This window comes from Variovorax sp. GW821-FHT09D04 (assembly GCF_059416405.1).
Genome location: NZ_JBWKPA010000003.1, coordinates 787,504 through 844,463, shown reverse-complemented (window position 1 = coordinate 844,463; position 56,960 = coordinate 787,504). Strand labels below are relative to the sequence as shown.

The following is a 56,960-nucleotide window of genomic DNA, read 5'->3' as shown; positions in this document are numbered from 1 at the left end:
TTCTGCGGTGAATGAGGACGATGCAGGGACTTTAGGAAGCCATGCGCCATCGATAAACGGGCAAAGCCAACAATCACTGTTTGCAGATCCCAAACAATCGCCGCGCAGGAGCCCTCCCATGGACCGTTTCGATGCAATGCAGGCCTTCACCCGCGTGGTGGAAGCCGGCAGCTTCACCAAGGCCGCCGACACGCTGCACATGAGCAAGATCAGCGTGACGCAGTTGGTGCAGCAGCTGGAGGCGCGGCTGCGCGTGAAGCTGCTCAATCGCACGACGCGCAAGGTGAACGTCACGGCCGATGGCGCGGCGTACTACGAGCGTGCGGTGCGGCTGCTGGCCGACCTGGACGACGCCGAAACCAGCCTGTCGGGCGCGGCCGCCCTGCCCCGCGGCCGCCTTCGCGTGGACGTGCCCAGCCCGCTGGCCCGCATGATCCTCGTGCCCGCGCTGCCGGCCTTCCATGCGCGCTACCCCGACATCCAGCTCGACATGGGCGTGAGCGACCGCATGGTCGATGTGATCGGCGAGAACGTCGATTGCGTCGTGCGCGGCGGCGGACTCACCGACCCCTCGCTCATGGCCCGCCGCGTCGGCGACCTGCAGCTCGGGGTCTATGCAGCACCGAGCTATCTCGAGCTGGCCGGCGCGCCAACACATCCGCGTGAGCTGGAAGACACGCACCACCGCATCGTCGGCTTCCTGTGGTCGCGCCACGGCAAGACCTTTCCGTACGCCATGCGCCGGGGCGGCGAGCGCGTCGACGTGCAGGGCCGCTACGTGCTCTCGGTCGACGACGGCAATGCCTACCTCGCAGCGGGGCTGGCGGGCCTGGGCATCCTCTGGCTGCCGGACTACATGGCCGCGCCGCACCGGGCGCACGGCGAACTGGTGCCGCTGTTCGAAGACTGGCAGCTCGATCCGATGCCGCTGTACGTGGCGTTCGCGCCGAACCGGCATGTGAGCGCCAAGCTGCGCGCGTTCATCGAGTGGGTCGCCGGGCTCATGGCGCAGCATGCGCCGATCGTCGTTCGCCCGGACCCATCGGATTCACGTTGACGCAGCCTCTGCTTCCTGCAACGCTCGCCACATCACCTTGCCGCTGCCGCTCTTGGGCAATGCGTCGACGAACTGCACCACGCGCGGCGCCTTGTACGCCGCCATGTTTGCGGCGCACCAGTCGATGATGTCCTGCGCGCTCACTGGCGCTTGCGCGGGCTTGAGCACCACCAGCGCCTTGACCGATTCGCCGCGGTAGGCGTCCCGGGTCGCGATCACACAGGCCTCCTGGATGGCCGGGTGACGGAACATCAACGCTTCCACCTCGGCCGGCCAGACCTTGAAGCCGCTCGCGTTGATCATCCGCTTGAGCCGGTCGGTGACGAAGAAGTAGCCCTCCCCGTCCACATGCCCCATGTCGCCGGAGCGGAAGAACCGCTTGCCGTCGATCTCGACGAAGGCGGCCTCGGTGTCAGCGGGCCGCTTCCAGTAGCCCGCGAAGACCTGCGGCCCGTGGATCACGATCTCGCCCTATGCTCCCGGCGCGACCTCGCGGCCCGTGTCGGGGTCGATCACGCGCGCGTCGGTGCTCATGAACGGGATGCCCAGGCACTGCAGCTTCGGCGCGTCGGGCGGGTTGTAGTGCGAGGGCGCGGCAGTTTCCGTGAGGCCGTAGGCCTCGACGTAGCGCAGGCCGTACTGCTCGAACAGCCGCTGCGCCACCGCCTGCGGCATTGCCGCCCCGCCGCCGCCGATGGCGACCAGGCTCGACAGGTCGAAGCGCGCCACGTTCGGACTGGCCAAGAGGTCGATGACCATGGTCGGGATGTTGGCCCAGTGCGTGACCTGGTGCGTGGCGATCAGCCGGCCGGCCAGTTCGCGGTCCCAGCGCGGCATCAGCACGGCCGTGGCGCCCACCTGCATCGCCGCGTGCATGACGCCGACCATGCCGGTGATGTGGAACATCGGCACGGCCACGAGGTGGATGCTCTGCGGCGTCACATTGCCCCAGGCGTTGATGGCCATCGCGTTGTGCATCGCGTTCGCGTGGCTGAGCATGCAGCCCTTGGGCAGGCCGGTCGTGCCGCTGGTGTAGGGCAACAGGGCCAGTGCGTCCGCATCGGCGCTGGCCACGGGCGGTGCTGCTTCGCAGGCCAGGCAGTCGGTCCAAGCGTGCACCGTGCCACCGGCCAGTGTCGGCAGTTCGCGCCGCGGCAGCAGCCACGGTGCCCAGGCTGCCGGCATGTCCTGTTCCGACAGCGCGGCCGGGTCGAAGGCATCGGTGAACTGGGTCACGACGAGGTGGCGCAGCTGTTGCGCCTGCGGCAAGGCGTCGCTGGCTTTCGCGAGCTCGACCGCGAGGTCCGCCGTCGCGATCGCCACCTGCGCATCGGGATCGACGATGAAATGCTTCAGCTCCTCGGCGCGGTTCATCGGGTTGACGGGCACCACCACGGCATCGGCGCGCAGGATCGCGAAATGCGCGATCACCAGCTGCGGGCAGTTCTGCATCGCCAGCAGCACGCGGTCGCCGGGGCGCACGCCCAGCGCATGCAGGCCGGCCGACAGGCGCTCGACGGCGGCCCACAGCTGCGCATAGCTCAGCGTGCGGCCCATGAAGATGAGCGCCGCCTTGTCGGGAAAGCGGCGGGCATTGACCGCGAGGTTGTCCCACAGCGGCGTGCGTGCCGCGTGCAAGGCGCGCGGCAGGCGCCGGGGCCAGAACGTGTGATGCGGGCGGGTGTGCATGGCGTGCTCCTGGTGGGTGGTAACCGGTCGTTGGGCGTGGCTGCGCCCTGCCCGCTTCCGGCGTGCCGGAGGCGGGAGCGATGCTTCAAGAACGAGACGACTACGGCTGGCCGGGCGCGATGCCCGCGCGTGCAAAGGCGGCCTGCGACTGGGCGCCGTTCATGTAGACGTCCTTGCGCGTCACCTCGCCGGCGTCGTTGACGTCGACCACGTCGAGCATCTCGACGCGCGCGGTGAACGGCTGCCCTGCCGTGTCCTTCAGCGGCAGCACCATCACCCACTCCAGCACCCAGTGCCGCGCGCCGAACAGGCTGCGCCGCAGCTCGAAACTGAAGGGATAGCGGGCGAACACGCCGACGCAGTACTGGCGCAGCGCCTCGCGCCCGCGCACCGGTGCGGAACCGTCGTGCAGCCAATAGGTCGTGTCTTCGGAATGCAGCGACGCGATGCGGTCGGGGTCGCGTGTTTCCCATCCGACGTGGTAGCGCGCGAACAACGCTTCGGTCCCCAGGGCGGGGTCGGCGGGATCGGTCTTGCCAGGAAACGCCATGTCTGTCTCCATCGGATGTGATGGAGAAAATTTACCGACTCGAAGTCGGTTTGTCAATCCGGGTGCGGATTCGACCCGTGTTGCTGCAGCCCGCACAGCATGGTTTCGAGCAACCGGCAGTGCAGCTGCACGGCGGCCATCGGGTCTTGCGCCGCCCCGCAGGCCAGCGCCGCTTCGGCCACCGCGCCGGCGATGAGCCGCGTGGCGGCCTCGATCTCTTCGGGTGGCGTGCCCGCCGGCATGATGGCCACCAGCCCGGTGCGGATCGAGTCCATGAAGTGGCGATCGTCGATGCCGCGCCAGCGCTCCCAGCCGAGCACCACGGGCCCGTCGACCAGGATCAGCTGGCGCAGGCCTTCCTGCGTGGCTGCTTCGAGGTAGATGCGCAGGTTGGTCGCGATGGTGTGGGGCGAACGATGCCCTTCGATGCGCTGGATGCGCGTGCCGAGTTCCGCGGCCAGCTCGGCCTGTACCGCATCGAGCACGGCCTCGAAGACATCGTGCTTGGCGCGAAAGTGGTGATACAGACCGCCCTTGGCGATCCCTGCACCGGCCGCGATGTCGTCAATGCTGACGGCCGCGAACCCCCGCTCGATGAACAGCTGTCGCGCCGAGGCGAGGATGGCCCCGACGGTGGTTGCGCTGCGCTTGGCCTGCTGGACCATGTGCGTCTTTCTCCTCGATGGCTGCTGCGCCACGTGAACACGCGGGCAGTATGGCACGCAGCATCGGCCCGGCAGGTTCGGGCGCAGCGCTGTCTCTGGCTCAACCCGCGGGCTGCGCCACCTTGCGCCAGGCCTCGTACAAGTCCTCATTGGCCTCATCGCGCACCGGCAGCGAATGCAGCTTCATCTCGCGCTGCTCCAGCGGCCGGGCGATCTCGACGTAGCCGCGTGCGGCCGACAGGTCGAAGGGTTCGCCGTCCTCGTTCGAGTAGGCGTAGAACACCTCCTTCACGCCCGACAGGTACATGGCCGTCAGGCACATCGAGCACGGGTAGCCGCTGGCGTACACGGTGCAGCCCGACAGGTCGGTGCTCTTCAGTGCCTTCGCGGCGGCGCGCACGGCCTGCATCTCGGCGTGAGCCGAGGGGTCGCACAGGGCATCCACTTCATTGACGGCGGTGGCAATCACCTTGCCGTCGCGCGCGATCACGGCGCCGAAGGGCCAGGTCTTGCGTTCGCGGATGTTGCCCATGGCGAGGCGGATGGAGTCGAGCAGGTACGCGCCTGCGTGGGGGTCATGGGATGTGGTCATTCAGGAAAAGCTCCCGCGGTCAGCTGCCGCGATAGGTGGAAAAAAACCAGGGGGCGCACAGCATCGGCACGTGGTAGTGCTGCGCCGCGTCGGCGATGGCGAAGCGCACGGGTACCACGTCGGACAGCGCATCGGCCGCCTTGAAGTGGTCCCCGACGTGGAACTGCAGCTCGAACTGCCCGGTGCGCGCCGAGGCGGCGGCCAGCATGGGCGCGTCGGTGCGACCGTCGGCGTTGGTGCGCGTGCTGTTCAGGCGTGTGGGCGGCGTGGTCGCCACGTCGTAGAGGTCGACCTTCAGCCCGACGAGCGGGCGGCCGGTGGTGATGTCGAGCACATGGGTGGTGATGCCGGTCATACGAAGAAAACTCCTTGCAGACGATGGGAACGAACGGGGCCTGCTTGGTCAGCTGCCGCGCGAGTAGGTGTAGCTCCACGGGCCGAACTGGATCGGCAGGTGGATGCGCTCGGCCACGTTGGCCACGCGGATGCGCACCGGCAGCTTCGACAGGAACGGCGGCGTGGGCAGGCGCGACTGCTTGCGCGCAAAGTACTCGTCCACGTGCAGCAGCAGCTCGTAGTCGCCGGCGCGGTAGCTGTCGCCGATCAAGAGCGGCTCGTCGGAGCGGCCGTTGCCGTTCATGGTCACGGTGCGCAGCAGCTTGAAGCCGTCGCCCTCGCGCACCGAGAGATCGATACGCAGGCCGGTCGCCGCGGCACCGTGGAAGGTGTCGAGCGCGTGCACGGTCAGGCGCGGGCTCACCCCGTGCAGCACGATGGGGCCGCTGGCCTGGGCCGGGCCGGCGGGTGCGGCCGTTTGTGCAACAGCACCGTGGGGCGCCAGGGCTGCGGCGCCGAGCGCGAGGCCCGACAGCGCGAAGCGACGGCGTGCGGGCAGGGAAATTTCTTTCTCAGGCATGGACCGCTCCTTGGGAGATGGACGCACCCAGCAGCGTGTCGATGCGACCGCGGGTGATGAGGCCGATCTGCGTCAGCGCTGCGCGGCGCTCGGCTTCGGTGGACTCGGCGGCGCGGCTGCGCAGCGCCTCGAAGATCTGGCCCTTGGTGCTGCGCCGCACCGCGATGATGAAAGGAAAGCCGTGCCGCTCTCGGTACACGCGGTTCAGCCGCTGGATCTCGGCCATCTCTTCGCGGCTCAGCGCATTCAGGCCCGCACTGCCCTGCTCGCCGACCGACTCGGCAGTCATCGTGCCGGACTGGGCTTCGCGGCCCGCCAGCTCGGGGTGGCCGCACAGGAACGCCAGCTGCTGGGCGTCGGGTGCGCGGCGCACCACGTCGAGCATGGCTTCGTGCAACGCGTCGATGGTGGCGAAGGGCCGCAGCGACCAGGCCGAGCGTGCGACCCAGGGCGAGTTCTCGAAAGTCGGCCCGAGTGCGGCGACGAACGCGTCGCAGTCCATGGCGTTGAGCGCCTGGAGATCGAAACGATGGGCGTGGGAAGGCATGGAGAGCATCTCCTTTGTATTCAGACAGTCGGACGAAGGGGTGGAAGGAATCAGCGCGCGGGCGTCTTGTGCAGGCGCGGCACGAACAGCAGGATCAGCACGGTGGCGCAGATCTCGACCGCCGCGACCACATACAGGCCCGGCGCCAGGCTGCCGGTGGCGGTCTTGATGAGGCCCAGCATCCACGGCGCGCCGAAGCCCGCGAGGTTGGCGATCGAGTTGATCAGCGCCACGCCGCCGGCGGCCGCGGTGCCCGCCAGGAAGCGGTTGGGCATCTGCCAGAACACGGGGATCGCGCTCATGGTGCCGACGATGGCCAGCGTGAGGCCTGCCAGCACCAGGGCCGGGCTCTGGCGCAGGAACAGCGCCACCACCAGCAACGCCCCCGAACCCAGCGCCGCGGCCAGCGCGCAGTGGTAGCGCGACTCCTGGTGGCGGTCGGAGTGGAAGCCGTTCCAGATCATCCCGGCCGCGCCGCACAGGTAGGCGCCGGCCATGATCCAGCCCACGGTCAGCGGGTTGGTGAAGCCGATCTCTTTCACCAGCGTCGGGCCGTAGAAGGTGAGCGACGAGTTCGCCGCGATGATGCAGAAGAAGATCAGGATCAGCAGCCAGAACTTGCCGTTCTTCAGCGAGGCCAGCATGCTGTGCTCGCGGTGGCCCAGCGTCTTGCGGTCGCGCTCGAGGTCGTCGTGCACCAGCTGGCGTTCACGCGCCGTGAGCCAGTGGGCCTGCTCGGGGCGGTCGGTCAGGTAGAAGTAGGTGGCGATGCCGGCCAGCACCGAGGGAATGCCCTCGAGCAGCAGCACCCACTGCCAGCCGGCCCAGCCGTTCACGCCATGCATGTTGTTCATGATGGTGCCGGCCAGCGGCCCGCCGATCACACCCGCGAAGGCCGAGGCCGACATGAACATGCCGAAGGCCTTGGCGCGCCGGCTGTCGGGGAACCAGTAGGTCAGGTACAGGATGATGCCGGGGTAGAAGCCCGCCTCGAACACGCCCAGCAGGAAGCGCAGCAGGTAGAACATCTCGGTGCTCTTCACGAACATCGTGGCGATCGAGGTCAGGCCCCAGCCGATCGTGATGCGCATGATGGTCTTCTTGGCGCCGATCTTCTGCAGCAGCAGGTTGCTGGGCACCTCGAAGAAGAAGTAGCCCAGGAAGAAGATCCCCGCGCCCAGCCCGTAGGCCGCTTCGCTCCACTTCAGGTCGTCCAGCATCGTCAGCTTGATGAAGCCGATGTTGACCCGATCGATCCAGGCCAGCACCCACAGCAGCATCAGGAAGGGAATCAGGCGGAAGATGATCTTGCGGTAGATGCCGTCCAGTTCCGCCGTGGCGGTGTGTTCCCGGACTGGCGCCATCGTGGCGTCCATGCTCATGGTTGTCTCCATTTCTAGGTGTGGACGGGACGCGCCGCCTGGGACCTTCTGTGGGTCCGCTTGCGGCTGCCGTTCCCGCTGGTGGCGAACTGTAGGCAGATATCGCGGCCCCGGATCACGCTCTCTAGAATGTGCGACATAACGGTTTGCCATGATGGTGCTGCCGCCGGCAACGCCTCTTTTCTCCGCCCTGCCGCCATGTCACGCTCCCACGCCCCCGTCGACACCTACCTGCTGCGCGTGCTGGTCGCCCTGGTGGCCGAACGCAGCGTCTCCCGGGTGGCCGTGCGGATGAACCAGACCCAGCCCGCCATCAGCACCGCCCTGCGCCGGCTGCGCGAGGTGTTCGCCGACCCCATCCTGGTGCGCGAGCGCAGCGGCATGGTGCCGACCGAGCGGGCGCTGCAGCTGCGCGACCGCGCGCGCGGCGCGCTGCTCGAGATCGACCGCATGCTCTCGGGGCCCGAGCAGTTCGAGCCCGCCTCGAGCGCGATGACCTTCCACCTCGCGCTGCCCGACTACCTGGCGATGAGCTTCCTGGCCGACGTGACCACGCGGTTCCGCGCCGAGGCGCCGCATGCGCGGCTGGTGGTGCACCCGCTGAGCGTCACCTACGACTACGAGCGCGCGCTGGCCCAGGGCGAGCTCGACATCGTCATCGGCAACTGGCCGCAGCCGCCCGACCGGCTGCACCTGTCGCTGCTGCTCGAAGACGACCTGATGTGCCTCATGGGCAAGAACAACCCGCTGGCCGCCAAGGGCGCCATGACGATGGAGCGCTACATCGCCGCGCGCCACGTGGTGCCCACGCCGTATGCGGCGTCGCAGCGCGGCGTGGTCGAGACGCACCTGGCCACCTTGCGCCAGACGCGCGAGGCCTGCATTGCCGTGCCCTACTTCACCGTGGCACCGCACCTGCTGGTGGGCACCGACCTGGTCTTCACCACCGCGCGCCATTTCGCGATGCAGTTCGTGCACACGCTGCCGCTGGTGGCGGTGCCCGCGCCGCAGGGCTTTCCGCGCATGCGCTTCTACCAGCTGTGGCACGACCGCTCGCAGCACGAGCCGGCGCACCGCTGGCTGCGCGGCATCCTGGCGGCGGTGGCGTCGGGGTTGGCGCGGCCCGATGCGGCGGAAGCTGCCGCACCAGCAAGCGCCTAGGCTGATTGCCTTTCGCTCAGGCGGCCGAACCCGGCGCAGAGGCTGCGCTCCCCCACGCGCGCTCCCCTGCCCTTCGGACAGGTTCCCGCTGCCGGCGCCTGTTCTCTTCCGGCGTGCTGACCGTGGTGCTCAGCCGGTAGCCCTGCCCCGGAACGGTCTGCAGCTCCAGCCCATGGCGTCCGGCGCCCAGGCCGAGCTTGCGGCGCAGGCCGCACACGTTCGTGGAAAGCACCCCGGAGCCGCAGCGATGGCCACTGTCCCAGACCAGCGCGCGCAGTGCGTGGTGCGTCAGGACCTGATCGACGTTCCTGAACAGCACGATGGCCAGGTCGAACTCATTGGGCGTCAATTCGACCCGGATGCCGGCCACCTGCGCGCTGTCCGCGGACAGGTCGAAGCGGAACGCCTGCATCAATTCCAGCGCGCTGGTGAAGACCAGCGGCCAATGGCCGAGCCTGCGGATGGCCCGCCCCATCTGCTGTCGGGGCCGCAGTTCCGGGTCGATCACCGCAATGGTGGCGCACGCGGTCTCGCCCCACGTGATGGGCAGCCGCAGCGTGGAAGGGGTGGCGGTGTGGAGGGGGCAATGACTCTGCTTCAAGGATCACTCCAAAGGTGGATGGATGGATCGGATGGCGACATGAACGGCCTGCTGACGGTCACGGTGAGCGACACCGGCATCGGCATTGCGCCCTCGCAGCAGGTCACCCTCTTCGATGCCTATACGCAGGCCGACAGCACCACGACCCGGCGCTTCGGCGGCACCGGGCTGGGGCTGACCATCTGCAAGGAGCTGGTCGAATTGATGGGCGGCGAGATCCGGTTGACCAGCCGCCTTGGTGCGGGCACCTCGGTCGAGTTCGCCCTGCCGGTGAAGCTTGTATCGCCCCCACAAGAACTGTCCAAGGATGCCGCTGCGGCGCGTGGCAAGCCGCCTTTCGGTCCTGCGGCCACCGTGCTGGTCGTGGAGGACCATCCGGGCAACCAGTTCATCATCGCGGAGCAGTTGCGCATGCTGGGCTACGACGCCCGGATCGAAGCCGACGGCGCGGCGGCACTGGCCGCGCTCGCGCCACCGCATCCCTTTGCGCTCGTGCTCATGGACTGCCACATGCCCGGGATGAGCGGCTACGAAGCGACGCGCCGCCTCCGGGAGTGCGAGCGCGAGGCCGGTGCCGGCCATCTGCCCGTGATCGCGATCTCGGCCGCGACCGACTCGGCGCACCTCGACGAATGCATGGAAAGCGGGATGGACGGCGTGCTCAAGAAGCCGCTGCGGCTGGACGAACTGTCGAGCATGCTGCAGCTCTGGCTGGGCGGGGCGCCGTCGTCGCCGCAACGTGCCGACACGGCCTTGCCGCCGCAGTTTCACGAGGCCATGGCGGAAGACCTTGCGGCGCTGCGCCGGGCGTTCGCTGCGGGCGACACCGCGAGCGCGGCGCACCATGCGCACCGCATCAGGGGCGCGGCCCTGATGGTCGACGCTGCGGCCGTGGCAGCGCCCGCCGATGCGTTGGAGGAAATCGCCCGTGGCGAAACCGCTTCGGATCACATGCGCGTGGCGGACCTGCTGGACGAACTCCAGCTTGCGCTGTCGGCGCAGGCGGCGTTCTGAGCAGACGACGCCCTACGCTCCCGCCATCCGTTCCTTCATCAACCGCCGAAGAATCGCCAGCGCCGGCGCCTCGGTGCGCTGGCGCAAGGTCACCAGCCCGAAGCGCGCCGTGCCGCGCATCGGCGGCTCCATCCGCAACTCGACCAGGTCGGGTGCCGACTCGTGCACCGCGAGCAGCACCGTGTCGCTCTGGCGCACCACGTCGGCGATGCTGGGCAGTTCCTCGCACTGCAGGGTCACGCAGTTGGCAGGATGCGCCTGCGGGCCGTAGGTTTCGACCAACCCGCGCGCCACCTCGTCGCTCAACGGCGTCGAGGCGATCGGGTAGCGCTGCACCGCCTCGAAACTCACGCCCTTGCGCAGCCGTGTGAGCGGATGGCCGCGGCGGCACAGGAAGGCGCCACGCAGTTCGTACACGTGGGTCAGCACCAGGTCGGGCGCGGGCTTGAGCGCGCGCGCATCGACCACCAGCGCGTCCAGGCTGCGCTCGCGCAGCGCCTGCGCCAGCAGGTCGGTGCTGCCGCGTGCGATCACGGTGCGCACGGCCGGATGGTGCGTCGCCATGTGCAGCAGGAAGGGCGTCATCAGCAGCGCGCCCGGCCCCGAGCCCAGCCCGATGCGCACCGTGCCGCCCTCGCCTTCGCGCATCTGCCGGCCGCGGTCGCGCAGCGCCTCGGCCTCCGACACCAGCAGCCGCGCGCGCTCCAGCACCTCGCGCCCGAAGACCGTGAGCTCGTTGCGCCGGCCGATACGGTCGAACAGCGGCATGCCCAGCTCGTCCTCGAGCGCACGCACGCTGCGGCTGAGCGCGGGCTGCGTCAGGTGCAGCGCCTGCGCCGACTGGCTGAACGAGCCCGTGTGGGCCAGCGAAATCAGGTGCCTCAGTTGAACCAGCGTCATGGCGAAAACCTCGTTTTCAGGAATGCATTGGACTCATGCTAATGCAGCCAACAATGCATTGGACGTTGCGTCGGCCCGCTCCTAGCATTCCCCTGCATCCGGCCCCACGAGCCGGCACCACCCCAGGAGACATGACTTTGACGACGACTTCGCTCTTCCGATCCGCACTGCTGCTCGGCTGCGGGCTGATGCTGCTGGCCGCGGGCCCCGCCCGCGCCGACGGCTTTCCCGCCAAGCCCGTGAACCTGATGGTTCCCTACCCGGCCGGCGGCCCCTCGGACGCCACCGCGCGCATCTTCACCGTGCCGCTGGGCAAGGCACTGGGCCAGCAGGTGGTCGTGGAGAACCTGGGCGGCGTGAGCGGCGCCATGGCCGCGCAGAAGGTGCTGGCCGCGCCGGCCGACGGCTACTACCTCTTCCAGGGTTCGCCCAACGAGATCATCCTTGCGCCGCTGGCCAATGCGGCCGTGAAGCTCAAGGCCGAAGACTTCCGCATGGTGCACCCGGTGGCCGAGGCGGTGATGGTCTTCGTCGCCCGCAAGGACCTGCCGGCCAACAGCGTCGACGAACTCATTGCGCTGGCGCGCAAGTCGCCCGACAAGCCGCTGTCGTACGGCAGCGTGGGCATCGGCTCGCTCTACCACCTGATCCTCGAGAAGGTGCAGCTGGACACCGGCGTGAAGCTCATGCACGCGCCCTACAAGGGCAACGCGCCGCTGCTGCAGGACATCGGCGGCGGCCAGGTCGACTTTGCCGTGCTGGTCTACAGCGCCGCCATGGGCGCGCTGGCCGACCAGGGCCGGCTGAAGATCCTCGGCCAGCTCGGCGGGCAGCGCTCCGAGCTGCTGAAGAACGTGCCCACCGCCAGCGAAGGCAAGGAGCTGAAGAACGTCAACTACAAGACCTGGAGCGGCTTCTTCGTGCGCAAGAACACGCCCGAGGACGTGGTACAGAAGCTGCACCAGGCCGTCGGCGCGGCGCTGAAGGAAACGAGCGTGCGCGAGCAGCTCGCGGCCCAGACGCAGCTGGCCTCGCCGCAGACGACGCTGGCCGAATCGGCGAAGTTCTACGAAGCCGAGACCGCGCGCTACCGCGACATCGCCAAGTCCATCCGACTGGAACCCCAATGAGCACCACCGCCCTCCTGAACGACCTGCACGCCAGCGCCGACACCTTCATCGGCATCCGCCGCGACATCCACCAGCACCCCGAGCTCGGCTTCGACGAGCACCGCACCTCGGCGCTGGTGGCCGAAAAACTCGAAGCCTGGGGCTACACCGTCGAGCGCCACGTGGGCGGCACCGGCGTGGTGGGCCGGCTGGTGCGCGGCAACGGCACGCGCCGCCTCGGCCTGCGCGCCGACATGGACGCCCTGCCCATCGACGAAGCCACGGGCCTGGCCTACGCCAGCGAACACACGGGCGTGATGCATGCCTGCGGCCACGACGGCCACACGGCGATGCTGCTGGCGGCGGCGCAGCACCTGGCCGAGCGCGGGCGCTTCGACGGCACGCTGAACCTGATCTTCCAGCCCGCCGAGGAAGGCGGCGGCGGCGCGGTGCGCATGATCGACGACGGACTGTTCGAGCGCTACCCCTGCGACGCCATCTTCGCGATGCACAACATGCCCGGCATGGCGCAGGGCCGGCTGGCGATGCGCGAAGGCCCGGCCATGGCCTCGTCCGACTACGCCACCATCACGCTCACCGGCGTGGGCGGCCACGGCGCCATGCCGCACCGCGCGGCCGACCCCATCGTGGCCGCGGCCAGCATCGTGATGGCGCTGCAGAGCGTGGTCTCGCGCAACATCGACCCGCTGCAGATGGCGGTGGTCACGGTGGGCGCCATCCACGCGGGCAAGGCCAACAACGTGATCCCGCAGAGCGCCGTGCTCGAGCTGAGCGTGCGCGCCCTCGACCGCGAGGTGCGCAAGAAGATCGAAACCCGCATCAAGGCGCTGGTGGCCGCGCAGGCCGAGAGCTTCGGCGTGCAGGCACAGATCGACTGGCGGCCCGGCTACGCGGTGCTGGTCAACACGCCCGAAGAAACCGCCTTCGCGCGCACCGTCGCCGAAGAACTCGTGGGCCCGGCGCAGGTCACCTGGCAGACGCCGCCGCTGCCGGGCAGCGAAGACTTCGCCTTCATGCTGGAGCGCGTGCCCGGCTGCTACCTGCTCATCGGCAATGGCGACGGCGACGCGCACGGCGCCTGCATGGTCCACAACCCGGGCTACGACTTCAACGACAGCAACGTTGCGGTGGGTGGCGCCTACTGGGTGCTGCTGACCGAGCGCTTCCTGCGCGCCGCGGACTGAACGTTCAAGAAGACTGCCGCGCGAGCCATTCGCGCGGCGACACGCCCACCTTCTGCGCGAACAGGCGCGACAGCGCCGAAGCGTTGGCGTAGCCGAGGCCGTCGGCAATCGTCTTGACCGACGCGCCCGTGCGCAGCTCGGCCTGCGCGATCGTCAGGCGCCACTGCGCCAGGTAGTCGGCGGGCGTCGCGCCCACCACCGACTTGAAGCGCGCCGCGAACGCGCTGCGCGACATGCCGGCCTCGGTGGCCATCTGTTCGAGCGGCCACGGCTCGCCCGGTCGCTCGTGCAGCGCGACCAGCACGCGCGCCAGTTGCGGGTCGCCCAGGCCCGTCAGCAGGCCAGCGGGCACGCCGCTTTCCTGCGGATGGTCGAGCAGCCAGCGCAGCAGCTGGATCAGCACCACCTCGAACAGCCGGTCGGCCAGCAGCCGGTGCCCGCACAGCACGCGCCCGGTTTCCGCGAACAGCAATGCCAGCGAAGCTTCGAGGCCGCCGACCGCATGCAGCGGCAGCCGCACCAGCGGCGGCAAGGCGCGCACCAGCGGGTGCGCCTCGCCGCCGTCGAAGTCGACCGTGGCGCAGACGAAATCCGAACCTTCGGTGGGCGCGTTGTGGAAGTCGTGCGCCAGCGGGCGCGGATAGAACAGCAGGCTGGGCTCCTTCACGACCAGCTTGCGCGGCACGCCGGCCGAACGCACCGACGGCGCCGAATGCGTGACCACCATCTCGCCGCGCCGCATCACATGCAGGAAGCTGCGCCCCTCTTTCGCCGCGAAGTGCGTCACGCCGCACAGCGGCCCCGTGTGGAACAGGTGGGCGCGGACACGGAAACGCTCGAGCAGGGACGAGAGCCTGTCGATGGGCGGCGGCGGTGATGCGCTCGGCATTGGACGAAAAGGTATGTTGAATGGATGAAAGCGTTCAAATCATACGGATTGCGGGAAGACACTGCTTGCATCGTCATCACCGAAAGGAAGTCTTCATGCCCCGCGTCAACCTCGTCACCGACACCGCCGCCACCGGCGACGCCCAGGTCTTGCTCTCCCAAATCCACGGTGCCTTCGGCGCCACGCCCAACATGTTCCGCGCCGTCGCCAACTCGCCCGCGGCGCTGCGCAGCCTGTGGGGATCGTTCGGCGCGCTCGGCGGCGGCGTCATTCCGGCGCAGCTCGGCGAGCAGATCGCCGTGGCCGTCGCCGACCGCAACGCTTGCCACTACTGCCTCGCGGCCCACACCGCGCTGGGCCGCAAGGCGGGCGTGTCGGCCGCCGACATGGCGGCCGCGCAGGCCGGCGAATCGGCCGACCCGCGCACCGCGGCGGCGCTGCGCTTTGCGCTCAAGCTCGTCGATGCGCGCGGCCAGGTGAGCGACACCGACGTGCAGACCCTGCGCGCCGTGGGCTTCGACGACCGGCACATCGTCGAGATCCTGGCCCACGTCGCGCTGAACCTGTTCACCAACTACGTGAACGTGGCGTTCCAGGTGCCGGTGGATTTCCCGCAGGTGAAGCTGCGCACCGAGGCAGCCTGACATGGCCTGGCCGCGCCCCGAGGCACCCGAGCTGCAGGTCGCGCAGTGGCTCAACACCGACGCGCCCATCACGCTCGCGTCGCTGCGCGGCCGGGTCGTGGTGCTGCACGCATTCCAGATGCTGTGCCCGGCCTGCGTGTCGCACGCCTTGCCGCAGGCGAAGAAGACTCAGAAACTGTTCGCCGCGAAAGACGTCGCGGTGATCGGCCTGCACTCGGTGTTCGAGCACCACGACGTCATGACGCCCGCCGCGCTCGACGCCTTCGTGCGCGAGTACCGGCTGGGCTTTCCCATCGGCATCGACCAGCCCTCGCCCACCGGCGGCATTCCCGCCACGATGCGCGACTACCAGTGGCAAGGCACGCCGAGCACGGTGCTGATCGACCGGCAGGGCCGCCTGCGGCTGAGCCACTTCGGGCTGCTCGACGACATGGCGCTGGGCGCCGCCATCGGGCAGCTTGCGGCCGAAGAGGCGCCCGCGCATCTCATCGCGCAGCCTGCGTACGAGGCGTCGCCAGACGGCCCCTGCGACGACACCGCCTGCCGCGCCTGAAAGAAGAAAGGACACTCACCGCATGCCATGCATCGCCCTGCAACACCTCGCCTTCGAAGACCTCGGGCGCTTTGCCAGCGTGCTCACCCGGGCTGGCCACGCCATCGACTACCGGCAGGCGGGCCCGTCCGCGCTCAGCGCCGACGAATGGCGCCACGCCGACCTCGTCGTGGTGCTCGGCGGCCCCATCGGGGCGTACGACACGGCGACCTACCCCTGGCTCGCCGAAGCAATCGCCGGCCTGCGCGAACGGCTGGCGCTGCAGCGGCCCACGCTGGGCCTGTGCCTGGGCGCGCAGCTCATGGCCCGTGCGCTCGGCGCGCGCGTGTACCCGTCGGGGCACACGGAGATCGGCTTGGCGCCGGTCGACCTGAGCGCGGCGGGCCGGGCCTCGTGCCTCGCGGCGCTGGACGGCGAGCCCGTGCTGCACTGGCACGGCGACACCTTCGACCTGCCGCCCGGCGCCGAACTGCTCGCAAGCACCGCACGCACGCCGCACCAGGCCTTCCGCCACGGCCGCCATGCGCTGGCGCTGCAGTTCCACCCCGAGGCCGACCCCGCACGCATCGAACCCTGGCTCATCGGGCACCACCACGAACTGGTCGCGGCCGGCATCGACATCCCCGCGCTGCGCGCCCGCAGCGCCGAGCTGGCCGACCTGCGCTCCGATGCCGCGACGCGCATGCTGACGGCATGGCTGGACCAGCTCGCATGACGCAGCCCACCCTGCCCATCGACGCGCTGTTGGTCGGCCCCGTGGCCCTGCTGCCCGACGGCCGCACACGCAGCGGCATCCGCAAGACGCCCACGGCCGATGCGCTGTGGCTGTCGCCCACCGGTCTGCAAGGCGATGCGCAGGCCGACCTGCGCATCCACGGCGGTGTCGAGAAGGCCGTGCACCACTACCCGCGCGAGCACTACGCCGGCTGGGCGGCGGGCGGCCAGCGCACCGAACAGCTGGCGCACGCGGGCGCCTTCGGCGAGAACATCTCGACCACGGGCTGGAACGAATCGACCGTGTGCATCGGCGACGTCGTGCAGCTCGGCGACGCGCGGGTGCAGCTGTCGCAGGGTCGGCAGCCCTGCTGGAAGCTCGACGCCCACTTCGGCAGGCCCGGCATGGCGCGCGAGATGCAGGCGCGCGGCTGCACGGGCTGGTACTACCGCGTGCTCGAACCCGGCTGGGTGCGGGCCGGCGCCCTGGCCACGCGCGTGGAACGCCCGCACCCGGACTGGCCGCTGTCGCGCCTCATCGCGCTGCTGTTCTCGCGCGACGCGCGCTTCGCCCCCGAATGGGAACAGGCCGCCGCCCTGCCCGCCCTGGCCGAGCGCTGGCGCGCCACCTTTCGCAAGCGGGTGGATGCGGGGCGCGTCGAAGACTGGGGGCCGCGCCTGCGCGCACCGCAGGCCTGACGCAGTTTAGAACGCCGACACGCGCCGGAACGACCGCGGCGCCGAGTCGTTGCCCGCCGACACCGCCAGCAGCAGCTCCACCCCGGTGGCCGGCGCGCGCGCCGGCGCCACGCCCGGCAGGCGGCGCCAGCCCAGGCCGGGTTCCCAGGCGCGCAGCTGGAAGGTGGCGACACCGTCGAGCACCGCCACCCGGTCCGCAGGCTCGGGCGCCTGCAGCGGAAACACGGCCGACACGGGCCCCGCCGCGCGGTAGAGCACATCGCCGCGCACCCACCATTGCACGCGCTGCCACTGCCCGGGCGCGGCCGGTGCGGTGCGCACGATCTCGACCACGAACGGCGCGCCGTTCGGCTGGCGCGCCTGCATCGCCACCGGCAGCAGCGGCGCGGCGGCCGAAGGATTCGCCGATGCAGCCGCCGGCGCCGGCAGCTCGGTGGTCGCGCGCAAGGCCACGTCGCGCTCGAACTGGTCCAGCACGCGCAGCAGCCGGGCCACGCGCTCGGTGCGGTCTTCGAGCTGGTCGTTCGCGCGGCTCACGCTGTCCAGGCCGCGCCAGGACATCACAGCGAGCACGGCCATGAGCGCGATGGCGATCATCACCTCGACCAGCGTGAAGCCGCGCTGCATCGGCCTCATGGCGGTGCGCTGCGCGTGTGCAGCGTGGCCAGCAGCCGGTCTTCGTCGTCGGCCGCGTAGACCTGCACGCGCACGGGCCGCAAGCCATCGACCACGGTCCCCACCTCCAGCCGGCAGACGAAGCGGATGCCGCCCTGCGGGCAGTCGCTGCGCGACACGCCCGGCGTGGTGGGCGCGCCGCCCAGCTGCAGTTCCGCCAGCTGGTTGCCCGCCGACAGCATCGCCAGCGACTGCCGCTCCAGCAGGCCGAGGTTGCCGATGGTGAGGCTCGAGGCGCGCACGATCGCGGCCAGCGCGATGCTCACGATGGTGAGCGCAATCAAGATTTCGATCAGCGTGAAGCCGCGGTTCTTAGCGCACATGAAACGCCCCGGACGCATCCCGCGTCACCGTCACCGTGGCCGCACCATGCCGCAGTTCGCGCTGCCAGCTCGCGCCCACAGGCTCCGACGTGAGCACGACCGGCCCGGCCGGCACGACCTCGACCGGCCCCACGCGCCAGCCGCGCGGACGCAGCTCGTCGTCCGCCGCGAAGGTGTCGAGCGCGCCGAGCGTGGTCACCTGCGGGATCGCGCTGCCGCCGCGCTGCACCCAGGTGCCGCGCGCAAAGCGGTAGCCCTCGGCATCGGCCTGCCAGGCGATCGTGCGGCCGTCCACGCGCACCTCGTTCTGCGCCACGGCCAGGTGCCGCGCCAACTCGCGCGCGTCGCGCCGCAGTTCCTGCGCGGGGTCGGGCGCGATGCCCAGGCTGATCGCGGCGGTGGCGATGCCGACGATGACCAGCACGATCATGAGTTCGATCAACGAGAAGCCGCCCTCCCCGCCTGCGCGTGGTCGCATGCCGCTCGTCATCCCGTTGTGGAAACACGCCATGCGGCCGATGCTAGGCAGGCTGCGTGATGCCGCGATGAAACGCAGCGCTGACACGAAACCCCAACGCCCGCGTGATAGACACAGGGGGTGCCCGCCGCCCTCGCGGCCCGCTGACCGCCCCTCACCATGCGCCCCTTCACGCCACCTTCCGCCCGCCTTCTCGTTCATGCCGCGGGCCTGTCGCTGGTCGTGGCCGGTGTCGTGACCTGGGGCCGGCTGCTCACACCTTCTGCCCCGCAAGTGCGAACCGCGCCCGCGCAAGCCGCTGTCGCCGATCCCACGGCCGATGCGCTCGCCGCCTGGTTCGGGCCCGGCGAGGTCCGCGCGAACATCGCGGTCAAGGGGTTGATCAAGGGCGCGGGCCAGGCCGGTGTGGCCGTGCTGTCGGTGAACGACGGCGCGCTGCAGTCCTACCGGGTCGGCGATGCGCTGGGCCGCGCGCTCACGCTCGCGGGCATCGAGGCCGACGCGGTGACGGTCGACAAGGCCGGCACTTCGCTGCGCATCGCCGCGCCGGTGCTGCCCACGGCGCCCGGCATCGTGCGCGCCGCGCCCTGAACCTTTGCGGCGCTCAGGGCGCCGTTTCGCGCGGGCGCGCATCCGGCGCCGAGGCCCAGTTCGACAGCGCGTGCAGCAGCCCGCGGTTGACGCGGAAGTCGCCGTCGCCCGACTCCGGCAGGAAGGCGCCCGACAGCGCCCGTGTCACCACGCGCACCGCACGCGGATCGCCGCCGAAGGCTTCGAGCTCGCGCGCGAAGGCCGCGCGCGCGGGCAGCTCGTCGGCAAAGCGCTCGAAGCCCACGAACCAGCGAAAGAGCATGTTGTAGGCCAAGCTCTCGTGCACCTTCTGCGCGTCCTCGAGCGAATAGATGATCTGCAGCATCAAGCTCTTGAACAGCGTCGCGGCATCGACCGTGCCGCCGTGCTGACGCTCCAGCTCGGCCAGCAGCGTGCGTTCGCAGCGCAGCGTGTCTTCCACCTGGTCGCGCAGCGCCACCAGCGGATGGCTCTGCGGCACCAGCGCGCGCAGGTTGTCGGCCTGCACCCAGGCCTGGTGGCTCACGATCCAGACCCAGGGCGAGCCGTAGCGGTTGACCGCCACCGGGCCTTCGCGCGCGCGCTCGACGATCTTCGAGAGCCGGGCGTCGAGCTCCTGCATGGTGACCCGCAACGGCGACATCCACTTCATCTCGTTCGCTCCCTTCACGTTGCCGCGCCGTCGCGGCGCAATTCGGCCAGCGCCTGCCGCAGCGTGGTGTCGACCCGCCGCGCCGTCGTGCCCTGGCGCCGGGCCACCTCCTGGCGCGACATCTCGTGCCAGCGCAGCGCCAGCAGCACCGAACGATGGCGCTGCGGCAGGCGCGCCATGGCGCGGTCGACGGCGGCGACGTCCGAGCGCGCCTGCGCGATCTGCGCCGGACCGGGGCGCGGGTCGGCCATCGCCTCGAGGTCGGCGCCTTCCGCGCTCACGCCCTGCCAGCGCTTGCGTGCGCGGATGCGGTCCATCGCGAGGTTGGACGCCACGCGGTACACGTAGGCGTCGGGGTTGGCGGGCACCTCCTGCAGCGTGCATTCGCCCAGCCGCAGCCAGGCCTCGTGCAGGCATTCGCTGGCCAGGTCCGCGCAGCCGAGCTGCCGTTCGAGGCGCCGGTGCAGCGGCGCGTACTGCGCCACGAGGTGCTGCTGCAGCTGGACACCCGGCGTCGGCGCCGCCACCGGCCGTGGGGCCGGACGCAGCGCGGGCAGCGCAACCCGGTCGTCGATCAGGCGCCAGACCGAAGGCCGCATCGAGGAGAACCGGTCCGGGGCGCGTCGCAAGGCGTGAGGATGGGGAGTCATGGTCGGTTTCGCTGAGCGCCCGCCGCGCCGCCCCCGGACTCTCCGGTGGCGGCAGCGGCCAGGCCTGGGACAACAAGGGAAGGAACACGGGCGCCCGTCGGCCGGGGCGCGGGCTCGACGGGGCGTTCAGCGTTGCAGGTTGGCGCGCTCCTCGTCCGTCAGTTGCCGGCTCATCGTCGGCGGCAGGCTGCCACCGCCGCCGAGCACGCGGATCACGCTGCGCGGGTTGTAGCTGGCGGCGGTCGTGGCGGCCTTGGCGCTGTCGGCCGGCGCCTGTGCACCGTTGCTTCCGGTTCCACTGACCGGCTCGTTGCCGAAGCCCAGCACGCGCACCGTGAACACCGACGGCAGCGCCTGGCGCGCCGCCGCGCGTTCGCGCTGCATCACGTCCTGCGCCGCCATGTTGGCCTGCGAGGCCGCGGCGCTGGCGTTGGTCAGCGCGCCCACGTTCACCGAGGCCACCACCGGCAGGCCGGCCGATTCGCCCTTGACCTGGATGTTGGCGGCGTTTACCACCTGCAGCGCGGCCACGTTGACGTTGCCCGACACGCGGATGCCCGCCTCGCCCGCGTCGATGGTGCCCAACGGCGCGATCAGGTCGACGTCGCCCGGCGGCACTTCGGCGATGGGCGCCAGCGTCGCGATGCCCGCGCCCGAGCTCGGGGCCTGCGGCGACACCTCGACGTTGCCGACGTTGTCGTACACCCGCTTGGGCGGCGTGAACACCACCGTGGTCTTGGCGCCGCGCCCGGCGTTGATGTCGCCCTTCTCCGACCACGCGAGGATGTCGCCGCCGAAGGTGGTCATGATGCGCGACAGCCCGAGCAGCAGGCTGCCCTCGCTGAAGAAGCGGATGTTGCCCTGCCCCTGCGTCAGCACGCCCGAGGTGGCCGGCGGCACCGCGCCCTGCACGCCCAGGATGATGCTGCCGCCCGGCGCGAGCATGTCGATGTCGCCGCCGAACTGGGTGCGCACGCCCGAGCCGCCGAACATGGTGATGTCGCCGTCGAGCGCCGCGCGCATCGGGAACAGCGTGGCGATCATCTCGCGCCCGCGCAGGTAGCTGCCCTGGCGCGGACCGTCCGCGTCGTTGTACTCGCGCCCGCCTTCGCGCAGCTCGGCGTAGTACACCTCGCGCAAGAAGATGCGCTGCTGCGCCGGGGCCAATGCGTCGAAGTACGCGAGCGCATGCGCGGTGGTGTCGGCGTCGAAGCCGTAGCGCGCCTTCAGCCAGGCGGCCAGTTCCACCTCGTAGGTCTTCGCGGCCTTGCCCGGCTGTTGCGCCAGCGGCGTGCCGGTTTCGGCGCGGTTCGAGGGGTCGAGGTAGCGCGCGCGGACCGGCGCCATGTCCAGCCCCTGCGTCGCCGCTTGCGCGCCCACGCCGGCCATGAGCGCCACCGAGGCGCCGGGCCGCGTGTCGTCGGGCACGATGGGGCCGATCGAGGTGATGCCGCCGCGGTCTTCCTGCCGCAGGTGCCGGCCCGCCGAGACCTCGAGCGTGCCGGGGCCGGCGATGTCGACGTTGGCATAGAGGATGTCGCGGCCGGCGGAGATCACCGAGACGTCGGAGGGCTGCTGGTGGACGATGAGGTTGCCGCGTGAGGCTGTGCTCTGGAGCTCGCTCGGACGCTCCACCCAGAACGTGCCCGGCGCATCGCCGGTGTTGACGATGTCCCGGCCGGCCTTGATCCAGATCGGGCCCGCGGCGTGGTACCAGGTCGCGCTGCCGTCGGGCAGGGTCAGCGTCTCGCCGGTGCGCAGGCCGACGATGTCGCCGCTGGCCGCATAGAAGCGAACGGGCGGCGCAGCGGCGTCACGGGCCAGCGGCTGCGCTGCCGTGTTCGGGCCGAAAGCGAACAGCGAAGGCCCGAAGAACTGGGAGCCGGAAATGGCCGTCCCCGTGGGCGAGGCGTTGGTGACGAACTGCTTCACCCCCTGCGCGTCGAACTCGGCAAAAAACGCCGGATTGAACGGCGTCGGCAGCGGCGTGCCGGTGCCCGACATGCCCATGCCGAGTTGGCCCGCGTAGATCGAACCGCCCGACAGCATCTCGAATTCGCCGCGTGCGGAAGGCGCCAGGGTCAGCCCGTAGCTCAGTGCCACAGGGTAGTACCGTGCTTGCGGCAGCGCCGCATAGCCGGCGTAGATGTTCCCCGTCAACGCGGCGGCGTGAAAGATGCCCGGATAGACGATCCATGCGTCGGGTGAAGTCGTCTTCAGTGTCGAGTCGGCGCTGTCCCGGCGTGCCATCACGGGCGTCAGGTGCCCACCCGCCGACAGCAGGTCGATCGCGCTGCGATCGCTCCACAGGCTGAACCAGCCCTGCCCGCCTCCGTCGTAGCCGGTGCCGCCGACGCTGAAGGCCGAAGTGTTCGGCGTCGGAACGCGCCCGGGGTCGGCCGCGGCACCGAGCACCAGGTCGCCGCGCGTGCTCAGGCGCATCGTCGCGTCGCCCGGCAGCAGATTGATGCCACCGCGCGCGTCGGCGAAGGTCGGGTTGAAGGGATCGATGGCGCGTGTGTCGATCGGGTCGCTCAGGTTGAAGTTGCTCGACAGGTATTGCAGGCCCAGGCTGCCGATCGACGCCGCGCGCACGTCGGTGCTGCCGCGCAGGTTGGCGATGGCGCCGGTCAGCACGAGGTTCTCCGCGGCCCCGTTGAGCGCGCGGTGCGGGTTCAGGGCGCCGGCCACGCGCATGTCGATGTCGCCGCCGCCTGTGAGGGTCAGCGCACCGTCCGCGCCGACGCGGCCGGTGCTCGCCACGGCAAGCACGAGCCCGCCGCTGCTGGGTCTGTCCTGCGAGTTCACCAGTGGCTGCGGCGTGCGCGGTGCGATGGCCCCTGCATCTCCAGCGACACGCACGCTCAGGTTGCCGCCGCCCAGCGTGCCGAAACCGGTGAAGCCGGCCAGCGTCGGCGGTGTGAACGTGCCGGGCATGGCGATGCCGCCGACGTAGGCGCCGAAGTTGATCCACCATGCGCTCGGGATCGGGCTGTCGATGCCCGCCGTGCCCGAGCCTTGCCGCCAGAGCCAGTTGCCAGCCAGCACGCTCGAGCGTTCTTCGGAGACGATGTGACCCACGAGATCGCCGCCGGCTGCGATCAGCAGGTTGCCGCCCTGGTCGGGGTACCACGCGCGGTAGGCCGAGAGCGCGCCGTTGTAGTCGGTCAGCGGCGACTGCGGCCCCAGCAGGCCGTCGGCGCCGCTGCCGCGTGGGCGGTTGTGGCCCGCCTCGGTCGCGGTGGCCGTGCCGGCCGTGTACACGCCGAAGGGCGAACGCATCCGCAGGTCGCCGGCTGCCAGCAACTCGAGGTCGCCGGTGCCGGTGCGCAGCACGCTGAAGGCGGGCGTGTTCGGCGCGCCGACAGCCCGTTCCTGGCCACCGCCGGGCACGCAGAGGCCGGGGCCGATGTCGCACCACCACAGGTCGTCGGGCTCGACCGGTGTGCCGGGCGGGCGACCCAGCCAGTTGCCCGGGGCCCAGACCAGCGGACCGTTGCCGGGACCCATTTCGATCGTGAATTTCAGCACGCTGTGTGCGTCGGCCAGCTGCAATGCCGCGCGCGAATCCGGTCGCGTTGCCCGGCGGTCGGCCGCGCCGAGGTCGGCGCCCGCCACCAGCTGCAGGTCCCACGAGGTGGCGCCTTCACCCAGCATCGGGGCGATCGCCCAGTTGCGCCCCTGCACGCCATCGGCCGTGGGCCGCAGTTGCACCGGCGTGTTGCCGGGCAGTTCCAGCGAGGTGTTCGACGGAATCAGCGCACCGCGCGCGAGTTGCAGCGGGCCGGCCATGGTCATCTCCACCGGCAGCTCCACGCCCTTGGGCCAGGTCAGTGCGCCCACCGAGGCCGGCGAGCGCAGCGCGGTGCCGGCGCCCAGCCGCGTCTGGGGCGGCAGCGTCACGGCCGTGGCCAGCACCGAGCCGGCGGCATGGGCCAGCGAACCGTCGGGGCGGTAGATGTTGGCCGCGACCACGGTGCCGGCCGGCAGGCTCCACGGCGCTTGCAGCACCGCGTCCACGGGCAGCACCGTGCCGGCGGGCAGCGTGGTGGGGTTCACGGCCACGCTGTAGTTGAGGGTGGCGCCCGCGGGGAAGCGGGTGCCGGTGTCGAGCGTCACGCCGTCGATGGGCACGACGACGGCGCCGCCGGCGTAACGCCCTTCGGCGAGCATCCAGCCCACATCGTCCGGCGTGGCCGGCGGTGGCGCGAAGCCGTCGTTGATGCTGCCATGCACGTTGAGTGCGCCGGCCGCGCGGATCACCAGCTTGCCGGGCTCGCCGAAGCCGCGCCGCGCCGGATCGCCGCGGTGGGCCGCGGGGCCGTAGCGGTAGCCCGAGAGGTCGAGGTCGCCGTCCACCGTGAGGTCGCCGTTCGGGTTGTTCAGCCGGTCGCTCACGATCTCCACGCCCGGGCGCAGGTGGTAGCTGCCCAGGCCTGCGAGGCGTGCCGACAGCGAGGCATTGACCAGCGCCTTGTCGATGAAGGCGACGCTGTGGCCGTCGATCTCGTCGAGGAATTTCTGCGTGATCAGTTGGGGCCTGTGGCCCGTCACGTCGGGCGTCGGCGCCAGCGGCGCGTCGTCGTAGGTGCGGAAGGCATTCACTGCGACGGTCTTCGCGCCCGTGATGACCGGCGTGCCCTCGACCGCCACGGCCACGTCGTCCGCGCCGAGGCGCGGCGCATTGAGGTCGAGCGTGCCGCGCGCGCGGCCGTCGTTCTGCCCGGCGCGGGTGCCCACCGGCACGTCGGTGCCGGCGCGCAGGTCGATGCGTGCGCCACTGCCCAGCGTGAGCGTGCCGTCACGGCTCGTGAGGTCGACCGCGGCGCGGTTCGGGCTGTCGATGATGCGGCCCGCGCTGTCCACGCGCAGGCCCGTGCCGTGCGCGTCGAGCGTGCCGTTCACGCGCAGGTCGCCCGCCGCGGCCAGCCGGATGGTGCCGACCTGCACGCCGCTCGCGTCGATGCGCCCGTCCACGCGCAGGCTGCCGCCGTCCAGCGCGATGGACACCTCGCGCGCCTTCACGCCGTCGCCCACCACGAGGTCGCCCTGCTTGATCTGGAAGCGCCGCGCGCCGAACACGCCGCCGTCGTTGAGCCGCTGGTTCAGGCCCGCGAAGTCGGACAGGGTCCGGGCGCGCACGGTCAGCTCGCCTGCGTCGTAGGGCACCAGGGTGCCGCCCGCGTCGTAGCTGCCGCTGGTGGCGCCGCGCAGCGCGCCGTCCAGCGCGACATGGCCGGCGCCCTCGCCCAGCGCCACGGCCTCGATCGTGCCGCCGCGCTGGCGGCGCGCCGACACATCGATGAGGCCGCCCGCCGCCTGCGTGATGTGGCCGGCCGCGCTGGTCATCAGCAGCTCGCCGCCGGCGCTGTCCTTCGCCACGTCGAACAGCGTCACGGTGCGACCCGACAGGTCGATGCGCGAGGCCGTGCCGAGCGTGACGTTGTCGGTCGCCACCAGCACCAGCCGGCCGGAGGGCAGCACGATGCTGCCCTCCAGCCCGACGCGCTTCCCCCTGAGTTCCAGTGTCGCGCCCAGCGCGTCGCTCGTGCCCGGTGCCACGCCTTCGGGCACGGCCACGGTGATGTCGCCGCCCGCGGTGATCCGCATCGTCGAGGCCGCCTGCCCCGTGAGCACCGGCGCCACCACCGCGAGGTTGCCGCCTTCGTAGGCATAGCCCTCGCCCGGCGTGTAGGCGCCCTGGCGCTGGTGCACCGCGAGCGTGCCGCGACCGCTCGAAGTGACACGCTCGCTGGCGTTCAGCTTCACGTCGGCAAAGCCCAGCGCCAGGCGCGCATCGGTGGCCTGGCCGCTGGGCTGTGCATACGGGCCGTGGCCCAGCACGATGGTGCGGGCGCCGATCTCGAGCGTGCCTGCGCCTAGCAGGTCGGCCATGGCCGCGCCGGGCACGGCGTCGGAGCCGGACCAGACGAACTCGCCCGCCCGGATCGCGGCCACATCACCCGCCGCGCCGTAGCCGTGGATCGCCGGCGTGCCGAACACCAGCCGGTCGAGGCCGCTGGCGTCGAGCTTCACGGCGCCGAAGATGTTCACGGCGTCGCGCGCGTTGAGGATCAGGGTCTCCAGCGCCGGCGCACCGATGGCCGTGTTGCCCGCCAGCAGGCGGTCCAGCCGCGCCTGGTTCAGCGCCAAGCCCAGCGGCAGGCGGCCGTTGGCACCTGCCGCCGCAATGGCGGCGTCCTCGCCGAGGTTGACCGCCGCCACCGCGAGCGACAGGTTGCGCGTGCCGTAGGACACGTTGTCGGCCAGCGTCAGCGCACCGTTCGTGGCGATGGCCAGCGTGCCCTCGGACACCAGCTGCGTGGTGCCGCTGCACGAGCTCGTCACGCACTGGCCGACGTGGATGCCGACGGAATACGGCACATCGGGCGACGACGCGCCCAACTGCAAGTTCAACCAGCCGTTCGACAACGCAAGCACCGAGGTGCCCGTGAACACATAGCCCGCGCTCGAGTCGAAACCCGAGGCCTTCTGGCCCAGGGTGCTGAGCGAGGCGCCTTCCTCGATGACGATCTGCTGCTCGCCCACGAAGCCGGGACTGCTCGCCAGCACGATGTCGCCCGCCGACAGGCGCGCGCCGCTGCGCACCACCAGGCTGCCGTCGCCGCCGATCGTGGCCAGTCGTCCTTTCTGGCCGTACTCGACGAAGATGCCGCCATTGAGCACCAACCGTGGTGCATGCAGCTTGCTGAGTTCGTCGGCCTGCACCGACGCACCGGCCAGGCCGGTGGCGGCCGTCTGCCCCGCCGCCAGCACCTCGCCCAGGCCGCGCACGTTCACCGTGCCGCCGAAGCCGTCGGTGCCGGGCGCCGCATCCAGGCGCACCTGGCCGTCGAAGGTGAAACCCAGGCGGTTCGTGTCGGTGTCGGTGGGCTTGGCCAGGAAGATGTCCAGCGTCTTCGCATCGACCGTGAGCATCCCGCGCGCAAAACCCTGGCGCGCCGCGTCCGCGCGCATGAACGTGTTGTAGTCGGTCTCGCGGTAGCTCGAATGCGCACGGACCTGCGTACCGGGCGTGAGCACCAGGCGGTTCGGCAGCGCCTCGCGGATTGCGGTGTGGGCCACGCCCAGGTAGCCGGGCGCGACATACGAGCCGTTGCCCACGCCGGTCACGCCCGAAAGGCCGATGCGGTCGCCCGCGCCGACCTCGACGCGGAAGGCGCCGGGGAGCAGCGCATAGGTCGAGGGCATCAGCGTGTAGGTGCCGGCCGGCAGGCCCGGCACGCCGGCCGGAAGGGTGACCTGCTGCCCCACCCCCGGTGCGCCGAAGCCGGGCTCGGGCGCCACGGGCGCATAGCGGGCCGCGCTGCCGGGCACGATGGCATACACGCCGCTGCGGCGGTCGCTGTAGCCGTTGAAGGGGTTCGCGTTCGCGAGCGGCGTGGCCAGCACGTCGACCGAGCCGCCCCGACCGGTGGCGAAGCCCGCGCCCGACAGCGTGCCGCCACCCGACAGGTCGAGCAGCGAAGCGGCCTGCGCGTCGACATGGCGGGCGTTGAAGCCGATGCCGCGCCGGACGGCCGCAGAGCCTTCCATTCCGCCCGCGCCGACCGGCGTCACGGACTGTCCGCCGTAGCGATAACTCAGGCCGTCGACCGTGCCGCCATAGGGCATCTGCAGTCCCGCACCGCTCACCGAGGTTTCGCTGCCCGCCAGCAGCGTCACCCGCTCAGCCACCTCGCCTGTGAAGCTGGAGCCCAGTTGAAGGCGTCCCAGCGGGGCACGCAGGATGCCCCCCTGCTCGATGGTCTCGGCGCCGAGCCGCAGGCTGCCGAACGCCGAGTACGGCGTCGCGACCTCGCCGTCACCGTGGCGGCGGATCGCCAGCACGCTGCCCTCGGCGTAGCGCGGCGTCTCGCCGGAAGCCGGGTCCCGTGGCATCACGCCTGCCAGGATCCGGGCACTGGCATCCGTGGCCGGGTACACCTGCGCGGCGGTCAATGCCAGGTTGCCGGCGGTTGCCAGCTCCGTCGTGATGTCGGTGAGCCCCTCGCTCCCCATGCCGCCCAGAAGACGGATGTCGCCGCGGCTCGTGAGTTCGACGGCTGCGAATCCGCGCCGGTCCATCGCGTAGTTCGAGGTGCGCAACTCGACTGTCGCTCGTGCACCGAAGCCAACGCGGTCGCGCACGTCGATCAGGTCGCCGGCGACCGCGAAGGTGCCGTCGGGCACCTGCGTGGACGGTCCTTGCGCCCAGCCGGCCTCGGGCATGGTCGAGTCATCGGGGACCTTCGGCCTGCGCACCCCCGCCAGCCGGACATAAGGCGCACTCAGCGACACCGAAGACCCTGCCGCCGCTGCGTCGCTGTGCGCGTACGAAGCCGCGTACAGGCGCAGGCTCTGTCCCAGGTTCAGTGCGACGTTGCCATCGAAGCTCAACGGACCATGAACCAGCAGCGAGAGGTTGTCGAAGCCTCCGGCCTCGATGCGATCGACACCGATCCGGCCCGTGCCCGTGCGCAGGAGTTGTCGTGCGTCGAAGCGCGAAGTCGCCGCCACGAGCGGGCTGTCGCCCTGCGTCTGGGCCAGCACCATTTCGCGATGACGCAGGAGTTCGCCTGTCGTGAGCACGGTCGGGTAGATCGCCGACTCGAGCGCCAGCGCCAGCGTGCCGCCCGCGGCGCCCGTCCCCCCGGCGGCCGCGCGCAGCGTGCCGTCCAGGTACAGGCCCTGGCTCGACGAGAGGACGATGGTGCCGCCGTTGCTCGCCACCGGCACCGGCGAGGTCATGCCGCGCGGCCCGCCCGCGCCCGGATCGAGGTCGGCACGCGTGCCCGACGCATCGAGCAGCGCGCCCGGGCGAATGACGACGAAGGCTTCGGGCGCCTGGGTCAGCCCGGTCTGCTCCCAATCGAATGCGCCACCGATGCGGATCGTGCCGCCGTCGGGCACTTGCCCGTAGGCCCGCCCGAAGTTGTCGTAGGCCACCGCGGCCCGCGCCGAGGCGTCGAGCATGGCGCGCTCGCCGATCCACACCAGCCCGGGTTGGCCCGGACTGCCCGCCTGCCCACTGCCGGGCAATCCGCTGCCCTCCACGCTGATGGTGCCGCCCGGCGCGCGCAGCAGGCCGTCGACCGTGATCTCCCGGCCGCGCAGGCCGATGGACTGACCCGCATCGACCGTGATCTCCGCACCCGGGCGCACATCGACCGGCGCCCGCGACACCGTGGCCACGCCGTTGTCCACGAGCGCCTGCAACTGCAGGCTCGCGCCGCCGCGCTGCGTGAGCACGCCGCGCACCGGGTCTTCGGTCCACAGCGGCGGCATCCACAACGCGAGTGCGCGCTCGGGCTCGCTGCCGCCTGCGACGGTCTTCGCATCGGGCGCAAAGCGGTAGACCGGCATGCGCACATCGAGCTTCGCGCCATCGGCCACGACCAGCCCGAGGTGTCCGTTGATGTCGTAGCGCGAGAAGCCTGACCGGAGGATGCCGCTGTCGATGCCGATCTGCGCGAGGGCCGTGACGGGCCGGTTGAACACGGTGCCGGCCGCCACCCGGGTGCCGCTCGCAATGGTGAAGTCGGCAGGGGCTACCTGGCCTGCGTGGACAGTCGTCGGTTGGGCCGTGATGCTCAACCCGTTCGGGAAGACCGCAGCGGGAACGACGAAAGAGATAGGAAACTCCTCGACGCTGGACATCCACACGATCCTCGCACCCGCAGGCACCGTGACAGGCTCCTGGCCTTCGTCCGTGCCCCAGGAGCGAAAGGTCGTCGACGCGCCATTCACGATGGCCGTGATCGCATAACTGCCTCGCGTACTCTTCGGACGAGGCAACGTCCAATCCGCTGCGATGGTGACGGCTTTCTCGCCATCATCGAAGAACGGCGACGATCCCAGCGTTTCTCCCGGAAGCGCCCGTGTGCGCTGGTAGTGGTAATCAACCGGCAGGATGCTGCCCGCCTTCACCTGGTAGTCCTCCAGCAGGATCAGGTCGGTGGCCGCGCGCTCGCCGAGCGCTTCGCCGCCGATCACCACCCCCGTGCCCGACGCCATCCGCAAGGTGCCGCCACCGCTCACGCCGTAGCCCCGGATGTCGCCATCCGCATGCAGCAGGCCGTGGGTCGCCACCGAGGTGTTGCTGTCCGCCAGCAGGTCCACATCGCCGCCGCGCCCACCGCGGGTCTTGCCGTTGGCCAGCACCGCGCCGCCCGACGACACATCGATCAGCGAACCTGCGGCCAGGTCGATCGCGCCCGTGGTGCGGATGCGCACCGCGCCGCCGTCGAGGTACGGCAGGCCGCTGCTGCCCGACGGGTCCATCTGCAGGTTGCTCCACAGCCCGCGCGCATCGAGCATCACGCCGGGCGCGACACGCACGCCGATGGCCTCGGGCGGCGTGCCCTCGGCCAGCGGCACGCTGACCTCGCCCGGTCCCCCCACGTTGGTGGCGCTGCGCACCACGTTGCCCAACATGATCTGGCCGCCGCGCGCCGTCAGGTCGCCGCGCACCGCCACCGTCGTCGCGTGCAGCGCGATGCGCCCGCCCGGTGCCACGCCCAGCGCGCCGTCCACCGCGATCTCCTTGCCGGCCACGGCCACGAGCGCGCCCAGGCCGAAGCCGCTGAGCTGCCGGCTGTCCAGGCGCAGCGCCTCCTTGTCGGCGGCGGGCAGCGGGTCGCCGGCCCCGAGCCTGGCCGTGTCGGCGCCCGCCCCACCGTCCGCGAACACGATGCGATCGAGCGTCGGCACCAGCTGGCGGAAGATGCCCACCGCGCCCTTCGCGGGGTCGTCGTTGAAGCCGAGGATCTGGTCGTTGCCGAGCGTGAGTTGGCCCGCGCGGGCCGCCGTAGCGTGCGACTGCGCGTAGCCGTCGAGTGCCGCGTCGCTCTTCGTGCCCTGCCCCGGCCCCTGGTAGGCAGTGGCCGTGATGTCGCCGCGCAGCACCGCCGCGCCCGTCGCCACTTCGAGGCGGCCCGCGTCGCGGCCCACCGTGTAGCCGTTTTCGAGCCGCAGCTGCGGGCCGATCAGCGGGTTGTAGAAGTAGCCCGTGGTCTTGTCGCCCCAGCGCTTGTGTTCGTCCTCGAAGCCCTTGTAGACGCCGGTGTAGACGATGTCGGCCGGCGCGCTCGACGCCTCGTACAGCCGCCCGTCGCGGCCCTTGAGCCAGCTCTGGCGGATGACGCCGGTCTGCACGTCCAGCGTGCCGCCCGAGAGGTTGATGTTCGAGCCTGCCTGCGTCACCACTTCAGCGCCCGTGAAGACCACGTGGCCGCCCTGCGCCGCCCATTCGCCGATGCCGTGGCCCTGCAGGCCCAGGTAGCCGCCCACCTCCAGCAGGCCGCCCGCCGTGTACCAGCGCTCGCCGTCGTAGCCGCCGGTGCCCGCGGCCACGCGCGTGAGCTTGCGCCGGTCGATCCACACGTTGCTGTTGTTGAGCATCGTGGTGTCGCGGTTGAGCGGTGCGTCGCGCTGCTCGTTGCCCTGGATGTTGATCTCGACGTTGTTCGAGGCCATGGCCACCCGCACGCCCACGGCGCCCGACACGTCGAGCCGTGCACCGTCGGCCACGGTGCTGCGCCCGCCCTGGCGGCCCGCGCTCACCGCGATCTGGCCGCCGGTGGCGAGCGTGGTCGACGCGCCTTCGAACAGCACGCCGCCGCCCGAGACGATCTCGATGCGCGACAGGTCGCGCCGGTCGTTGAGTTGCGAAAGGTTGTCGAACGCGCCCAATGCGGCGCCCCGGCGCAGCACGTCCTGCCTGGCCGACTCGTTGATGAGTGCGCTGCGCTGGCTGTCGAGCGCCGTGCGGCCGTCCTGTGTGTCGAGCAGCACCGCGTTCAGCGCGCGCCCGGTGACGGTGACACTGCTCTTCGCATCGGCGGCCGATGCCAGCAGATGGATCGTGCCGCGCGTGTCGACCGTGGTCGTGGCCAGCGCCACGCCGTCCTGCACCACCTTTCGGCCGGCCAGCGTGATGTCGCCCTCGGGCGCGCGCAGCAGGCCGGTGTTGCTCACCTGCCCCGCCGTGCTGTCGGGCAGGAACTGCGGCGCCACCTCGTTGCCGCGCGTGGTCGAGAAGGTGTTCTCGGCCGTGCCCTGCCCCGGGCGCACGATGAAGAAGTCGCCCGCGGCAAGCTGCGCCTGCCCGCGCGGCGTGGTGACGGTGCCGGCGTTGTGCACCTCCTTGCCCATCAGCAGCACGTAGCCGCCGCCCTGTGTCACCGAGGCCGGCGTGCGCGTGGTGAGCTGCGCGCCCGCCTCGACCTTCACCGCGCCCTGTGCATCGGTGAAGCTTGGCGCGTAGCCTTCGCCCGCGCGGGCGCTGTGGATGCCGCGTGCCTTGAACTGGTCGTCGCTGATGTGCGCGGCGGCCGCCACCAGGTTGCGCGTGTCGGTCTGGCTGGTGCCGCTGAACACCACACCGTTGCGGTTGGCGATGAGCACCGTGCCGTCGGCCTTGATCCGGCCCTGGATCTGCGAGGGCCGCGCCTTCGGGTCGTTCACGCGGTTGAGCGCGGCCCAGTCGGCCTGCTGGCGGAACTCGACCGTGGTGTTGCGACCGACGTTGAAGGTCTCCCAGTTCAGCACCGCACGGTCGCCGGTCTGCTGGATCGCCACGTGCGTGCGGCCGTCGGCCGACGGCGTCTGCTCGGGCCTGTTGGCGTTGTGCCAGCCGGCCGTGAGGCTGTTCGTGTCGACCGCGAGGCCGCCTTCGGTGAGACCGTCGGGCACCGACGACGGTGTGTTGCGCGCGGCCTCGCGCGCCGCCGCCTGGGCGGCCTGCTGCGCCGCGATAGCCTGTGCCGCGAGGTTCAGGTTGCTGATCGAACGCTGCAACTGCGCATTCGCCTGCTGCTGTTGCAGCCCCGGGTTCGTGAGGCTCGACGCCGGCATGCCGTTCGGCAGGCGCCCGCTCTGGACGGCGCCGGCCTGCGCCGCGCCCTTGTCGGCGAACCAGGCGGGGCTGAACGCCTGCCGCGCCTGGGCCACGCCCAGCGCACCCGCGGTGGCCAGTGCCACGGTCAGCGCACGCGCCAGCGGCGTGAGGCGCAGCTCGCCCTCGGTCGAAACGGCGCGTCGGCGCGAAGAATGGGCGTGCGGATTCAGGACCATGATGAGCGGGAGCGGAACGGCGCGAAGGGAGAAACGGTGGGGTCGAACGCCGCCCGGGAACCCGGACGGCGCGCGGACACATGGATGTCGTTCGCCGCGCGGGCGATCGACGGGAATCGAGGGGCAGGCAACGGCCGGGTCTGGCAGGCCGCGGGCAACAGCAACTGCCACAGCGCGAAGGCGTCGCGCCAGGCCCGCGCATGCGCCGCGCTGCGTGCACACCAGCCCGCAAGCGCCTGCGCCTCGGCCTCGCTGCCATGCAGGCGGTTCAGGCGCACGACCCAGGCCAGCGCTTCGTCGCTCAGGCGGGTGTCATGAGGCGTCGGTTGCATACCCCATGACGAGCCTGCGCGATGCAACCCGTAAACTTTTTGCGGGCTGCTCGCGATGCGTCAGAAATTCAGCTCAGCAGCACGATGCCGCCGGGCAGGCTGCGCAACTTCGCGCCGTAGAGCTCACGGATCATCGCCAGCGCGTTGTCGATGCTGCGCAGCGACAGCTGCATGCGCACCGCCACGCGGCCCAGCGCCTCGTTGCGCAGGATGATCCGGCCCGGCCGGTAGCGGTTGATCTCCGCGATGACCTCGGCCAGCGGCGTGCCGTCGAACGACAGCACGCCCGTGCCCCAGGTGCTCACGTTCGCCAGGTCGGCGCGCACCACCTCGTGCAGGCCGCTGGGGTCGTACACCACCTGCCGGCCCGCCTCGACCGAACGCTGCTGCCCGTTCACCGACACCAGCACGCGGCCGTCAAGGCAGGTCACGCAGACCTCGGGCCCCGTATGGCGGATGTTGAAGCGCGCCCCTCGCGCCTGCAGCCGGCCACCGCCGGCTTCGACGAACAGCTCGGCCTCCCCCGCTGTCGCGATCTCGGCTTCGCCGGCGACCAGCGCCAGTCCGCGCGCGCCCTGCAGGCGGTTGATCTGCGTCTGCGTGTTCATGCGCACACTGAGGCCCTCGCCCAGCGCCACCTGCCGCTGCTCGCCGGTCGCGGTGCTGTAGTCGGCCGTCAGCTCGCCGACCGACGGCCACAGGCCCAGCGGCGGATCGACCGCGAGCACGCCCGCGGTCACCGAGGCCGCTACCGCGCCACCGAGAAAAGCACGGCGACCCGGCGAATGCAATGCGTTCGACAGCGCCGGCCAGAAGCGGTGACCCCGCGTGCGTGAACGTGCGGCATCGGCCTGTCGTGCAGCCTCTTCAGCCAGCAGCGGATCGAGCGCGGACCACACGCGCATCAGCTCGCGCCAGGCCTGCGCATGCGCGGCACTCAGCGCCGCCCACTGCTTGAAGGCGTCGGCATCCGCGCGCGTGGCCTGGCCCGAATGCAGGCGCGCCCACCAGGCCCGCGCCTGGCGCTCCAGCAGACTCGTTTCGGTATCGGGGGAAGACATGGCGCTCATCATCAGTTGTGTCTCGGCCCGGAAAAATGGCCGCGCTGCACCGCGTCCACGTCCGGCAAATGCTTCTTGCAATAGTCCAGCGCCGCGCGCAGTTCTTTCTCGACGGTGCTCAGCGACACCTCGAAGCGCAGCGCGATTTCGCTGTTGAGCAGCCCCTCGACCCGCGCGGCCACGAGGATCTCGCGGCGCCGCGCCGGCATGCGCGCCAGCACGTCGCTCAGCGCCTGCACGTCGCTGCGCGCGCTGGCGATGCGCTCGGGGTCGCTCGTTTCGTCCACGAGGTGAACGAGCGCATCGATCTCGCCGCGCACCAGCAGCACGCTGTCGCGGCGGTAGCCGTCGGTCGCGATGTTGGCGGCCATGCGCAACAGGTAGGCGTCGGCGTTGTGCACCGTGCCCGCGTCGCCCATGGCCGCGAGCCGCAGCCAGGTTTCCTGCATCGCGTCGGCCGCGTCGTCGCGCGAACCGACGATGCGTTCGAGCTTGCCGCGCAGCTCGACATAGCGCGCGACCATGCGCGCGCGCAGCGTGGAGGCCAGGCTCTCGCTCATGGCGCCACCGGCGGCGTGCAGTCGGTGCGCGCGCCCGGCCCTTCCGGCAACAGCAGCACCACGAGCGGTTGCGGCAGCGACGGCGGCGGCGGTGCGCCGACCGACAGCCGCTGCACCTTGAGCCGCACCGCGGCATCGCGGTCGGGCTCGCCGGTGGTGCTCAGCAGGCGAAAGCGGTCCACCGCGCCGCGCGCGTCCAGGTGCAGTTGCAGCGCGAGGCGGTAGCTGCCCGGCCGCGTCTGCGTGGTATCGCACAGGGCGCCACGCAAGGCGTGCTGGACCTGTGCGGCATAGGCTTGATGCAAGACATCCCCTTCGTTGAAACCCGACCCCTCCAGGCCCGCCGCTTCCGGCGACAGGCCCGCCTCCTTCGGCCCTGCGGCGGCCTCGCGGATCACCACCGAGCCCGCGTTCGCATGGCGCGCCTCCATGCCCGTGCCGGCCAGCATCGCGTCGAGCGCCTCGGCCGCGCTCAGCGTGCCGCGCACCGCGCCCGACCGCCGCTGCGCATGCTCGCCGTCGATCAGGATGTCCAGGCCGGTCATCCGGCTGTAGACATCGAGCGCATCGCCCAGCCGCTGCGGTGCGATGTCGAACGCCCGGCGTGCCGCCGATGCCGCCTTGGCGGCTGGCTCGGGTGGCTGCTGCGCCTGCACGCCCACGCCCCAGGCCAGGCACCCGATCAGTGCCAGGGCACGGACCGATGCCGCGTTCGCTCTCATACCGGTGGGACGCACAGGCTCCTGGGTGACTTCGTTCTTCCGCGCCCTCGGGACTGCGGAAGGCCGTGGTCACGGTAGTGATCGACGGTGACGCACGCATGACATTCATTCGTTCTGCTCCGCCGCGAACAGCGAAGAGGCCCCGGGGATCGGCCACGCCGAAGCGCAGCCTCTCCACGGGGCCTCCGGTCGGTGAACGGGCAAGGCCCGCTCAGGCCGCACCGATCAGCAACTTACGGACGGCCCTTGCCGTTGCAGACGCTGGCGTAGCCGATGCTCAGCGAGCTGGAAGCGTTCAGGAAGTTGGCGGCGATGACGGCCTTCCAGTTGTTGTTGGCGGCCGGCGGCGTGCCCGGCGACGTGCCGTTCGGGAGCACCACGAAGTTGTGCGAGCTGGGACCGGTTTCGATCTTCGCGTCGTACGTCGTGCCGGTCAGGCCCGTCAGCAGGTTCTTGACCTTGGTCTGGATCGCGGCGTCCTTGTAGCACTGGTTCAACAGCAGGTTGGTGGTGCCGAAGATCGGGTACTCGGTGCCGGCGGCCGGCATCACGTAGGCAGGCACCCAGCTCAGCGGGTTGGCCGCCGGGCCGTTCGGAAGCACCTGCTTGGCGAGCGCATTGCGGATCGAGCTGGCGACCGGCAGCACGTTGTTGATCTTCGCGACGACCGCGTTGCTCGCGCCCGTGTAGTTCGGCTCGGGGCTGAGGTAGCCCACGCGGCCGTCGGTACCGAAAGCGCCCGACACGCCGCTGCTGCCGGCAACGCCGACCCAGTGCGTGGGGATGACGTTGGCCGGCGAGAGCGCACCGCCCACCACCGTGGCGAAGTTGTTCGACACCGTGAAGCCGGCGCCCGGGCAAGCGGCCACGAGGTAGCGGCTCAGCAGCTCGGTGGTGCCGCTGTTGTCGGTGCGGTAGACCACCTTCACGGTCGTCGTGTCGGCCGTGCCGCGCACCTGGCCCCAGGTCTGGCCGCCGGTCTTGTTGCTGAAGATGGCGCACATCTTGGCGTCGGCCAGGTTCAGGTCGACGATGCCGGCGCGCTTGTAGGGGATGAGCACCGAGGTCGCCACGGCGGGCACCTGGATCATCGGGCCCCAGCCGGTGGCACCGGCGGCGTTGGCGGTATAGGTGTTGAACTCCGCCTGGGTCAGCGCGGAATCGCTGCCTGCGAAGTGCACCGACTGACCGGCGGCCCAGGCCGGTGTGCCACTCACGGACTCGTTGCGGAAGGCGGTCGCGCTGTTGCTGACGAAGCCCGTCTTGCCGGCGCCGCTGCCGGTGCCGGTGTAGCTGAAGTCGGTGAAGCCGACGCCGCTGGGCAGGATGTCGTCATAGAGCACTTCGGGCAGGGTCGCACCACCGCCGACGGCGATCTGGGCGGAAGCGGCGCCGGCGGCCACGAGGGCCGCCATCATCACGGCCGACAGGGCGACCGACTTGAACTTTGCACGCATGGAAACTCCTTTGAAGGGACCAGAAAATTTGACTCGTGTCGCCTGTGCAGCGACAGGATCGATGGTGCGTTCGCGAGGTGACAGCCACCCGAAAAAAGCTCGGGAACACGCACCCGTGAATGCGTGCGAAACGGGGCGCCGGCGTGCGCCAAGCTCCCGAACATTCAGCGCACCATCTGGTTGATTTCCATGATCGGCATGAGCACCGCGAGCACGATGGCCATGACCACGCCCCCCATGGCCAGGATCATCAGCGGCTCCAGCAGCGTGGTCAGGCGCATCGCGCGGCGCTCCAGATCTCGGGAGAGGTTCTGCGCCGCGCGCTCGAACATGGCCGCCAACGCTCCCGTCTTCTCGCCGCTGGCCACCAGGTGCACGAGGTTCGACGGAAAAATCTTCTGTGCCTTCAGCGCCGCCGCGAGCGACGCGCCCTCCTTCACGCGGCCCGTGGCCTCGAGCACGCAGCGGCGCAGCCAGTCGTTGCCCAGGGTCTGGCGCGCGGCCTCGAGCCCGCGCAGCAACGGCACGCCCGCGTCCATGAGGATCGCCAGCGTGGACGCGAAGCGCGCCGTGTCCACGCCCAGCGCATAGCGCCCCGCCAGCGGCAGGCGCAGCACGAGCGCATGCCAGCGCAGGCGCCGTCCCGCATCGCGCAGCGCGGCGCGGGCGAGCAACCCGGCGCCCGCGCACACGCCCGCTGTGAGCCAGCCCCATTCGCGCACGAACGCACTCGCGGCCAGCATGACGCGGGTGATGGCCGGCAGCTCCTGGCGCGCCTGCGCGAACGCGCCGATGACCTGCGGCACGACGTAGCCCAGCAGGAAGACCACGATGCACAGCGACACGAAGCCGACGATGGCCGGATAGATGAAGGCGGTGAGCACCTTGCCGCGCAGGGTGTCGCGGTTCTCGAGGTAGTCGGCCAGCCGCTCCATCACGCGTGCGAGGTCGCCCGAGTCTTCGCCGGCGCTGACGAGTGCGCGGTAGATCGGCGGAAAGTCGCGCGGCCGTTCGCCCAGCGCATCGGCCAGCCGCAGGCCGGCGCGCACGCCGTCGCAGACCGCGCCCAATGCTTCGGCCACGTGGCGGCGCTCGGCCTGCTCGATGGTGGCGACGAGCGCGGCTTCGAGCGTGAGGCGCGCGCCCAGCAGGCTCGCGAGTTCGCGCGTGGCCCAGCACAGGTCGGCGGCGCCAAGCTTCGGTTGCAGCCAGGCCAGCGCGCCGCCGCTGGCCGCCTGTTCGCGGATGCCGAGTGGCGTCAGGCCGCGTTCACGCAGCTGGGCGCGCACGGAGCGCGCGGACTCGCCCTCGGCGCTGCCCTGCTGCACCTCGCCGGCCGAGTTCGCCGCTTCGTACTGGAACCGTGCCATGGCGGATCGGGGGTGATCAGGCGTCGCGCGTGACGCGCAGGATTTCCTCGGCGGTGGTCACGCCCTCGCGCACCCAGCGCTGGCCGTCCTCGCGCATCGAGCGCATGCCGTGGCGCACGGCGGCGGCGCGCATGGCCTGCTCGTCGCCGCCTTCGTGGATCAGGCGGCGGATGTCGTCGTGCACCACGAAGAGTTCGTGGATGCCCGTGCGCCCCTTGAAGCCCGAATGGCCGCAGGCCGCGCAGCCCACCGGCACGTAGATCGTGCGGCCGTCGTCCTGCACGCGTGGCGCCTTGCAGGCCGGGCACAGGCAGCGCACCAGCCGCTGCGCCAGCACGCCCAGCAGCGAAGACGACAGCAGGAAGGGCTCGATGCCCATGTCGGCCATGCGCGTGACGGCCGACACCGCGTCGTTGGTGTGCAGCGAGGCCAGCACGCCGTGGCCCGTGAGCGAGGACTGCACGGCGATCTGCGCGGTTTCCAGGTCGCGGATCTCGCCGATCATGAGGTTGTCGGGGTCCTGCCGCAGCGCGGCGCGCAGGGCCGCGCCGAAGGTCATGCCGATCTTGGCGTGCACCGGAATCTGGCCGATGCCGGGCAGGTCGTACTCCACCGGGTCTTCCACCGTGAGGATGTTGCTGGTGCCCAGGTCGAGCTGGCCCAGCGCGGCGTACAGCGTGGTGGTCTTGCCGCTGCCCGTGGGGCCGGTGACCAGCACGATGCCGTGCGGCTGGCGCACCAGCCGCGTGAGCTCGGCCAGCGTGTCGGGCGCCATGCCCAGCCGTTCGAGCCGCAGCCGGCCGGCGTCTTTCTCGAGCAACCGCAGCACGGCGCGCTCGCCGTGCGCCGTGGGCACGGTCGACACGCGCACGTCGATCGGCCGCCCGCCCACGCGCAGCGTGATGCGCCCGTCCTGCGGCAGGCGCTTTTCGGCGATGTCGAGCTGCGACATGATCTTGATGCGCGAGATCAGCGCCGCATGCAGCGCCCGGCGCGGCGTCACCACGTCGCGCAGCGTGCCGTCGACACGGAAGCGCACCACCGAATGGGTCTCGAAGGATTCGAGGTGCACGTCGCTCGCGCCGTCGCGCGCGGCCTGCGTGAGCAGCGCGTTGATCATGCGGATGACGGGCGCGTCGTCCTGCGCGTCGAGCAGGTCGGTGACGGCCGGGATGTCCTGCATCAGCCGCGCCAGGTCGACCTGCTGCTCCACCGCGCCGACCACCGAGGCGGCGTCGCCGGATTCGGCCTGGCGCTCGGCGAGCAGGCGCTCCATGTCGTCGTCGCCCACCTGCCGCAGCGGCAGCGCGCCCAGCAGCCGGCGCGCCTCGACCACGGCCCAGCCGGGCGTGCGCGGGCTGACCGCCAGGAAGGCCGCCTCGCCGTCGCGCTGCACCGCGACGCGCTGGCTGCGGGCCCAGGCCTGGGGCAAGGCGATGTCGGCGCGGGCCGTGTTCATGGCGTCACCACCCGTTCGGGCCGGTAGCCCAGCTCGCGCAATACGGCGACCGCGTTGTCGACGGCCTGCGGCTCGCGCGGCACGTCCACGCGCACCATCGCGCCCTCCCCGCCCGGGCCGCCGACGATGTAGGCGCCGATGCCGCTCACGCGCACGCGCTGCACGATGCGCAGCGCCTCCTGCTCGGTCTTCGTGTCGGCGAACTGCACCACGGTGACCTTGTCGTTGGCGCCGCCGTACAGCGCGGCCGGGTCGGACTCGACCGTCACGCCCGTCGGCAGCCGCGAGCGCTGCGTCGGTGGTGGCGGCGGCGCCGCGGCAGGTGCCTGGCGCACCGCACTGGCCGTGGCGGTGGGCGGCGGCGGCTGGTCGCGTGTGTGCTCCCAGCTCTGGGGGCGCAGGTCGACCTCGGGCGCTTGCCGCAGGCTGGGCAGGTCGGCGGGTGGCAGCACGGGCGCGCCGCTGTCGGGCAGCAGGCCGTGCGCCATCGGGCGCGCGCGGCCCTGCTGCAAGCGCATGAAGTTGTAGCGGTCGAGCGTGAGGCCGCGGCTGGCGTTGGCGTCGCGGATCACGTAGGGCCGCAGGAACACCATGAGGTTGGTCTTGACGCGCTGGCGCTTGTCGTAGCGAAACAGGTTGCCCAGCACCGGCAGCGAGCCCAGGCCGGGCACGGCCTCGGTGCCGTTGGCGACGCTGTCTTCCATCAGCCCGCCCAGCACCATGATCTGGCCGTCGTCCACGAGGATGCTCGTATCGAGCGCGCGCTTGTTGGTGACGATGCCGGCCGCGCCCGAGGTCTGCTCGTCGATGCTGGACACCTCCTGGTAGATGTCGAGCTTGACCGTGCCGCCCTCGGAAATCTGCGGCCGGATGTTGAGCTTCAGGCCGATGTCCTCGCGCTGGATGGTCTGGAACGGGTTGGTGCTGCTGTTGCCGTTGGTGATGTACTGGCCGCTCACGAAAGGCACGGTCTTGCCGACCATGATCGAGGCCGGTTCGTTGTCCAGCGTGAGGATGTTCGGCGTCGAGAGGATGTTGGCGCCGTCCTTGGCCTGCAGCGCGCGCGCCAGCACCTTCAGGTTGAGCACCTCGCCCACGCCCGGCAGGTTGATGGTGCCGTCGACCACGCCGATGTTCAGGCCGCGCGGCATGGCGTCGATGGTGGTGCGCGCGTTGGCGTTGAGGCCCGCGCCGCCGAAGTTGGTGCCGCCGCGCACGCGGCCGTTATTGCCGCCGGCCATCCACTGGATGCCCAGCTCGGCCGCGTCGCGCTCGGTGACCTCGACGATCAGGCTTTCGACCAGCACCTGCGCGCGCCGCTGGTCGAGCAGGTCGATCACGCTGCGCAGGCTGCGGTACATCGGATCGGGCGCCGCGATGATGAGCGTGTTGGTGGTGGCGTCGGCCTGCACCGTGACACCGCCGCTGGAGAACGCGGTGGACGCACTGCCGGTGCCGCCTGCCGTGCCCTGCGCGGGGCCGTTGGCACCGCCGGCCGTGCCGCGCAGGCCGCCGAATTTTCCCGCGGTGCTTCCCGTGGCTCCGCCGGTCGCGGGCTGGCTGCCGGTGGCCGATGCACCATTCGCTGCGCCGCCATTCGCCGCCCCCGCCCCGCCGAGCATGCCGCCCGCGCCCAGCGCCGCGCGCACCGAGCTGCCGCCGCCACCCGTGGCGCTCTGGTCGCCCGATTCGCCGGTGAGCAGCCCGCGCAGCACGTTCGCCAGGTGCACCGCCTGCGCGTTGCGCAGGTAGACCACATGCAGGTTGCCCGGGTCGCCCTGCGCGCTCTCGAGCTTGCCGATGAGTTCGCGTGCCAGCGCCGTGCGGCCCGGGCTGCTGGAGCGGATCACGATGCTGTTGGAGCGCGGATCGGCCAGCACCACGATGTCGCGCCGGCCTTTTTCGCCGCTGCCTTCGAGCAGCTCGGTGGCCAGCGCGGCGATGTCGGTCGCGATGCCGTGGCGCAGCTTGACCAGCTGGGCGTCGAGCGCGGTGGGCGTGTCGATGCTCTCGATGATGCGTGCCAGCCGCTCGAGGTTGTCGATGTAGTCGGTGACGACGAGCGTGTTGTTGGCGGCGTAGGCCGCGATGCTGTTCTCGGCTGCGACCAGCGGCTTGAGCACCGGCACCATCGCCTCGGCGTTCTCGTAGTTGAGCCGGAAGGTGCGCGTCGCGAGCCCGCCCCCGGGGCTGCGTGCGTTGACCGATCCGCCCTGCTGCTTGGCGTCGGCCACGGGCACGACGCGGCTCACCTCGCCCACGTCGACGATCGCGAAGCCGCGCATGCGCAGCGCCGAAGCCAGCATGCCGTAGGCGGTGGCGGCCGGCACCTCGCCTTCGGAGACCAGCGTGATCTGCCCCTTCACGCGCGGATCGAACAGGAAGTTGCGACCCAGGAACCGCGCCAATGCCGAGACCACCGAGGTGATGTCGGCATCGACGAAGTTCAGCACCACGCGCTCTTCGGCACCGGCACGCGGCGCGGTCTTGGCAGGCGGCGATGGGGTCGCGGCGCTGGCGGCGATCGCGAACACACCCAGGCAGCATGCCGCCGTCCATCGGCGCAGGGCCGCGCCGTTTCGATCTCGTGTCACTGGCCATCCTTGGTGAGTTGTGTGGACTGCAGCGCCACCGCGCCGCGCACGCGGCCCTGCGGCGTGCCCTCGCTGTCGTCGTCGGGACTGTCGATGCGCTCCAGCTGCGCCCGCGTGACCTCGAGGTCGCGGCGCGCCGAAACCGCCACGAGCCAGGCGAACACCTGCGCGGCCGGCACGGGCTCCGGGAATTCGACGCGCCATGCGCGGGCGGGCTGCGCCGGGCTCCCGGCTGCGGGCGGCGCGTCGGCCACGGCGTCGTGCAGGCGGTAACGCCCGCGCAGGCCGGCGCGGTCGAGGGCGGCGTCGATGCCGCCCTGTGCCGTATCGGGCGTGGCGTGCGCGCCGGGCACGTCGGCCAGCAGCGCGTCGAGCTCGGCGGACTGGGCCCGCAGCTTCGGCAGGTCGCGCTGCCAGCGGGCGGCGGTGTCGAGCGCGGGACGGGCCAGGCCCAGCCACAGGATCGCCAGGACCACGATCAGCAGCGCAACGCCCGCGCCGAGCCGGTCGCTTGCGGGAAGCCCACGCCAGCGCCCGATCGCTTCGCGTGCCATCTGCCGCGCGGGGTCGAGGAGGACGCCCCCCCTTCGGGACAGGTTCACGGGGTGTCCTTCTCTGCGCGGGCCGCGGCCGGCGTGATGCGCAGTGCGCCGGCCTCCGGGTCGGCGGACAAGCTTCGCTCGCGCGCCTGCGCCTGCAGCACGCGCAGCGCTTCGGTGTTCGGCGCCGCGCCCTCGCGCCAGTGGATGCGCAGCTCGCCCGCCGTGTAGTGCAGCGCCTGTACCTGCCCGGCCGGCAGCTGCGCGAGCAAGCCCACCGCCGCGCGCGACAGCGCCGCGTAGTCGCCGCCGACCGCGGCCTGCGGTGCCTGGCCCGCCCGCGCCTCCTTCTGCTGGCGCGCCTGCTGCACCGGGTTGACGACCACGGGCAGCTCGGGAAACGCGGCCTTGACCCGCGCGGCCATCTCCCGCTTCAGGGCCTGGCCCTGCGTCGCCAGCCGGTGGGCATGCACCTGGAGGCCGGCTGTCCACACGAGCGCGGCCATGCAGCCCCACAAGGCCGCCGGCCGCAGCAGCGCCGCCACGCCCGCGTGCGCCTGCGCGGGGTCGCTTGCGGACAGCGCCCAGCGCCAGCCCTCGCCCGACCAGCGCGCCGGGTCGCCCTCCTCCTGCGCCGTCCAGTGCACGACCGGCCGCGCCGCCTCGCCGGTCGTCACGTGCGCCGCCAGCGCGGCGTCGCGGTCCGCGCCGTGCGGCAGCGCCTGCATGAAGCCCGCGCCGGCGCCGGTGCGCACCACGAGCCAGCGGTCCAGCTGCAGGCCTGTCCAGCCCTGGGTGGGCATCGGCAGGAAGGCGGTCGGCAGGCACAGCGCGCGCGGCGCCATGCCGTGCCGCCGCAGCAGCGCCAGCCAGCGCACCATCGCGTCGCGCGCAATCCAGGCGGCCGGCACCGTGCCGTCGGCCCCGCGCGGGCCGATGCCCACCGCCAGCGCGTCGATCGGTTGCAGCGCGCAGGGCTCGATGGCCCCGAGCACTGCCGCATGCAGGTGCCGCCCGGTCAGCGGCGGCAGCGCGAAGCTCGCCAGCGCCACCTCGCCCGGTGCCAGCGCGACCTCGAGATGGCGCGCCTCGAAGCGGTCGGCCACAGCCCCCAGCGCGAGCGCGCCGCCGTCGTGCCACCGGCCGTCGACGGTGCGCCAGCCGCAGTGCACCTCGGCGTCCATGGGATCGGCTTCGCCCTCGCCCGGCCAGGGCGGCAGCTGCAGGCGCAGGCGATCGACCTTCAGCGCGCTCACACGCCCTCCCGCAGCCAGACCACGCGCGGCACGCTTTTTTTGTCGTCCTGCAGCAGCGCGACCTGCACGAACTTCGTGCGCGGCGTGTCGAGCACGCTGGCCACGCGGAACCAGTTGCTGTCGATGCCGATGCGCACGTCACGCTCGTCGAGCGCGGGCATCTGGAGCCGGTTCGCAAAGTCGCCGCGGTTGATGAACCACTGGCCGCGGTCGCGCGCGGCGAGCAGTGCGCGCGCCTTGTCCAGCGCCAAGCCGGGCACGCCGGCCGCGAGCAGCTCGGCGCTGGCCGTGTTCGCGTTGATCCAGGTACGCGCCGGCAGCAGCGTGACGAAAGGCGCGAGCCGCGCGATCACGCCGGCATCGACGCCGGGCACGGCCAGCAGGTCTTCCAGCACGCGCGGGCGCGGGGCCTGCGGGGCGCGCGGCAACTCGGGCGGCAGGCCCAGCGTCGCGGCCATGGTGTCGGCCGCCGCATCGGGCATCGTCTGCGCGGCTTCGCCCTCGGGGTCGGCGATGCTGCCGACCACGCGCCGCATGAGCGCCTGCGCCTGGGCCTGCGAGACGCCCGTCATCGTGCAAAGCCTTTGGAACACGGCCGCTTCGGCCGGGTCGATGCGGCCCCGGTCCACGAGGTTGCGCAGGTTGAATTTGCTCTGCTCGTCGCTGATCTCGCTGAGCAGCCGCGCGCCCTCGGCGGCCACCTGCCCCGCCACGGGCCCGGCGAACGGCCGGGTCCACAGGCCGTCCAGGCGCGTGGTCGGCTCGCGCACGGCCTCGGCGCGCAGCAGCCGCTGCGCCGCGCCCAGTTCCCCGCGCAGCAGCCAGCGCGCCTGTACGCGCGACTGCTCGCCCTGCGTGGTGCGGATGAAGGCCGACTGCCGCCCGAGCAGCGCGGCTGCCAGCGCGGCGATCACCGCGACGATCAGCAAGGCGCTGATCACCGCCATGCCGCGCATGCGCCGTTGCCGGCGGCCTGTTCCGATCCCTGCCATCGCGCCCACGGTGCCGTTCCCGCGCTACCAGGAGCCGATGTCCGCGCTGGCTTTTTCTCCGCCAGGCTCGCCATCGGCGCCCAGTGAGAACACGTCGACCTCGCCGTGCGTGCCGGGGTTCAGGTACTGGTAGGCGTTGCCCCACGGGTCCTGGGGCAGGCGTTCGAGGTAGGTGCGCCAGTTGGTCGGCACCTTGCCCGTGGCCGGCTTCTCGACGAGCGAACGCAGGCCCTGCGTGGCGCTAGGGTAGGCGCCGTTGTCCAGGCGGTAGAGCTTCAGCCCCTGCATGATCGCGGCCACGTCCTGGCGGGCCGCGGTGGCGCGGGCCTGGTCGGGGCGGTCCATCAGGCTCGGCACGATGAGCGCGGCGAGCACGCCGATGATGACCAGCACCACCATCAGCTCGATGAGGGTGAAAGCCCGCTCGGCACGGCGACGGATTGAACGGGCGGCCATGTTCCACAACTCCCGGGAAAAGACTTCACAAGGACAACGACGAACACTGCGGGCCATCCTCGCAGCGGCGCATGTCAGTCCGATTGAAAATCCTCGGGAGTTCGGTGACAGGCCTTCAGTCGTCGAGGGTTTCCACGTGCAGTGCGATCACCGGACCGAGCACCACTGGGCTCGTCTGCAACGCGTGCAAGGCGAGATCGACCGCGCCTTGCAACGCCGATTCGGTGATCACCAGCACCTGCGGCGCCGCATCCGCCGGCCCGTTCGCCAGCACCAGTTGCCGCACCGGCAGCCGCTGCGCGGCCAGCAGCTCGGCCACGGCCGCGATGTCGGTCGCCGCCTGCACCGGCACGCGCAGGTAGTGCGCGCTGCGCACGGCCGCGCGCGGCAGCACCGGCAGTTCGCGCACCGCATGCGCATGAAAGCCCGTGTGCGGCACGCGCTGGCCGGCGTGGGTGCCGTCCAGGCGCGCCACGTCGACGAGGTCGGCGATCACGGCCGAGGCGGTCTGTTCCGAGCCGGCGCCCGCGCCGTAGTACATCGTGACGCCCGCCGCGTCGCCCTTGACCATGATGCCGTTCATCGAGCCGTTCACCTGCGCGAGCAGGTGCGTGGCGGGCACCAGCGCGGGCTGCACGCGCAGTTCCACACCCTCTTCACGTCGGCGCGCCACGCCCAGCAGCTTGACGCGAAAGCCCAGCTGCTCGGCGCAGGCCACGTCCACGCGCTGCAGCGCGGTGATGCCCTCGACCTGCGCATCGGCAAAGCGCACCGGCATGCCGAAGGCATTGGCGGCCAGCAGCGCGGTCTTGTGGGCGGCGTCGACGCCCTCGATGTCGAAGGCCGGGTCGGCCTCGGCATAGCCCAGCGCCTGGGCCTGCGCGAGCGCGTCGCCGAAGTCCAGGCCCTCGTCGCGCATCTTGCTCAGGATGAAGTTGGTGGTGCCGTTGACGATGCCCGCCACCCATTCGATGCGGTTGGCCGTGAGGCCTTCGCGCAAGGCTTTAACGATGGGGATGCTCACCGCCACCGCGCCCTCGTACATCACGGCCACGCCGTGCGCGCTGGCGGCGGCGAAGATCTCAGGGCCGTGCACGGCCAGCAGCGCCTTGTTGGCCGTGACCACGTGCTTGCCGTGCGCAATGGCCGCCAGCACCCAGTCGCGCGCCGGGCCGGTGCCGCCGGCCACCTCGACCACCACGTCGACGTCGGGATCGGTGGCCACCTGCATCGGGTCGGCCGTGAGCGCCACGCCCTCGCCCACGATGCCCTGGGCGCGCGCGAGGTTGCGCGCCGCCACCACCGTCACCTCGATGCCGCGCCCGGCGCGGGCGGCGATGAGGTCCTGGTTGCGGGCCAGCACGCGGAAGGTGCCCGCACCCACGGTGCCGATGCCGATCATGCCGACGCGCAGGGGGCGAATGGCCGCAGGATGGCTGGGCTGGGGCAGGAAGGACGAGACGGGATCGCGGTACATGGGCTTCTCCAAACAACGAACGAACAGGACAAAAACAAAAAAACCCAGCTGCCAGCTGGGTTTCGTTCATTCGGGAGAAGAGACACCAGGTGGCTGCCGGAGCGGCCACCCTGCGCGTGCTCAGGGGGCCGCGGCGGTCATGGTGGTAATCATTCGTGCATTCACTGCGTCGCTCGTTCGCACGCAGGCGGCGAACGGCATCGTGCGGCCGACAACGGCGGCGCTGGATGCTGCAACAGGGGAAAGTGAAAGGCACGACATGAGCCGGCGAGTGTACACGCGGTGCTTGCGGCACGCCCCGATCCGGGCAAACTAGGGCATGGACAAGCATTTCCTGACCCCCCTGTTCGCCCCGGCGTCGATCGTGGCCTTCGTCGGCCAGCCCAGCGATCCGGGAGGCCAGACCGCCCTGGGCCGCACGCTGCGCGAAGCCTTCCGGGCCGACCGTTTCGACGGCACGCTGCGCTTTCTGGACGTGCGCACCCAGGGCACGCTCGAAGAGCTGGCGCAGACGCATGCCGACCTGGCGCTGATCGCGCTGGCGCCGCACGACGTGGCGGCCGCCCTCGAGATCGCGGGCCGCATCGGCTGCAAGGCCGCGGTGGTCATCTCCACCGGCATCGCCGCCGAGCAGGCCGCGCAGTGGCGCAAGATCGCGCGCCGCGAAGGCGTGCACCTGCTGGGCCCGAATTCGCTGGGCTTCCAGCGCCCGCCGCTGCACCTGAACGCCAGCGTGGCCGGCCCGCTCGCGCGCACCGGGCCGCTGGCGCTGGTGTCGCAGTCGGGTGCGCTCACGGCCTCGATGCTCGACTGGGCGCGGCAGAACGGCGTGGGCTTTTCCAGCGTGGTCTCGCTCGGGCCGCACACCTCGGTCGACATTCCGCAGGTGCTCGACTTCCTGGCCAACGATTCGAGCACGCACAGCATCATCGTGTACCTCGAGGGCATTGCCGATGCGCGCCGCTTCATGAGCGCGCTGCGTTCGGCCTCGCACGCCAAGCCGGTGGTGGTGCTCAAGGCGGGCCGCAAGCCGGCCGGCAACGAGGCCGCGCAGACGCACAGCGCCGCCATCGTGGGCAGCGACGATGTGTTCGACGCCGCCTTGCGCCGCGCGGGCGCGGTGCGGGTGCGCTCCTTCGTCGAGCTGTTCTCGGCCGCCAAGTGCCTGGCCTCGCGCTACCGGCCGGTGGGCAAGCGGCTGGCGGTGGTCACCAACGGCGGCGGCCCCGGCGTGCTCGCGGCCGACTGGATCAACGAGATCGGGCTCGACCTGGGCCGCCTCTCGGCCCCCGCACAGCGCTCGCTGCAGCCCTCGCTGCCGGCGTTGGCTTCGCTCACCGACCTCATCGACCTGTCGGAAGACGCCACGCCCGCGCACTTTCGCGCCGCCATCGACACCGCCTCGGCCGACAGCCAGATCGACGGCGTGCTCGCCATCTTCTCGCCCAAGGCCGGCGTCGACGCCGCCGCCACGGCGCGCGCGCTGGCCGACATTCCGCGCCCCATGCCCAAGCCGCTCCTGTCGTGCTGGATGGGCGATGCCTCGGTGGGCAATGCGCGGGCCGTGCTGGCCGAGGCCACCATCCCGAGCTTTCGCACGCCCGAGGCGGCCGTGGGCGCCTTCGGCAACATCGCGGCCTTCTACCAGAACCAGCAGCTGCTGCAGCAGACGCCGCCCCCGCTGTCGGCGCTGGCCAAGCCCGACATCGACGGTGCGCGCCTGCTCATCGAGAGCGTGCTGGCCGAGCGGCGCAAGGTGCTGACCGAGATGGAATCGAAGTCGCTGCTGTCGTGCTTTCACATCCCGATCACGCGCACCCTGCTCGCGCGCAGCGCCAACGAGGCCATGATGATCGCCACGCAGCTGGGCTTTCCGGTGGCGCTGAAGATCGACTCGCCCGACATCTCGCACAAGTCCGACGTCGAGGGCGTGGCGCTGAACGTGATGAACGGCACCAGCGCGCGCGACACCTACCTGGAGATGATGGAGCGCGTGGCGCGCCTGGCGCCCGATGCCCGCATCAACGGCGTGACCGTGCAGAAGATGGTGCGCGCGCGGCGCGGGCGCGAAATCTACGTGGGCCTGGTCACCGACCAGCCCTTCGGCCCGGTGATCGTCTTCGGCGCGGGCGGCACCATGATCGAGCTCATGAACGACCGCGCGATGGAGCTGCCGCCGCTGAACCAGTTTCTGGCGCGCCACCTCATCGAGCGCTCGCGCGTGGCCGAGACGCTGGGCGAGTGGCGCGGCGCCAGCCCCGTGAACATGGAGGCCATCGAGGACGTGCTGCTGCGCGTGTCCGAAATGGTGTGCGAGCTGCCCGAGCTGCGCGAGATGGACATCAACCCCATCATCGTGGACGAGCACGGCGCGGTGTCGGTCGACGCGCGCATCGTGGTCGACAGCAGCACGCAGGCCGTGGCGGGCCCGGTGGGCAACGGCTACCAGCACCTGGCCATCATGCCGTACCCCGCGCGCTACCGGCGCGAATGGCCGCTGCCCGGTGGCGGCGCGTACGTCGTGCGGCCGGTGCACCCGAACGACGCGCAGATGCTGCAGGCGCTGGTGCAGGGCCTGTCGCCCGAAAGCCGCTGGTTCCGCTTCGTTTCGCGCTTCCACGAGCTGCCGCCGTCGATGCTGTCGCGCTTCACGCTCATCGACTACGACCGCGAGATGGCGCTGGTCGCCACCGTGATGGAACGCAGCACCGCGCCCGACGGCAGCATCCTCGAGAGCGAGCGCATCGTGGGCGTGTCGCGCTACATCACCAACCCCGACCAGACCAGCTGCGAGTTCTCGCTCGTGGTGGCCGACGAGTTCAGCGGCAAGGGCATCGGCTCGCGCCTCATGGAAAGCATCATCGACGTGGCGCGCGACCGCGGCCTCTCGGAAATGGACGGGCTGGTGCTGGCCGGCAACCCCGACATGCTCAAGCTGGTGCGGCGGCTGGGCTTCTCGGTGAAGTCCTTCCCCGAGGACCCGGACTTCAAGCTGGTGACCTACCCGCTGTAGCCCGACGGCGGCGGCTGCAACTCGACGAGAATCGGCCGCCCTCCACCCGCGCGTTTCTTCATGTTCCGAATCCTTTTGCGTTCCCTCGGCCGCCTGCTGGTGAGCCTTGCCGTGTTGCTGTCGGCCGCCTGGGCCTGCGCGGCCCTCTGGTATCAGCTGCCCGCGACGCTGCCGGTCAAGGTCGGCGCGATGGTGCTGTGGGGCCTCTTCGGCCTGGCGGCGATCGTGCTGCTGTGGCGCGGCAAGGCCGGCCGCTCGCTGCTGGCCTACGCCATCGGCTTCGTCGTGCTGCTCGAGTGGTGGGGCACCATCGCGCCCTCGCAGCATCGCGAATGGGCCGACGACGTGGCGCGCCACCTGAAGCCGCGCGTCGAGGGCAGCGTGGTCACGATGGAGAACGTGCGCAACTTCGACTGGCGCAGCGACACCGACTACACCGTGCGCTGGGACACGCGCCGCTACGACCTGGACCGCCTGCGCTCGGTCGACGTGTCGCTGTCGTACTGGACCGGCCCGGCCATCGCCCACACGCTGGTGTCCTTCGGCTTCGACGACGGCCAGTACGTCACTTTTTCCATCGAGATCCGCAAGGAGCGCGGCGAGAGCTTCTCGTCCGTGGGCGGCTTCTTCAAGCAGTTCGAGAACAGCCTCGTGGCCGCCGACGAGCACGACATCCTGCGCGTGCGCACCAACGTGCGCGGCGAAGACGTCTACATGTACCGTGTGCAGCTGCCGCAGGCCGAGATGCGTTCGCTGTTCCTCGGCTACGTCGGCGAGGCCAACGCGCTGGCGCGCGCACCGAGCTTCTACAACACGCTCACCGCCAACTGCACGACCATCGTCTACAGCCTCGCCAGGCACGTCGTGCCCGGCCTGCCGATGGACTACCGCCTGCTGGCCTCGGGCTACCTGCCCGAGTACCTGCACGACGTAGGCGGCCTGACGCCGGGGCTGAGCATGGAGGCGCTGCGCGCTGGCGGCCGCATCACCGACCGGGCGATCGCCGCCGACCAGCAGCCCGGCGTGAACTTCTCGCAGGCCATCCGCAGCGGCCTGCCGGGCGTGGCGCCATGAGGCGCATCGGTTTCCCCGCCCTGCTGCTGGCGCTGTCGCTGCTCACCGGCTGCGCCGGCGTCACAGTCGGCACCATCTCGCCGGCCGACTACCTGGCGCAGCGGCGCGGCGACGTGCTCACCACCGGCCAGCTCAGCAGTTCCGCACAAGAGGTGCTGCGCGTCATCGGCTCCGACGCCGACCAGTGCCGCAAGGACGGCCGCGCCTGCCGCCAGAACCTCGCCACCTCCGCCGGCCTGAGCGACGAGCAACGCATGTCGGCGCTGTCCGAGGTGTGGCTGCAGCTCGCGCTGGCGGGCGGCGACGGCGGCTCGGCCGCGCAGCCCATGGCGCCCGAAGCCATCGAGGCCTGGCTGGAAACCGCGCGCCACGCCTACGCCTACCTCTTCCACACAGCGCGCAAGCCGCGCGACCGCGCCTTCGAAGACCGGCAGACGCAGGTGCGCGACTACTACAACTACGCGGTGCAGCGCGCCATCACCGGCCTGTTCAGCCGCTACCGCAAGAGCGACATGTCGGTGGCCGCCATTCCGCAAGTGAGCGGCTGGCGCATCGATGCAGACCTGTCGGCGCTGCAGCTCGCGCCCGACGCGCCCCCGCCCAAAGAGCTGATTCCCGCCGCCTCGCTGACCTTCTCGGGCCTGCGCAACATCTATCGCCGCGACGGCTTCGGCGCCGAGCTGGTCGCCGCGGGCGACGACCGTCCGACCGCGGCCCAGGCCGACGAAGACGCCCCGCCCTTCAGCGAAACGCCCTTCCCCGCCCTCACCGCGCTGCTGCAGTTCGACGGCGCCACCCTGCAGGACGTGCTGGCCACGCGCACGCTGCGCATCGCCGTGTTCGACCCCTACCGCACCAGCACGATCAAGCTGGCCGGCGAAGAGATTCCGCTGGCCGCCAACTTCACCTCGGGCTACGGCCTGTGGCTGGCCCGCTCCGACTTCGCGCTGCAGGCGCTGCGCAGCCTGTTCGGCGGCGCCGAGGGCCTGACCCGGCCGCACATCTACCTGATGCAGCCCTACGACCCGAAGCGCCGCACCATCGTCATGCTGCACGGCCTGGCCAGCAGCCCCGAGGCCTGGATCAACGTGGCGAACGAAGTACTCGGCGACGAGACGCTGCGCCGCCGCTACCAGATCTGGCAGGTGTACTACCCCACGAATGCGCCGCTGCCGCTGAACAACCTGGCCATCCGCGAAGCCATCACGCAGACCCTGGCGCACTTCGATCCGCAAGGCCGCGCCGAGGCCTCGCGCAACGTCACGCTCATCGGCCACAGCATGGGCGGCGTGCTCTCGCGCCTGCTGGTGTCGTCGTCGGGCGACGTGCTGTGGGACGCGCTGCGCGAGGGCTACCCCATGCCGGCCGCGCAGCGCCGCCGCATCGAGGAAGGGCTGGGGCCCTACCTGCGCTTCGAGCCGCTGCCCCAAGTCAGCGACGCCATCTTCATCGCGTCGCCGCACCGCGGCACCTCGTTCGCCAACAAGCGCATCTCGCGCTGGGTGGCCAACCTCATCACGCTGCCGGTGGCCATGCTGGGCCAGCTCAACGACATCTCGCGCGAGCTGATGCGCGTGGCGCCCAGTTCGCAGGACATGGGCCCGCTGCGCATTCCCAACAGCATCGACAACCTCAGCGACCGCGATGCCTTCGTGCGCCTGTCGTCCGGGTTGCCGCTGAGCCCGAAGGTGCGCTACCACTCGATCATCGGCAACGACACGCCCGGCCTGCCGCTGGCCGAGTCGAGCGACGGCATCGTGCCCTACACCAGCGCGCACCTCGACGGCGCGGTGTCGGAGCTGGTGATTCCGTCGGCGCACAGCGTGCAGGAGCACCCGCTCGCGATCCTGGAGATCCGGCGTATCCTGCGCGAACAGCTGCAGCGCGTGCCCTGAGGGCACTTCATGCCGTGGTGAGCACGGCCGCGGCCGGTGCGTGCCGCATGTCCGGCACCGCTGCCATCAGCGCCTGGGTGTAGGCGTGCTTCGGCGCATCGAGCACCTCGCCCGCGCTCCCCTGCTCCACCAGCCGCCCGCGCTGCATCACGCCCACGTCGTCGCACGTGTGGCGGATCACCGCGAGGTTGTGGCTGATCAGCAGGTAGGTCAGGCCGAACTCGTCCTGCAGGTCGCGCATGAGGTTCAGCACCTGGGCCTGCACCGAGACGTCGAGCGACGAGGTCGGTTCGTCGCAGACGATGAACTCGGGCTGGCTGGCCAGCGCTCGCGCGATGGCGATGCGCTGGCGCTGGCCGCCCGAGAACTGGTGCGGATAGCGCCGACCGTCGTCCGGCGACATGCGCACGCGGCGCAGCGCCTGGGCGACGCGCTCGGCGGTTTCGTCGGCACTGGCGGCCAGGCCCAGCACCTCGACCGGCTCGGCGATGAGCCGATCCACGCGCCAGCGCGGGTTGAGGCTGGCATGCGGGTCCTGGAAGATCATCTGGAAGCGCCGGCGCAGCGCGGCCGTCTGCGCGGCGTCGCCCCAGCGGTCGATGCCGTCGAAATGCACCGTGCCGGCCGTGGGCCGCGTGAGGCCCGCGATCATGCGCGCCACGGTCGACTTGCCCGAGCCCGATTCGCCGACCAGCCCGAAGGTGCGGCCGCGCGCGATGTCGAAGCTCACGCCGTCGACCGCGTGCAGCACTTTCTTCGGCTGGCGCGCGAGCGTGCGCACGAGCCAGCCGGCCGAGAGATCGAATTCACGCGACAGGCCCTGCACGCGGATCAGCGGCGCGCTGTCGGCCGGTGCTGGCGGCACCACGGTCTCGGCCTGCGCGGGCGGCAACGCGGCGGCCACGGAAATGTCTGCGCCGATCTCCGGCACCGGCAGCCGATGCAGCCTGTCGTGCATCGAAGGAATGGCGGCCATCAGTGCGCGCGTGTACGGCTCGCGCGGGTGGTCGAGCACCTGGCGCACCGGGCCGGTCTCCAGCACGCGGCCCTGGTACATCACCATCACGCGGTCGGCCGCCTCGGCGATCACGCCCATGTCGTGCGTGATCAGCATCGCGGCCGTGCCGCGCTCGCGGCAGACGCGCCGGAACACCCGGATCACCTGCGCCTGCACCGACACGTCGAGCGCGGTGGTGGGCTCGTCGGCAATCAGCAGCTGCGGCTCGGCGCACAGTGCGAGCGCAATCGCCACGCGCTGGCGCATGCCGCCCGAGAACTGGTGCGGGTACTGGTCGATGCGGCTTTCGGGGTCGGGAATCTCCACGTCGGCCAGCAGCGCCAGCGCGCGCCGGCGCGCCTCGGGCTCGCTCACGGGCAGGTGCGTGCGGATGGTTTCGATGAGGTGCCGGCCGATCGGGTAGACCGGGTTCAGGCTGGTCAGCGGGTCCTGGAACACGCTGCCGATGCGGCGCCCGCGCACGCGGCGCATGTCTTCGCCGCGCAGCGTGTCGATGCGCTCGCCGTGCAGCTCGACCGTGCCGCCCGCGATGCGCCCCGGCGGCGGCACCAGGCCGATGACGGCCGCGCCGACCATCGACTTGCTCGCGCCCGACTCGCCGACCACGCCCAGGATTTCGCCCGGCGCGATCTCGAAGGAGACGCCGCCCAGCACCTGCACCGTGCCCCGGTGCGTGTCGAAGGCCACGTCCAGCCCGCGCACGCGCAGCACGGGCGTTTCGCCGCGGGGCGATGGCGATGGGTCGCGCGCGCTCATTGCAGCCTCGGGTTCAGGGCGTCCCGCAGCCAGTCGCCCGCCAGGTTGACCGACAGCGCCAACGCCAGCAGCACCAGCGCGGGAAACAGCAGGATCCACCACTCGCCCGAGAACAGGAAACCCTGCCCGATGCGAATCAGCGTACCGAGCGACGGCTGCGTGGGCGGCAGCCCCACGCCCAGGTACGACAGCGTCGACTCCGCCACGATGGCCAGCGCGAAGCTGATAGTGGCAATCACCAGCACCGGCGCCAGCAGGTTCGGCAGGATGTGCCGCACCAGGATGCCGGTGCGCGAACGGCCGATGATCTGCGCGGCGGCCACGTAGTCCTTGTGCTTCTCGAGCATCACGGCGCCGCGCACCGTGCGCGCGTACTGCACCCACTCCGACAGCCCGATGGCCGCCACGATCACGTACACCGCCATGTCGTCGCGGTAGCCCTCCGGCAGCAGGCCGCGCGCGATGCCGAAGATCAGGAGCGCCATCAGCAGCACCGGAAAGGTCAGCTGCACATCGGCCACGCGCATCACCAGCGTGTCGAACCAACCGCCCGCATAGCCGGCCGCCAGCCCGAGCGGCACGCCGATGGCCAACGACAACCCGACCGCGCTCACGCCCACCAGCAGCGACATGCGCAGCCCGTAGAGGATGGCCGAGAACACGTCGCGCCCCTGGTCGTCGGCGCCCAGCGGGTAGAACGCGCCCGAAGCGCCCTGCTGCCCCGGCGGCGTGAAGGCGTCGATCAGGTCGAGCACGGCTGGGTCGAAGGGGTCTTGCCGCGCGATCCACGGCGCGAACAGCGAGGCCAGCGCGACCAGCAACAGCACGAAGGCCGCCAGTTGCACGGTACGCGAGCGTGCAAACGCGCGCAGCACGGGCGACTCGGCGTTGCGCCAGCGGCGCGGCGCGGGGGCGCCGGTCGGAGGAGGAAGCGTCATTCGGAAAAAAAGCAGGAAGGAGTCAGGCGCGTCGCAGGCGTGGATCGACCAGCACGTACAGCAGGTCGACGATGAAATTGATCGCCACGTACAGCAGCGCGATCAGCAGCAGGTAGGCCGCCACCACCGGCACGTCCACCCCCTGGATCGACGTGATGAACAGCAGCCCCACGCCCGGCCACTGGAACACCGTCTCGGTGACGATGGCAAAGGCCACCAGCGAGCCGATCTGCAGCCCGGTGATGGTGATGACCGGGATCAGCGTGTTGCGCAGCGCATGGCCGTAGTTCAGGTCGCGCTCGCGCAGCCCGCGCGCGCGGCCGAAGCGGATGTAGTCGGCGCGCAGCACCTCCAGCATCTCGGCGCGCACCAGCCGCATGATCAGCGTCAGCTTGTACAGGCCCAGCGTCAGCGCGGGCATCAGCAGCGATGCCCAGCCCGAGGCCGTGAGCAGCCCGGTGCTCCAGCCGCCCAGCTGCACCGTGTCGCCGCGCCCGAACGACGGCAGCCAGCGCAGCTCGACCGCGAACAGGTAGATGAGCCCGATGCCGATCAGGAAGGTGGGCAGCGACACGCCGACCAGCGACACCGCCATGACCGCGCGGCTGGCCACGCTGTCGCGCCGGATCGCCGTGTACACGCCCAGCGCGACGCCGCCCGCCACCGCCAGCACGGCCGC

Annotated in this window: 45 protein-coding genes and 1 pseudogene (1 of these 46 running past the window's edge); 13 read left to right on the top strand and 33 right to left on the bottom strand. The window is 71.1% G+C overall.

The features are described 5' to 3' along the window. Window positions 1-118: 118 nt before the first annotated feature. Window positions 119-1,057, top strand: coding sequence for a LysR family transcriptional regulator (locus AC07O4_RS14255; RefSeq protein WP_495304879.1), 939 nt, complete (start codon window positions 119-121; stop codon window positions 1,055-1,057). Here AC07O4_RS14255 and AC07O4_RS14250 read toward each other — a convergent pair. The 8 genes and pseudogenes from AC07O4_RS14250 to AC07O4_RS14215 form a co-directional block, all read right to left on the bottom strand. Next, window positions 1,049-2,746: pseudogene (locus tag AC07O4_RS14250) on the bottom strand (long-chain fatty acid--CoA ligase). The gene AC07O4_RS14255 and the pseudogene AC07O4_RS14250 overlap by 9 nt on opposite strands. A gap of 100 nt (window positions 2,747-2,846) precedes the next feature. Beyond that, window positions 2,847-3,296, bottom strand: coding sequence for a nuclear transport factor 2 family protein (locus tag AC07O4_RS14245; RefSeq protein WP_307638209.1), 450 nt, complete (start codon window positions 3,294-3,296; stop codon window positions 2,847-2,849). Window positions 3,297-3,349: 53 nt separating this feature from the next. After that, the gene (locus AC07O4_RS14240) at window positions 3,350-3,961 is read right to left on the bottom strand and encodes a TetR/AcrR family transcriptional regulator (protein ID WP_495299938.1); all 612 of its coding nucleotides are present in this window, start codon (window positions 3,959-3,961) and stop codon (window positions 3,350-3,352) included. Between the two features lie 100 nt (window positions 3,962-4,061). Continuing rightward, on the bottom strand, window positions 4,062-4,553 hold the full coding sequence (locus AC07O4_RS14235; protein WP_495304878.1) for a nucleoside deaminase: 492 nt from the start codon (window positions 4,551-4,553) through the stop codon (window positions 4,062-4,064). 19 nt (window positions 4,554-4,572) lie between these two features. Continuing rightward, window positions 4,573-4,908: a hydroxyisourate hydrolase gene (gene uraH / locus AC07O4_RS14230; protein ID WP_062472877.1), complete on the bottom strand. Its 336-nt coding sequence runs from the start codon at window positions 4,906-4,908 to the stop codon at window positions 4,573-4,575. Window positions 4,909-4,956: 48 nt separating this feature from the next. Then, window positions 4,957-5,469 carry a hydroxyisourate hydrolase gene (locus AC07O4_RS14225; protein ID WP_493192340.1) on the bottom strand — a complete coding sequence of 171 codons (513 nt, stop codon included), beginning with the start codon at window positions 5,467-5,469 and terminating at the stop codon, window positions 4,957-4,959. After that, entirely contained in the window at window positions 5,462-6,016 is a 555-nt protein-coding gene (gene uraD / locus AC07O4_RS14220) for a 2-oxo-4-hydroxy-4-carboxy-5-ureidoimidazoline decarboxylase (protein WP_095747602.1), read from the bottom strand. The genes AC07O4_RS14225 and uraD overlap by 8 nt, the downstream gene beginning before the upstream one ends. A 50-nt stretch (window positions 6,017-6,066) precedes the next feature. Then, a complete protein-coding gene (locus AC07O4_RS14215) occupies window positions 6,067-7,398 on the bottom strand; it encodes an MFS transporter (RefSeq protein ID WP_070060608.1) in 1,332 nt (443 codons plus the stop codon). Between the two features lie 198 nt (window positions 7,399-7,596). Here AC07O4_RS14215 and AC07O4_RS14210 point away from each other — a divergent pair, with 198 nt between their 5' ends. After that, complete coding sequence (locus tag AC07O4_RS14210; protein ID WP_062472868.1) at window positions 7,597-8,559, top strand: LysR family transcriptional regulator; 963 nt, start codon at window positions 7,597-7,599, stop codon at window positions 8,557-8,559. Window positions 8,560-8,575: 16 nt separating this feature from the next. Here the strand turns inward: AC07O4_RS14210 and AC07O4_RS14205 are convergent, their stop codons facing one another. Then, a complete protein-coding gene (locus AC07O4_RS14205) occupies window positions 8,576-9,160 on the bottom strand; it encodes a winged helix-turn-helix domain-containing protein (protein ID WP_495304877.1) in 585 nt (194 codons plus the stop codon). Window positions 9,161-9,199: 39 nt separating this feature from the next. Between AC07O4_RS14205 and AC07O4_RS14200 the strand changes: the two genes are divergently transcribed. Then, entirely contained in the window at window positions 9,200-10,174 is a 975-nt protein-coding gene (locus AC07O4_RS14200; protein WP_495304876.1) for an ATP-binding response regulator, read from the top strand. 12 nt (window positions 10,175-10,186) lie between these two features. On the opposite strand, the gene AC07O4_RS14195 is transcribed toward AC07O4_RS14200, so the two are convergent. Continuing rightward, window positions 10,187-11,074 (bottom strand): LysR family transcriptional regulator, encoded by an 888-nt coding sequence (locus AC07O4_RS14195; RefSeq protein ID WP_095745258.1) that lies wholly within the window; start codon window positions 11,072-11,074, stop codon window positions 10,187-10,189. A 131-nt stretch (window positions 11,075-11,205) separates the two neighbouring features. Here AC07O4_RS14195 and AC07O4_RS14190 point away from each other — a divergent pair, with 131 nt between their 5' ends. Together AC07O4_RS14190 and AC07O4_RS14185 are read left to right on the top strand one after the other, a co-directional pair. Continuing rightward, on the top strand, window positions 11,206-12,204 hold the full coding sequence (locus AC07O4_RS14190; RefSeq protein WP_095947658.1) for a tripartite tricarboxylate transporter substrate binding protein: 999 nt from the start codon (window positions 11,206-11,208) through the stop codon (window positions 12,202-12,204). Continuing rightward, window positions 12,201-13,388 carry a M20 aminoacylase family protein gene (locus AC07O4_RS14185; protein ID WP_495304875.1) on the top strand — a complete coding sequence of 396 codons (1,188 nt, stop codon included), beginning with the start codon at window positions 12,201-12,203 and terminating at the stop codon, window positions 13,386-13,388. Before AC07O4_RS14190 ends, AC07O4_RS14185 begins: the two co-directional genes overlap by 4 nt. A gap of 4 nt (window positions 13,389-13,392) precedes the next feature. Here the strand turns inward: AC07O4_RS14185 and AC07O4_RS14180 are convergent, their stop codons facing one another. Beyond that, window positions 13,393-14,277, bottom strand: coding sequence for an AraC family transcriptional regulator (locus AC07O4_RS14180; protein ID WP_495304874.1), 885 nt, complete (start codon window positions 14,275-14,277; stop codon window positions 13,393-13,395). 95 nt (window positions 14,278-14,372) lie between these two features. Here AC07O4_RS14180 and AC07O4_RS14175 point away from each other — a divergent pair, with 95 nt between their 5' ends. Genes AC07O4_RS14175 through AC07O4_RS14160 form a run of 4 tightly spaced genes read left to right on the top strand, consistent with a single transcriptional unit; the run spans window position 14,373 to window position 16,887 of the window. Continuing rightward, window positions 14,373-14,921: a carboxymuconolactone decarboxylase family protein gene (locus tag AC07O4_RS14175; RefSeq protein ID WP_495304873.1), complete on the top strand. Its 549-nt coding sequence runs from the start codon at window positions 14,373-14,375 to the stop codon at window positions 14,919-14,921. A gap of 1 nt (window position 14,922) precedes the next feature. After that, window positions 14,923-15,474 carry a redoxin family protein gene (locus AC07O4_RS14170; protein ID WP_495304872.1) on the top strand — a complete coding sequence of 184 codons (552 nt, stop codon included), beginning with the start codon at window positions 14,923-14,925 and terminating at the stop codon, window positions 15,472-15,474. 22 nt (window positions 15,475-15,496) lie between these two features. After that, on the top strand, window positions 15,497-16,189 hold the full coding sequence (locus AC07O4_RS14165; RefSeq protein ID WP_495304871.1) for a glutamine amidotransferase: 693 nt from the start codon (window positions 15,497-15,499) through the stop codon (window positions 16,187-16,189). Further along, on the top strand, window positions 16,186-16,887 hold the full coding sequence (locus AC07O4_RS14160; RefSeq protein WP_495304870.1) for an MOSC domain-containing protein: 702 nt from the start codon (window positions 16,186-16,188) through the stop codon (window positions 16,885-16,887). The genes AC07O4_RS14165 and AC07O4_RS14160 overlap by 4 nt, the downstream gene beginning before the upstream one ends. Before the next feature lie 6 nt (window positions 16,888-16,893). On the opposite strand, the gene AC07O4_RS14155 is transcribed toward AC07O4_RS14160, so the two are convergent. From AC07O4_RS14155 to AC07O4_RS14145, 3 genes are read right to left on the bottom strand one after another with little or no spacing between them, the layout of a single operon-like run. Beyond that, entirely contained in the window at window positions 16,894-17,523 is a 630-nt protein-coding gene (locus AC07O4_RS14155) for a type II secretion system protein GspJ (protein ID WP_495304869.1), read from the bottom strand. Further along, a complete protein-coding gene (gene gspI, locus AC07O4_RS14150; RefSeq protein WP_495304868.1) occupies window positions 17,520-17,885 on the bottom strand; it encodes a type II secretion system minor pseudopilin GspI in 366 nt (121 codons plus the stop codon). The genes AC07O4_RS14155 and gspI overlap by 4 nt, the downstream gene beginning before the upstream one ends. After that, window positions 17,875-18,363 carry a prepilin-type N-terminal cleavage/methylation domain-containing protein gene (locus tag AC07O4_RS14145; protein ID WP_495304867.1) on the bottom strand — a complete coding sequence of 163 codons (489 nt, stop codon included), beginning with the start codon at window positions 18,361-18,363 and terminating at the stop codon, window positions 17,875-17,877. Before AC07O4_RS14145 ends, gspI begins: the two co-directional genes overlap by 11 nt. 159 nt (window positions 18,364-18,522) lie before the next feature. Between AC07O4_RS14145 and AC07O4_RS14140 the strand changes: the two genes are divergently transcribed. Further along, window positions 18,523-18,954, top strand: a complete 432-nt coding sequence (locus tag AC07O4_RS14140; RefSeq protein ID WP_495304866.1) for a type II secretion system protein N — start codon at window positions 18,523-18,525, stop codon at window positions 18,952-18,954. A gap of 13 nt (window positions 18,955-18,967) precedes the next feature. On the opposite strand, the gene AC07O4_RS14135 is transcribed toward AC07O4_RS14140, so the two are convergent. From AC07O4_RS14135 to AC07O4_RS14060, 16 genes are all read right to left on the bottom strand, one after another. Then, window positions 18,968-19,603: a transposase gene (locus AC07O4_RS14135; RefSeq protein WP_447743976.1), complete on the bottom strand. Its 636-nt coding sequence runs from the start codon at window positions 19,601-19,603 to the stop codon at window positions 18,968-18,970. Continuing rightward, complete coding sequence (locus tag AC07O4_RS14130) at window positions 19,600-20,235, bottom strand: RNA polymerase sigma factor (RefSeq protein WP_495304865.1); 636 nt, start codon at window positions 20,233-20,235, stop codon at window positions 19,600-19,602. Before AC07O4_RS14130 ends, AC07O4_RS14135 begins: the two co-directional genes overlap by 4 nt. Window positions 20,236-20,361: 126 nt before the next feature. After that, complete coding sequence (locus AC07O4_RS14125; RefSeq protein ID WP_495304864.1) at window positions 20,362-33,312, bottom strand: putative filamentous hemagglutinin family protein; 12,951 nt, start codon at window positions 33,310-33,312, stop codon at window positions 20,362-20,364. After that, window positions 33,303-33,644 (bottom strand): FecR/PupR family sigma factor regulator, encoded by a 342-nt coding sequence (locus AC07O4_RS14120; RefSeq protein WP_495304863.1) that lies wholly within the window; start codon window positions 33,642-33,644, stop codon window positions 33,303-33,305. The genes AC07O4_RS14125 and AC07O4_RS14120 overlap by 10 nt, the downstream gene beginning before the upstream one ends. A gap of 68 nt (window positions 33,645-33,712) precedes the next feature. Continuing rightward, on the bottom strand, window positions 33,713-34,705 hold the full coding sequence (locus tag AC07O4_RS14115) for a FecR family protein (protein WP_495304862.1): 993 nt from the start codon (window positions 34,703-34,705) through the stop codon (window positions 33,713-33,715). An 11-nt stretch (window positions 34,706-34,716) separates the two neighbouring features. Next, complete coding sequence (locus AC07O4_RS14110; protein WP_495304861.1) at window positions 34,717-35,265, bottom strand: RNA polymerase sigma factor; 549 nt, start codon at window positions 35,263-35,265, stop codon at window positions 34,717-34,719. Next, complete coding sequence (locus AC07O4_RS14105; protein ID WP_495304860.1) at window positions 35,262-35,987, bottom strand: STN domain-containing protein; 726 nt, start codon at window positions 35,985-35,987, stop codon at window positions 35,262-35,264. The genes AC07O4_RS14110 and AC07O4_RS14105 overlap by 4 nt, the downstream gene beginning before the upstream one ends. A 233-nt stretch (window positions 35,988-36,220) precedes the next feature. Next, complete coding sequence (locus AC07O4_RS14100; RefSeq protein ID WP_495304859.1) at window positions 36,221-37,444, bottom strand: substrate-binding domain-containing protein; 1,224 nt, start codon at window positions 37,442-37,444, stop codon at window positions 36,221-36,223. A 164-nt stretch (window positions 37,445-37,608) separates the two neighbouring features. Next, window positions 37,609-38,814, bottom strand: coding sequence for a type II secretion system inner membrane protein GspF (gene gspF, locus AC07O4_RS14095; RefSeq protein WP_495304858.1), 1,206 nt, complete (start codon window positions 38,812-38,814; stop codon window positions 37,609-37,611). 16 nt (window positions 38,815-38,830) lie between these two features. Next, complete coding sequence (gene gspE / locus AC07O4_RS14090; RefSeq protein WP_495304857.1) at window positions 38,831-40,273, bottom strand: type II secretion system ATPase GspE; 1,443 nt, start codon at window positions 40,271-40,273, stop codon at window positions 38,831-38,833. After that, window positions 40,270-42,867: a type II secretion system secretin GspD gene (gene gspD / locus AC07O4_RS14085; RefSeq protein WP_495304856.1), complete on the bottom strand. Its 2,598-nt coding sequence runs from the start codon at window positions 42,865-42,867 to the stop codon at window positions 40,270-40,272. Before gspD ends, gspE begins: the two co-directional genes overlap by 4 nt. Further along, window positions 42,864-43,469, bottom strand: a complete 606-nt coding sequence (locus AC07O4_RS14080) for a type II secretion system protein M (RefSeq protein WP_495304855.1) — start codon at window positions 43,467-43,469, stop codon at window positions 42,864-42,866. The genes gspD and AC07O4_RS14080 overlap by 4 nt, the downstream gene beginning before the upstream one ends. Beyond that, window positions 43,466-44,662, bottom strand: coding sequence for a type II secretion system protein GspL (gene gspL, locus AC07O4_RS14075; RefSeq protein ID WP_495304854.1), 1,197 nt, complete (start codon window positions 44,660-44,662; stop codon window positions 43,466-43,468). The genes AC07O4_RS14080 and gspL overlap by 4 nt, the downstream gene beginning before the upstream one ends. After that, window positions 44,659-45,609: a type II secretion system minor pseudopilin GspK gene (gene gspK / locus AC07O4_RS14070; protein WP_495304853.1), complete on the bottom strand. Its 951-nt coding sequence runs from the start codon at window positions 45,607-45,609 to the stop codon at window positions 44,659-44,661. The genes gspL and gspK overlap by 4 nt, the downstream gene beginning before the upstream one ends. Before the next feature lie 69 nt (window positions 45,610-45,678). After that, the gene (gene gspG / locus AC07O4_RS14065; RefSeq protein WP_495304852.1) at window positions 45,679-46,110 is read right to left on the bottom strand and encodes a type II secretion system major pseudopilin GspG; all 432 of its coding nucleotides are present in this window, start codon (window positions 46,108-46,110) and stop codon (window positions 45,679-45,681) included. 115 nt (window positions 46,111-46,225) lie between these two features. Beyond that, window positions 46,226-47,587, bottom strand: a complete 1,362-nt coding sequence (locus tag AC07O4_RS14060) for a homoserine dehydrogenase (RefSeq protein ID WP_495304851.1) — start codon at window positions 47,585-47,587, stop codon at window positions 46,226-46,228. Window positions 47,588-47,906: 319 nt separating this feature from the next. Between AC07O4_RS14060 and AC07O4_RS14055 the strand changes: the two genes are divergently transcribed. From AC07O4_RS14055 to AC07O4_RS14045, 3 genes are read left to right on the top strand one after another with little or no spacing between them, the layout of a single operon-like run. Continuing rightward, a complete protein-coding gene (locus tag AC07O4_RS14055) occupies window positions 47,907-50,600 on the top strand; it encodes a bifunctional acetate--CoA ligase family protein/GNAT family N-acetyltransferase (RefSeq protein ID WP_447743951.1) in 2,694 nt (897 codons plus the stop codon). Window positions 50,601-50,660: 60 nt separating this feature from the next. After that, window positions 50,661-51,674, top strand: coding sequence for an Lnb N-terminal periplasmic domain-containing protein (locus AC07O4_RS14050; protein ID WP_495304850.1), 1,014 nt, complete (start codon window positions 50,661-50,663; stop codon window positions 51,672-51,674). Next, window positions 51,671-53,569: an esterase/lipase family protein gene (locus AC07O4_RS14045; RefSeq protein WP_495304849.1), complete on the top strand. Its 1,899-nt coding sequence runs from the start codon at window positions 51,671-51,673 to the stop codon at window positions 53,567-53,569. The genes AC07O4_RS14050 and AC07O4_RS14045 overlap by 4 nt, the downstream gene beginning before the upstream one ends. A gap of 7 nt (window positions 53,570-53,576) precedes the next feature. Here AC07O4_RS14045 and AC07O4_RS14040 read toward each other — a convergent pair whose 3' ends face one another. The 3 genes in view from AC07O4_RS14040 to AC07O4_RS14030 are tightly spaced (at most 22 nt apart) and all read right to left on the bottom strand, a layout consistent with a single transcriptional unit that may run on beyond the window. Next, a complete protein-coding gene (locus tag AC07O4_RS14040) occupies window positions 53,577-55,343 on the bottom strand; it encodes a dipeptide ABC transporter ATP-binding protein (RefSeq protein ID WP_495304848.1) in 1,767 nt (588 codons plus the stop codon). Continuing rightward, window positions 55,340-56,281 (bottom strand): ABC transporter permease, encoded by a 942-nt coding sequence (locus AC07O4_RS14035; protein WP_495304847.1) that lies wholly within the window; start codon window positions 56,279-56,281, stop codon window positions 55,340-55,342. Before AC07O4_RS14035 ends, AC07O4_RS14040 begins: the two co-directional genes overlap by 4 nt. A gap of 22 nt (window positions 56,282-56,303) precedes the next feature. Next, window positions 56,304-56,960: the 3' portion of an ABC transporter permease gene (locus AC07O4_RS14030; RefSeq protein WP_495304846.1), read on the bottom strand. Its footprint extends 309 nt past the window's final position; the window shows 657 of its 966 coding nt (coding positions 310-966); the start codon falls outside the window, past its right edge — the gene reads right to left on this strand; it ends in the stop codon at window positions 56,304-56,306.

Excerpts from the sequence above, each read along its gene's own strand:
- AC07O4_RS14255 (WP_495304879.1), top strand. The coding sequence starts at position 119 with ATGGACCGTTTCGATGCAATGCAGGCCTTCACCCGCGTGGTGGAAGCC.
- AC07O4_RS14245 (WP_307638209.1), bottom strand. The coding sequence starts at position 3,296 with ATGGCGTTTCCTGGCAAGACCGATCCCGCCGACCCCGCCCTGGGGACC.
- AC07O4_RS14240 (WP_495299938.1), bottom strand. The coding sequence starts at position 3,961 with ATGGTCCAGCAGGCCAAGCGCAGCGCAACCACCGTCGGGGCCATCCTC.
- AC07O4_RS14235 (WP_495304878.1), bottom strand. The coding sequence starts at position 4,553 with ATGACCACATCCCATGACCCCCACGCAGGCGCGTACCTGCTCGACTCC.
- uraH (WP_062472877.1), bottom strand. The coding sequence starts at position 4,908 with ATGACCGGCATCACCACCCATGTGCTCGACATCACCACCGGCCGCCCG.
- AC07O4_RS14225 (WP_493192340.1), bottom strand. The coding sequence starts at position 5,469 with ATGCCTGAGAAAGAAATTTCCCTGCCCGCACGCCGTCGCTTCGCGCTG.
- uraD (WP_095747602.1), bottom strand. The coding sequence starts at position 6,016 with ATGCCTTCCCACGCCCATCGTTTCGATCTCCAGGCGCTCAACGCCATG.
- AC07O4_RS14215 (WP_070060608.1), bottom strand. The coding sequence starts at position 7,398 with ATGAGCATGGACGCCACGATGGCGCCAGTCCGGGAACACACCGCCACG.
- AC07O4_RS14210 (WP_062472868.1), top strand. The coding sequence starts at position 7,597 with ATGTCACGCTCCCACGCCCCCGTCGACACCTACCTGCTGCGCGTGCTG.
- AC07O4_RS14200 (WP_495304876.1), top strand. The coding sequence starts at position 9,200 with ATGAACGGCCTGCTGACGGTCACGGTGAGCGACACCGGCATCGGCATT.
- AC07O4_RS14195 (WP_095745258.1), bottom strand. The coding sequence starts at position 11,074 with ATGACGCTGGTTCAACTGAGGCACCTGATTTCGCTGGCCCACACGGGC.
- AC07O4_RS14190 (WP_095947658.1), top strand. The coding sequence starts at position 11,206 with ATGACTTTGACGACGACTTCGCTCTTCCGATCCGCACTGCTGCTCGGC.
- AC07O4_RS14185 (WP_495304875.1), top strand. The coding sequence starts at position 12,201 with ATGAGCACCACCGCCCTCCTGAACGACCTGCACGCCAGCGCCGACACC.
- AC07O4_RS14180 (WP_495304874.1), bottom strand. The coding sequence starts at position 14,277 with ATGCCGAGCGCATCACCGCCGCCGCCCATCGACAGGCTCTCGTCCCTG.
- AC07O4_RS14175 (WP_495304873.1), top strand. The coding sequence starts at position 14,373 with ATGCCCCGCGTCAACCTCGTCACCGACACCGCCGCCACCGGCGACGCC.
- AC07O4_RS14170 (WP_495304872.1), top strand. The coding sequence starts at position 14,923 with ATGGCCTGGCCGCGCCCCGAGGCACCCGAGCTGCAGGTCGCGCAGTGG.
- AC07O4_RS14165 (WP_495304871.1), top strand. The coding sequence starts at position 15,497 with ATGCCATGCATCGCCCTGCAACACCTCGCCTTCGAAGACCTCGGGCGC.
- AC07O4_RS14160 (WP_495304870.1), top strand. The coding sequence starts at position 16,186 with ATGACGCAGCCCACCCTGCCCATCGACGCGCTGTTGGTCGGCCCCGTG.
- AC07O4_RS14155 (WP_495304869.1), bottom strand. The coding sequence starts at position 17,523 with ATGAGGCCGATGCAGCGCGGCTTCACGCTGGTCGAGGTGATGATCGCC.
- gspI (WP_495304868.1), bottom strand. The coding sequence starts at position 17,885 with ATGTGCGCTAAGAACCGCGGCTTCACGCTGATCGAAATCTTGATTGCG.
- AC07O4_RS14145 (WP_495304867.1), bottom strand. The coding sequence starts at position 18,363 with ATGCGACCACGCGCAGGCGGGGAGGGCGGCTTCTCGTTGATCGAACTC.
- AC07O4_RS14140 (WP_495304866.1), top strand. The coding sequence starts at position 18,523 with ATGCGCCCCTTCACGCCACCTTCCGCCCGCCTTCTCGTTCATGCCGCG.
- AC07O4_RS14130 (WP_495304865.1), bottom strand. The coding sequence starts at position 20,235 with ATGACTCCCCATCCTCACGCCTTGCGACGCGCCCCGGACCGGTTCTCC.
- AC07O4_RS14125 (WP_495304864.1), bottom strand. The coding sequence starts at position 33,312 with ATGGTCCTGAATCCGCACGCCCATTCTTCGCGCCGACGCGCCGTTTCG.
- AC07O4_RS14120 (WP_495304863.1), bottom strand. The coding sequence starts at position 33,644 with ATGCAACCGACGCCTCATGACACCCGCCTGAGCGACGAAGCGCTGGCC.
- AC07O4_RS14115 (WP_495304862.1), bottom strand. The coding sequence starts at position 34,705 with ATGTCTTCCCCCGATACCGAAACGAGTCTGCTGGAGCGCCAGGCGCGG.
- AC07O4_RS14110 (WP_495304861.1), bottom strand. The coding sequence starts at position 35,265 with ATGAGCGAGAGCCTGGCCTCCACGCTGCGCGCGCGCATGGTCGCGCGC.
- AC07O4_RS14105 (WP_495304860.1), bottom strand. The coding sequence starts at position 35,987 with ATGAGAGCGAACGCGGCATCGGTCCGTGCCCTGGCACTGATCGGGTGC.
- AC07O4_RS14100 (WP_495304859.1), bottom strand. The coding sequence starts at position 37,444 with ATGCGTGCAAAGTTCAAGTCGGTCGCCCTGTCGGCCGTGATGATGGCG.
- gspF (WP_495304858.1), bottom strand. The coding sequence starts at position 38,814 with ATGGCACGGTTCCAGTACGAAGCGGCGAACTCGGCCGGCGAGGTGCAG.
- gspE (WP_495304857.1), bottom strand. The coding sequence starts at position 40,273 with ATGAACACGGCCCGCGCCGACATCGCCTTGCCCCAGGCCTGGGCCCGC.
- gspK (WP_495304853.1), bottom strand. The coding sequence starts at position 45,609 with ATGGCGGTGATCAGCGCCTTGCTGATCGTCGCGGTGATCGCCGCGCTG.
- gspG (WP_495304852.1), bottom strand. The coding sequence starts at position 46,110 with ATGGCCGCCCGTTCAATCCGTCGCCGTGCCGAGCGGGCTTTCACCCTC.
- AC07O4_RS14060 (WP_495304851.1), bottom strand. The coding sequence starts at position 47,587 with ATGTACCGCGATCCCGTCTCGTCCTTCCTGCCCCAGCCCAGCCATCCT.
- AC07O4_RS14055 (WP_447743951.1), top strand. The coding sequence starts at position 47,907 with ATGGACAAGCATTTCCTGACCCCCCTGTTCGCCCCGGCGTCGATCGTG.
- AC07O4_RS14050 (WP_495304850.1), top strand. The coding sequence starts at position 50,661 with ATGTTCCGAATCCTTTTGCGTTCCCTCGGCCGCCTGCTGGTGAGCCTT.
- AC07O4_RS14045 (WP_495304849.1), top strand. The coding sequence starts at position 51,671 with ATGAGGCGCATCGGTTTCCCCGCCCTGCTGCTGGCGCTGTCGCTGCTC.
- AC07O4_RS14040 (WP_495304848.1), bottom strand. The coding sequence starts at position 55,343 with ATGAGCGCGCGCGACCCATCGCCATCGCCCCGCGGCGAAACGCCCGTG.
- AC07O4_RS14035 (WP_495304847.1), bottom strand. The coding sequence starts at position 56,281 with ATGACGCTTCCTCCTCCGACCGGCGCCCCCGCGCCGCGCCGCTGGCGC.